The 57,252-nt window shown below is 73.3% G+C and carries 50 protein-coding genes; 32 read left to right on the top strand and 18 right to left on the bottom strand.

Annotation, left to right across the window (positions count from 1 at the left end):
• The first annotated feature begins 38 nt into the window (after positions 1–38).
• Together I8N68_RS08720 and ilvA are read left to right on the top strand one after the other, a co-directional pair.
• Positions 39–980, top strand: coding sequence for a DUF4328 domain-containing protein (locus tag I8N68_RS08720; protein WP_200209366.1), 942 nt, complete (start codon positions 39–41; stop codon positions 978–980).
• A complete protein-coding gene (gene ilvA / locus I8N68_RS08715; protein ID WP_200209365.1) occupies positions 977–2,197 on the top strand; it encodes a threonine ammonia-lyase in 1,221 nt (406 codons plus the stop codon). Before I8N68_RS08720 ends, ilvA begins: the two co-directional genes overlap by 4 nt.
• Before the next feature lie 135 nt (positions 2,198–2,332).
• Here ilvA and greA read toward each other — a convergent pair whose 3' ends face one another.
• Both greA and I8N68_RS08705 read right to left on the bottom strand, forming a co-directional pair.
• Positions 2,333–2,833: a transcription elongation factor GreA gene (gene greA / locus I8N68_RS08710; protein ID WP_200209364.1), complete on the bottom strand. Its 501-nt coding sequence runs from the start codon at positions 2,831–2,833 to the stop codon at positions 2,333–2,335.
• Between the two features lie 125 nt (positions 2,834–2,958).
• On the bottom strand, positions 2,959–3,393 hold the full coding sequence (locus tag I8N68_RS08705; RefSeq protein ID WP_200209363.1) for a DUF4307 domain-containing protein: 435 nt from the start codon (positions 3,391–3,393) through the stop codon (positions 2,959–2,961).
• A gap of 211 nt (positions 3,394–3,604) precedes the next feature.
• Between I8N68_RS08705 and mca the strand changes: the two genes are divergently transcribed.
• From mca to I8N68_RS08680, 5 genes are all read left to right on the top strand, one after another.
• The gene (gene mca / locus I8N68_RS08700) at positions 3,605–4,486 is read left to right on the top strand and encodes a mycothiol conjugate amidase Mca (protein WP_200209362.1); all 882 of its coding nucleotides are present in this window, start codon (positions 3,605–3,607) and stop codon (positions 4,484–4,486) included.
• A 48-nt stretch (positions 4,487–4,534) separates the two neighbouring features.
• Positions 4,535–4,828 (top strand): hypothetical protein, encoded by a 294-nt coding sequence (locus I8N68_RS08695; RefSeq protein WP_200209361.1) that lies wholly within the window; start codon positions 4,535–4,537, stop codon positions 4,826–4,828.
• Positions 4,829–5,044: 216 nt separating this feature from the next.
• On the top strand, positions 5,045–7,540 hold the full coding sequence (locus tag I8N68_RS08690; protein WP_234039210.1) for a putative bifunctional diguanylate cyclase/phosphodiesterase: 2,496 nt from the start codon (positions 5,045–5,047) through the stop codon (positions 7,538–7,540).
• 138 nt (positions 7,541–7,678) lie between these two features.
• Entirely contained in the window at positions 7,679–8,575 is an 897-nt protein-coding gene (locus I8N68_RS08685; protein ID WP_200209359.1) for a hypothetical protein, read from the top strand.
• 103 nt (positions 8,576–8,678) lie between these two features.
• Positions 8,679–10,715, top strand: coding sequence for a thioredoxin domain-containing protein (locus I8N68_RS08680; RefSeq protein WP_200209358.1), 2,037 nt, complete (start codon positions 8,679–8,681; stop codon positions 10,713–10,715).
• Between the two features lie 12 nt (positions 10,716–10,727).
• Here the strand turns inward: I8N68_RS08680 and I8N68_RS08675 are convergent, their stop codons facing one another.
• On the bottom strand, positions 10,728–11,378 hold the full coding sequence (locus tag I8N68_RS08675; protein ID WP_200209357.1) for a pyridoxine/pyridoxamine 5'-phosphate oxidase: 651 nt from the start codon (positions 11,376–11,378) through the stop codon (positions 10,728–10,730).
• Between the two features lie 193 nt (positions 11,379–11,571).
• On the opposite strand from I8N68_RS08675, the gene I8N68_RS08670 reads away from it, so the two are divergent.
• Together I8N68_RS08670 and purE are read left to right on the top strand one after the other, a co-directional pair.
• Complete coding sequence (locus I8N68_RS08670; RefSeq protein ID WP_200209356.1) at positions 11,572–12,732, top strand: 5-(carboxyamino)imidazole ribonucleotide synthase; 1,161 nt, start codon at positions 11,572–11,574, stop codon at positions 12,730–12,732.
• Positions 12,729–13,220: a 5-(carboxyamino)imidazole ribonucleotide mutase gene (gene purE / locus I8N68_RS08665; RefSeq protein WP_200209355.1), complete on the top strand. Its 492-nt coding sequence runs from the start codon at positions 12,729–12,731 to the stop codon at positions 13,218–13,220. The genes I8N68_RS08670 and purE overlap by 4 nt, the downstream gene beginning before the upstream one ends.
• A gap of 165 nt (positions 13,221–13,385) precedes the next feature.
• Here the strand turns inward: purE and I8N68_RS08660 are convergent, their stop codons facing one another.
• Together I8N68_RS08660 and I8N68_RS08655 are read right to left on the bottom strand one after the other, a co-directional pair.
• Complete coding sequence (locus tag I8N68_RS08660) at positions 13,386–18,287, bottom strand: SCO7613 C-terminal domain-containing membrane protein (protein ID WP_200209354.1); 4,902 nt, start codon at positions 18,285–18,287, stop codon at positions 13,386–13,388.
• 159 nt (positions 18,288–18,446) lie between these two features.
• A complete protein-coding gene (locus I8N68_RS08655; protein WP_200209353.1) occupies positions 18,447–19,874 on the bottom strand; it encodes a UDP-glucose dehydrogenase family protein in 1,428 nt (475 codons plus the stop codon).
• Between the two features lie 243 nt (positions 19,875–20,117).
• On the opposite strand from I8N68_RS08655, the gene I8N68_RS08650 reads away from it, so the two are divergent.
• Positions 20,118–21,281 (top strand): acyl-CoA dehydrogenase family protein, encoded by a 1,164-nt coding sequence (locus tag I8N68_RS08650; RefSeq protein ID WP_200209352.1) that lies wholly within the window; start codon positions 20,118–20,120, stop codon positions 21,279–21,281.
• A gap of 54 nt (positions 21,282–21,335) precedes the next feature.
• On the opposite strand, the gene I8N68_RS08645 is transcribed toward I8N68_RS08650, so the two are convergent.
• Positions 21,336–22,001, bottom strand: a complete 666-nt coding sequence (locus tag I8N68_RS08645; RefSeq protein ID WP_200209351.1) for a hypothetical protein — start codon at positions 21,999–22,001, stop codon at positions 21,336–21,338.
• A gap of 23 nt (positions 22,002–22,024) precedes the next feature.
• On the opposite strand from I8N68_RS08645, the gene I8N68_RS08640 reads away from it, so the two are divergent.
• Both I8N68_RS08640 and I8N68_RS08635 read left to right on the top strand, forming a co-directional pair.
• Positions 22,025–22,543 carry an acyl-CoA thioesterase gene (locus I8N68_RS08640; protein WP_200209350.1) on the top strand — a complete coding sequence of 173 codons (519 nt, stop codon included), beginning with the start codon at positions 22,025–22,027 and terminating at the stop codon, positions 22,541–22,543.
• 212 nt (positions 22,544–22,755) lie between these two features.
• Positions 22,756–24,744 carry an acetoacetate--CoA ligase gene (locus I8N68_RS08635; RefSeq protein WP_200209349.1) on the top strand — a complete coding sequence of 663 codons (1,989 nt, stop codon included), beginning with the start codon at positions 22,756–22,758 and terminating at the stop codon, positions 24,742–24,744.
• Positions 24,745–24,863: 119 nt separating this feature from the next.
• Here the strand turns inward: I8N68_RS08635 and I8N68_RS08630 are convergent, their stop codons facing one another.
• Positions 24,864–25,553: a TIGR03089 family protein gene (locus I8N68_RS08630; RefSeq protein WP_200209348.1), complete on the bottom strand. Its 690-nt coding sequence runs from the start codon at positions 25,551–25,553 to the stop codon at positions 24,864–24,866.
• 151 nt (positions 25,554–25,704) lie between these two features.
• On the opposite strand from I8N68_RS08630, the gene I8N68_RS08625 reads away from it, so the two are divergent.
• Both I8N68_RS08625 and I8N68_RS08620 read left to right on the top strand, forming a co-directional pair.
• Complete coding sequence (locus I8N68_RS08625) at positions 25,705–26,850, top strand: glycosyltransferase family 4 protein (RefSeq protein WP_200209347.1); 1,146 nt, start codon at positions 25,705–25,707, stop codon at positions 26,848–26,850.
• A gap of 63 nt (positions 26,851–26,913) precedes the next feature.
• Entirely contained in the window at positions 26,914–28,005 is a 1,092-nt protein-coding gene (locus I8N68_RS08620) for a mannose-1-phosphate guanylyltransferase (RefSeq protein ID WP_200209346.1), read from the top strand.
• Here I8N68_RS08620 and I8N68_RS08615 read toward each other — a convergent pair.
• On the bottom strand, positions 27,996–28,580 hold the full coding sequence (locus I8N68_RS08615; RefSeq protein WP_200209345.1) for an NUDIX hydrolase: 585 nt from the start codon (positions 28,578–28,580) through the stop codon (positions 27,996–27,998). The genes I8N68_RS08620 and I8N68_RS08615 overlap by 10 nt on opposite strands.
• Positions 28,581–28,619: 39 nt before the next feature.
• Between I8N68_RS08615 and I8N68_RS08610 the strand changes: the two genes are divergently transcribed.
• Together I8N68_RS08610 and I8N68_RS08605 are read left to right on the top strand one after the other, a co-directional pair.
• A complete protein-coding gene (locus I8N68_RS08610) occupies positions 28,620–29,657 on the top strand; it encodes a hypothetical protein (protein WP_200209344.1) in 1,038 nt (345 codons plus the stop codon).
• Between the two features lie 274 nt (positions 29,658–29,931).
• Positions 29,932–30,936 (top strand): ArsR/SmtB family transcription factor, encoded by a 1,005-nt coding sequence (locus tag I8N68_RS08605; RefSeq protein WP_200209343.1) that lies wholly within the window; start codon positions 29,932–29,934, stop codon positions 30,934–30,936.
• A 74-nt stretch (positions 30,937–31,010) separates the two neighbouring features.
• Here I8N68_RS08605 and I8N68_RS08600 read toward each other — a convergent pair whose 3' ends face one another.
• Together I8N68_RS08600 and cofD are read right to left on the bottom strand one after the other, a co-directional pair.
• The gene (locus I8N68_RS08600; protein WP_200209342.1) at positions 31,011–32,099 is read right to left on the bottom strand and encodes a coenzyme F420-0:L-glutamate ligase; all 1,089 of its coding nucleotides are present in this window, start codon (positions 32,097–32,099) and stop codon (positions 31,011–31,013) included.
• Positions 32,096–33,043: a 2-phospho-L-lactate transferase gene (gene cofD, locus I8N68_RS08595; RefSeq protein WP_200209341.1), complete on the bottom strand. Its 948-nt coding sequence runs from the start codon at positions 33,041–33,043 to the stop codon at positions 32,096–32,098. The genes I8N68_RS08600 and cofD overlap by 4 nt, the downstream gene beginning before the upstream one ends.
• 99 nt (positions 33,044–33,142) lie before the next feature.
• Between cofD and I8N68_RS08590 the strand changes: the two genes are divergently transcribed.
• The 6 genes from I8N68_RS08590 (at position 33,143) to I8N68_RS08565 (ending at position 39,808) form a co-directional block, all read left to right on the top strand.
• Positions 33,143–34,036: a hypothetical protein gene (locus I8N68_RS08590; protein ID WP_200209340.1), complete on the top strand. Its 894-nt coding sequence runs from the start codon at positions 33,143–33,145 to the stop codon at positions 34,034–34,036.
• Between the two features lie 197 nt (positions 34,037–34,233).
• Positions 34,234–36,759 (top strand): bifunctional FO biosynthesis protein CofGH, encoded by a 2,526-nt coding sequence (locus I8N68_RS08585; RefSeq protein ID WP_200209339.1) that lies wholly within the window; start codon positions 34,234–34,236, stop codon positions 36,757–36,759.
• 170 nt (positions 36,760–36,929) lie between these two features.
• Positions 36,930–37,205, top strand: coding sequence for a hypothetical protein (locus tag I8N68_RS08580; RefSeq protein WP_200209338.1), 276 nt, complete (start codon positions 36,930–36,932; stop codon positions 37,203–37,205).
• A gap of 103 nt (positions 37,206–37,308) precedes the next feature.
• Positions 37,309–38,706, top strand: a complete 1,398-nt coding sequence (locus I8N68_RS08575; RefSeq protein WP_200209337.1) for a DUF4331 domain-containing protein — start codon at positions 37,309–37,311, stop codon at positions 38,704–38,706.
• A 10-nt stretch (positions 38,707–38,716) separates the two neighbouring features.
• Positions 38,717–39,055 (top strand): phospholipase, encoded by a 339-nt coding sequence (locus I8N68_RS08570; RefSeq protein ID WP_200209336.1) that lies wholly within the window; start codon positions 38,717–38,719, stop codon positions 39,053–39,055.
• A gap of 492 nt (positions 39,056–39,547) precedes the next feature.
• Positions 39,548–39,808 carry a WhiB family transcriptional regulator gene (locus tag I8N68_RS08565; protein WP_013284161.1) on the top strand — a complete coding sequence of 87 codons (261 nt, stop codon included), beginning with the start codon at positions 39,548–39,550 and terminating at the stop codon, positions 39,806–39,808.
• A gap of 63 nt (positions 39,809–39,871) precedes the next feature.
• Here the strand turns inward: I8N68_RS08565 and I8N68_RS08560 are convergent, their stop codons facing one another.
• Entirely contained in the window at positions 39,872–40,321 is a 450-nt protein-coding gene (locus tag I8N68_RS08560) for a metallopeptidase family protein (RefSeq protein WP_088963879.1), read from the bottom strand.
• Between the two features lie 154 nt (positions 40,322–40,475).
• Here I8N68_RS08560 and I8N68_RS08555 point away from each other — a divergent pair, with 154 nt between their 5' ends.
• The gene (locus I8N68_RS08555; RefSeq protein WP_200209335.1) at positions 40,476–40,844 is read left to right on the top strand and encodes a DUF3499 domain-containing protein; all 369 of its coding nucleotides are present in this window, start codon (positions 40,476–40,478) and stop codon (positions 40,842–40,844) included.
• 117 nt (positions 40,845–40,961) lie between these two features.
• Here the strand turns inward: I8N68_RS08555 and I8N68_RS08550 are convergent, their stop codons facing one another.
• The 4 genes from I8N68_RS08550 to I8N68_RS08535 form a co-directional block, all read right to left on the bottom strand.
• Positions 40,962–42,335: an NAD(P)/FAD-dependent oxidoreductase gene (locus I8N68_RS08550; protein ID WP_200209334.1), complete on the bottom strand. Its 1,374-nt coding sequence runs from the start codon at positions 42,333–42,335 to the stop codon at positions 40,962–40,964.
• The gene (locus I8N68_RS08545; RefSeq protein WP_200209333.1) at positions 42,335–43,075 is read right to left on the bottom strand and encodes a pyridoxamine 5'-phosphate oxidase family protein; all 741 of its coding nucleotides are present in this window, start codon (positions 43,073–43,075) and stop codon (positions 42,335–42,337) included. Before I8N68_RS08545 ends, I8N68_RS08550 begins: the two co-directional genes overlap by 1 nt.
• Positions 43,060–44,406, bottom strand: coding sequence for an aspartate aminotransferase family protein (locus tag I8N68_RS08540; protein WP_200209332.1), 1,347 nt, complete (start codon positions 44,404–44,406; stop codon positions 43,060–43,062). The genes I8N68_RS08545 and I8N68_RS08540 overlap by 16 nt, the downstream gene beginning before the upstream one ends.
• Before the next feature lie 148 nt (positions 44,407–44,554).
• Positions 44,555–45,067, bottom strand: coding sequence for an Lrp/AsnC family transcriptional regulator (locus I8N68_RS08535; RefSeq protein ID WP_200209331.1), 513 nt, complete (start codon positions 45,065–45,067; stop codon positions 44,555–44,557).
• Positions 45,068–45,275: 208 nt separating this feature from the next.
• Here I8N68_RS08535 and I8N68_RS08530 point away from each other — a divergent pair, with 208 nt between their 5' ends.
• The 9 genes from I8N68_RS08530 to I8N68_RS08490 all read left to right on the top strand — a co-directional run bounded on the left by I8N68_RS08530 (position 45,276) and on the right by I8N68_RS08490 (position 53,833).
• A complete protein-coding gene (locus tag I8N68_RS08530; RefSeq protein ID WP_200209330.1) occupies positions 45,276–46,460 on the top strand; it encodes a polyamine ABC transporter substrate-binding protein in 1,185 nt (394 codons plus the stop codon).
• Positions 46,461–46,465: 5 nt separating this feature from the next.
• The gene (locus I8N68_RS08525; RefSeq protein WP_200209329.1) at positions 46,466–47,617 is read left to right on the top strand and encodes an ABC transporter ATP-binding protein; all 1,152 of its coding nucleotides are present in this window, start codon (positions 46,466–46,468) and stop codon (positions 47,615–47,617) included.
• Positions 47,618–47,693: 76 nt separating this feature from the next.
• Positions 47,694–48,605, top strand: a complete 912-nt coding sequence (locus tag I8N68_RS08520; RefSeq protein ID WP_200209328.1) for an ABC transporter permease — start codon at positions 47,694–47,696, stop codon at positions 48,603–48,605.
• Positions 48,605–49,453, top strand: coding sequence for an ABC transporter permease (locus I8N68_RS08515; protein ID WP_234039141.1), 849 nt, complete (start codon positions 48,605–48,607; stop codon positions 49,451–49,453). Before I8N68_RS08520 ends, I8N68_RS08515 begins: the two co-directional genes overlap by 1 nt.
• On the top strand, positions 49,450–50,871 hold the full coding sequence (locus I8N68_RS08510; RefSeq protein ID WP_200209327.1) for an NAD(P)/FAD-dependent oxidoreductase: 1,422 nt from the start codon (positions 49,450–49,452) through the stop codon (positions 50,869–50,871). Before I8N68_RS08515 ends, I8N68_RS08510 begins: the two co-directional genes overlap by 4 nt.
• Positions 50,871–52,073 (top strand): saccharopine dehydrogenase family protein, encoded by a 1,203-nt coding sequence (locus I8N68_RS08505; RefSeq protein ID WP_200209326.1) that lies wholly within the window; start codon positions 50,871–50,873, stop codon positions 52,071–52,073. The genes I8N68_RS08510 and I8N68_RS08505 overlap by 1 nt, the downstream gene beginning before the upstream one ends.
• Positions 52,070–53,083 carry an agmatinase gene (speB, locus tag I8N68_RS08500; protein ID WP_200209325.1) on the top strand — a complete coding sequence of 338 codons (1,014 nt, stop codon included), beginning with the start codon at positions 52,070–52,072 and terminating at the stop codon, positions 53,081–53,083. The genes I8N68_RS08505 and speB overlap by 4 nt, the downstream gene beginning before the upstream one ends.
• A gap of 46 nt (positions 53,084–53,129) precedes the next feature.
• Positions 53,130–53,525, top strand: a complete 396-nt coding sequence (locus tag I8N68_RS08495) for a type II toxin-antitoxin system RelE/ParE family toxin (RefSeq protein WP_200209324.1) — start codon at positions 53,130–53,132, stop codon at positions 53,523–53,525.
• The gene (locus tag I8N68_RS08490) at positions 53,522–53,833 is read left to right on the top strand and encodes a transcriptional regulator (RefSeq protein WP_200209323.1); all 312 of its coding nucleotides are present in this window, start codon (positions 53,522–53,524) and stop codon (positions 53,831–53,833) included. Before I8N68_RS08495 ends, I8N68_RS08490 begins: the two co-directional genes overlap by 4 nt.
• 81 nt (positions 53,834–53,914) lie before the next feature.
• On the opposite strand, the gene I8N68_RS08485 is transcribed toward I8N68_RS08490, so the two are convergent.
• The 3 genes from I8N68_RS08485 to I8N68_RS08475 are packed head-to-tail and all read right to left on the bottom strand — an operon-like array spanning position 53,915 to position 57,170.
• Entirely contained in the window at positions 53,915–54,346 is a 432-nt protein-coding gene (locus I8N68_RS08485; RefSeq protein ID WP_234039139.1) for a DUF779 domain-containing protein, read from the bottom strand.
• Positions 54,346–55,851 carry an aldehyde dehydrogenase gene (gene adh / locus I8N68_RS08480; protein ID WP_200209322.1) on the bottom strand — a complete coding sequence of 502 codons (1,506 nt, stop codon included), beginning with the start codon at positions 55,849–55,851 and terminating at the stop codon, positions 54,346–54,348. Before adh ends, I8N68_RS08485 begins: the two co-directional genes overlap by 1 nt.
• A 44-nt stretch (positions 55,852–55,895) precedes the next feature.
• On the bottom strand, positions 55,896–57,170 hold the full coding sequence (locus I8N68_RS08475; protein WP_200209321.1) for a GAF domain-containing protein: 1,275 nt from the start codon (positions 57,168–57,170) through the stop codon (positions 55,896–55,898).
• Between the last annotated feature and the right edge of the window lie 82 nt (positions 57,171–57,252).

Raw genomic sequence — 57,252 nt, 5'->3', positions numbered from 1 at the left:
TACCGTGTGCGCGACTTCACACGTACACGGGGGACGCGATGCGGTGCCAGACCTGCGGGGACGAGACGTCCCCGGCCTTCGCCGACTGCCAGCGGTGCGGTACGCCGCTGGACGGCCGTCCGACCCTGTCGCCGGGGATCGCCACCAACTCGGTACGCGGCATCGGGCTGGCCGCGGCGATCGGCCTGGGCCTGACGACGCTGCTGTACGTGCTGCTGGCGGCCTTCCCGGCCGTCGAGGCGGTGCTGGCCCGGCGCGCCGCGACGGCCGACGACGCGGACGCCTTGCGCGGCGCCGCCGTGGCCGAGGGTCTCCTCAACGTGCCGTACCTGCTGCTCTACCTGACCACCGCGGTGCTGGTGATGATCTGGATGTTCCGGGCGCGGAAGAACACCGACGCGTTCCCGGGGGTCCGGCCACACCTCAACGCCCACTGGGCGATCACCGGCTGGTGGGTGCCCCTGGCCAGCCTCGTCGTGCCCGCCAAGATGATGGCCGACATCGTCCGGGACAGCCGGGGCCGCGGCCGGGGGCTGGTGGCCCTCTGGTGGCTGGGCTGGCTGGTCTTCGGCGTCGCGGACCTGTTCACCAGTCTCCGCGCCGCGCGCGGTCAACTGCTGCTGCCCGACCCGCCCACCCCGGCGGACTTCCAGCGCTACGCCGACCACTACCAGGAGGTCGCGCTGGGCAACCTGGTACCCGCGGTGGCCTGCCTGGTCGCCGGTGTGTCGCTGATCGTGCTGGTGCTGCGGGTCTCCGCCGCCCAGCAGGCGCGGATCGCCCGGGGCAGCGCGGTCTGGCCGGGCGCCCCGGCCTGGGTGGCCGCCCCGGCCGCGTCCGCCCCGACTCCCGCGCCGGTCACCGAGCCGTCGCCGTACGCGCCGACCGACGTGACCGAGGCGCCCGCGCACCCACCGACCGACGCGCCGGTGGCGTCGCCGCCGGCCGTCGGCGCGGCGGGTGGCACGATCGGGGCATGACGGAACTGGTCGGTCTCGCCGACGTACAGGCCGCGCGGGAGCTGCTCGCCGGCGTCACGCGCACCACCCCGCTGGAGCCCTCCCGGCCGCTGACCGCCGCCCTGGGCGGGCCGGCCTGGCTCAAGTGCGAGAACGTGCAGCGCGCCGGGTCGTACAAGGTGCGCGGCGCGTACGTGCGGATCTCCCGGCTTTCGGCCGAGGAACGGGAAGGCGGCGTGGTGGCGGCCAGCGCCGGCAACCACGCGCAGGGGGTGGCGCTCGCCGCCGGCCTGGTCGGCACCCACGCCACTGTCTTCATGCCGATCAACGCGCCGCTGCCGAAGGTGGCCGCCACCAAGGGGTACGGCGCCCAGGTGGAGCTGGTCGGCAACACGGTGGACGAGTCGCTGGTCGCGGCGCAGACCTTCGCCGAGCGGACCGGGGCGGTGCTGATCCACCCGTTCGACCACCGGGACGTCATCGCCGGGCAGGGCACGGTGGCGCTGGAGATCCTCGAGCAGTGCCCCGACGTGAAGACGATCGTCACCGGGGTCGGCGGCGGCGGCCTCATCTCCGGCATCGCAGTGGTCGCCAAGGCGCTGCGCCCCGACGTACGGGTGATCGGGGTGCAGGCCGCGACCGCCGCGGCCTTCCCGCCCTCGCTCAAGGCCGGCAAGCCCGTACGGCTGCCGTCGTTCTCCACGATCGCCGACGGGATCGCCGTCGGCTGCCCCGGCGAGCTGACCTTCACCCACGTCAGCAAGCTGGTCGACGAGATCGTCACCGTCTCCGAGGAGGACATCTCCCGGGCGCTGCTGATGCTGCTGGAGCGCGGCAAGCAGGTGGTGGAACCGGCCGGGGCGGTCGGCGTGGCCGCGTTGCTGGCCGGCGCGGTGGAGGTGCAGGCACCGGTGGTGGCGGTGCTCTCCGGCGGCAACATCGACCCGCTGCTGATGCTCCGGGTGATCGAGCACGGCCTCGCGGCGGCCGGCCGGTACCTGCGGGTCACCGTGCGCTGCTCAGACCGGCCGGGTCAGCTCGCCTCGCTGCTGAGCGAGATCGCCGAGCATCGGGCCAACGTGGTCGACGTGGAGCACCAGCGGGCCAACCCGCACCTGCGCCTCGGCGAGGTGGAGGTGGCCCTGTCGGTGGAGACCAGAGGTGTGGAGCATTCCGACACGCTGATCAGCGCGCTGCGGGCCAGCGGCTACCAGGTGGTCTTCGCCGCCGAGGCGTGACGCCGCCGGTAGCCGGAAGATGCGACCGCCCCGGCCGTGGTACGGCCGGGGCGGGGTGGCAGTCGGGTCCGACCGGCCTGTCAGCCAGGTCGGGGGTCGGGCCCGGGCCTGCCGGCGCGGGTCCGGGTGTGGGGCTCAGCCGGAGAACGGCTCGAACTTGACCACGGTCACCTTGATGTCGGCGCCGCTGGGCGCCGTGTAGGTGCAGGTCTGGCCCTCGCGGCCGCCCAGGATCGCCTTGCCCAGCGCGGACTCGGGGCTGTAGACGGTCAGGTCGGTGGTGGACGCGATCTCCCGCGAGCCGAGCAGGAAGGTCTCGGTGTCGTCGGCGTCGTCGTCGAAGTAGATCGTCACCACCATGCCGGGCGACACCACGTCGGCGGTCGGGGCCGCGCCAACCTTGGCCGTGCGGAGCAGCTCCTTGAGGTAGAGGATGCGCCCCTCGGCCTTGCCCTGCTCCTCGCGGGCGGCGTGGTAGCCGCCGTTCTCCCGGAGGTCGCCCTCCTCACGCCGCGCGTTGATCTCGGCGGCGATCACCGGCCGGTTCGCGATGTGCTCGTCGAGCTCGGCCTGGAGGCGGTCGTACGCGTCCTGGGACAGCCAGGTGGCGGGCGCCTCGTTGCCATTCGTGGACACAGGCGGTCCTCCTCGGTTGGTGCGGGACTGGCTGACACGTGAATTACCAAGTTACCAGTGCGGGCCACTCCGGGGTGTCGCCGATCACCTGGGGGTGCCGGCGACGGGACGGGTCGTCGGGCGGGTCAGGCCGCGGGCCGGCAGCGCAGCACCTCGCCGATGAACGGCCGGGCGGTGGTGGCCAGCCGGTGCCGGGCGTCCACCCGGCGTTCGCCCGGCCGGGCGGTCACCGTGACCTCCTGGCGTCCCACCTCGGCGCCGTCGGAGGACCGGGCCCGCAGCACGCAGGTCGCCGAGCCGCCCGCCGGCACCGTGACCCGGAAGTCGACCACCACCTGCTGGTCGGTGATTTCCGTGTAGGTGATCACCATGGCGTCGTACTCCGGGTGGCCGTACTGCGTGTAGAGCTTCGCCGTCAGCAGGCCCAAGCCGGCGAGCAGGAGGGCCGCCAGCAGCGCGGCGAGCAGCGGCCTGCGGCGTCCGGGTTCGCGGCGGCGACCGTACCGGCCGGGCGGAAAGACCGGCGCGCCCGGTGTGATTGTGGCGTGCGTCTCGCTCACCGGCGGGTATCTCCTGGCGTTGTTGTCGGCGGCATCGGCAAGAATGGCAGAGTCCATCTTCCCAGCCCGGCGCTGACCCAAGGATGGCAGGTCGGCGGTGACGCGGACAGGTCGGCACGGGTGATTTTCCGGGCGCGGGGGAGATTCCGGCAGGTCAGCCGGGTTACCCGGGGTCGGGTCGCCCGACGGGCACAGACGAGGAGTGCCGAAGGTGGCAGAGCAGTTGCGTCTCATGGCCGTGCACGCCCATCCCGACGACGAGTCGAGCAAGGGCGCCGCGACCACGGCGAAATACGTCGCCGAAGGGGTTGATGTCCTGGTCGTGACCTGCACGGGCGGTGAGCGCGGCAGCGTGCTCAACCCGAAGATGGACCGACCGGACGTCTGGGCCAACATCGCCGACATCCGCCGCGCCGAGATGGACGCCGCCCGCGCGATCCTCGGCATCGAGCAGGCGTGGCTCGGCTTCGTCGACTCCGGGCTGCCGGAGGGCGACCCGCTGCCGCCGCTGCCGGGCGGGTGCTTCGCCCTGCAGGACGTGCAGGTCGCGGCCGCCCCGCTGGTGCGGTTGATGCGGCAGTTCCGCCCGCACGTGGTCACCACGTACGACGAGGAGGGTGGCTACCCCCACCCGGACCACATCATGACCCACAAGGTGACGGTCGCCGCCTTCGAGGCCGCCGGCGACCCGGAGCGCTACCCGGAGCTGGGCGAGCCCTGGCAGCCGCTGAAGCTCTACTACGACATCGGGTTCTCCAAGGGCAAGATCATGGCGCTGCACGAGGGCATGCTCGCCGCGGGCCTGGAGTCGCCGTACGAGGAGTGGCTCAAGCGCTGGGAGGATCGCCCCGACAAGGGCCCCCGGATCACCACCCGGGTCGAGTGCGCCGAGTACTTCCCGGTCCGCGACGACGCCCTGCGGGCCCACGCCACCCAGATCGACCCGGACGGCTTCTGGTTCCACGTCCCGATGGATCTCCAGCGGCGCGCCTGGCCGACCGAGGACTATGAGCTGGCCCGCTCGCTGGTGGACAGCCCGCTGCCCGAGTCCGACCTTTTCGCCGGGGTACGCGAGACGTGCCATGCCCGCTGACGGCCGGCCAGGCTACGCTGGTGGATAGCCGCACATCGGAGGAACACCATGCTGACCACTGCCCAGGTGCTCGCGGAGAACAACTTCGGTGACACCCGCTCGGGTGGTCTGGCCGGGCCGATGGGCCTCTTCCTCATCGTGCTGCTGGCCACCGCCACCGTCCTGCTGATCCGCAACATGAACGCCCGACTGCGCCGGCTGCCCGACCGGTTCCCGCAGCAGACCGGTCCGGCCGACGCGGCCCGGACCGACGGGGCAGTCGTCGATCCGACAGACGGGACCGCCGCGGAGGAATCACTCACGAACGCTCCCAAGGGCTCCCAGCAGCGCCGGAACGGGTAGTCCACGCATGATTCACGTCGAAGCCGGTCGTCGCCCCCTGTTGCGGCCACCGGCTTTGGCTTAGCCTTCCGCCGGGGGGACCGAACGTCCCCGACCCGTGCGCGGAAGGGGGGCGCCGATGACCGTCGAAGCAGCGGCCGCCCGGCGTGCCCATCGCGTGCCCGCGAACGAGGTGGGTCCGTGACCTCCGGCCGGGACGGTCCTCCCGCCGATCGGCTGGGCCTGCGGGGCACACCGACCCCGGTGGTCGTGCTGACCGCCGCAGTGGTGGTCACCGCGCTGGTCGCCGCCACCGTCGGCCTGACCGTTCCGGCGTCCCTCCCGCCGGACGACCCACTTCCCGGCTTCGTCCGCTTCGGCCTCGCCGGCACCGCGTTCGCCGTCGCCCAGCTGGCCCGGCTCCGGTTCCGCACCGCCGCCGGGATGGTGAGCATCACCTGGGGCGAGGCGGCCCTCATCGTCTGCCTCTATCTCGCTCCGGCCGGCTGGCTGCCGGCGGCGGCTCTGCTCGGCACCGGTACCGCCTGGACGGCGATGTCCCTGCTCACCGACCGTCGACCGGCGCTGGAACTCGTCCGGATCACCGGGTCGCTGACCGCCGCCACCGCGCTCGCCGTCGCGGTGACCAGCGCGCTGGGCCGGCCCCTGCTCGCCGCGCCGACCCCGGCGCTCGCGCTCGCGCTCACCGCCGGCTCGGTGACCTACCTGGTCACCACCGGCTGGCTGGGCGGGGCGACCCTGGCCCTGCGGCACGGTGTCCCGATCGGGCCGCCGCTGCTCGCCGCGCTCCGCGGGAAGCTGCTCATGTTCGTCGGCAACGTGGCCGTCGGCCTGGTGGTCGTCACGCTGCTGGAGCTGGACGCCCGCTGGCTGCTGTTGCTCCCGCCGCCGCTCTGGCTGCTCCAGCAGACGTACCGGCACCGGCTCCGGGCCGACCAGGAGCGGCGTACCTGGCGGGCCTTCGCGGAGGCCACCGCCGCCCTCAACCAGCTCGACGAGCGGGACGTGGCGAGCGCCGCCGTGTCCGGCGCACTCACCCTGTTCGGCGCCGAACTCGTCGACGTCGACGTCGCCCGGGGCGACGACCGGTGGTGGCGCTACCGGGCGGACCTCGGCGGTCAGGTGCGCGACCGCGAGGTGGACCCGCCGCGGCGTACCGAGCCGGCCGAGCACGAGCTGGTCCGGTCGCTGACCGTGGGCAGCGTCCAGGTGGGGGAGCTGCGCGTCCACTTCGCCCCGTCGGCCCCGCCCAGCGCAAGGGAGCGGGACGCCGTGGCGGCGTTCGGCGATGCGCTGGCCGCCGCGCTACACGACGCGGCCACCCACCGGGAGCTGCGGCTGGTCACCGAGCGGTCGTCGTACGAGGCGGTGCACGACCAGCTCACCGGGCTGATCAATCGGGCCGCCATGCTCGACCAGGGTGACCAGGCGCTGCGCCGGCTCGCCCACGACCACCCGGTGGCGCTGCTGCTGCTCGACATCAACCAGTTCAAAGAGGTCAACGACACGCTCGGGCATGCGGCCGGCGACCAGCTGCTGCGGCTGACCGCCAACCGGCTGGCGGCCATCGCCCGCCCGGGCGACCTGCTCGGGCGGCTCGGCGGGGACGAGTTCGCCCTGCTCCTGACCGCCGTCCCGGTGATCGGCGACCGCGCCGCGCCGACGGCGTACGCGCTGCGGCAGGCCCGGGAGATCGCCGAGCGGCTCGCCGCGCCCACCGTGGTGGCGGGCGTCCGGATGTCCGTCGAGGTCTCCGTGGGCGTGGTGGTCGCCGACGCGGGCACCGCCGACCTGACCGAGCTGCTGCGCCGGGCCGACATCGCGATGTACCAGGCGAAGGAGGGTGGCGGCAGCGTCGCCGCGTACGACAGCACCCGGGACGCCGCGAGCACCGACCACCTGGCGCTGCTCGCGGAGCTGCGGGAGGCCCTCGCGGCCGACGACCAGCTGGTGCTGGCGTTGCAGCCCGCGGTGGACCTGGCCACCGGCGCCCCGACCGGGGTGGAGGCGTTGATCCGCTGGCGGCACCCGCGCCGCGGCTGGCTCGGCCCGTCCGACTTCATCCGCCCCGTGGAGAACAGCGAGCAGCTCGGCGCCTTCACCCGGTACGTGCTGGACAAGGCCCTCGCGGTCGCCGCCGGCTGGGCCCGCGAGGGACTGGACGTGCCGATCTCGGTGAACCTGTCGGCGCGCAGCCTGCTCGATCCCCGGCTGCCGACGGAGATCGGCGAGGCGCTGCGCCGGCACCAGGTGCCGCCGCGCCGGCTGGTCCTGGAGATCACCGAGACGGTGGTGATGAGCGAGCTGGAGATCATCGACGAGGTGCTCGCCACGCTGCGCGCGATGGGCGTGCAGCTCGCCGTCGACGACTTCGGCACCGGCTTCTCGTCACTGACCTTCCTGACCCGGATCGCGGTGGACGAGCTGAAGGTGGACCGTTCCTTCGTGGTCCGGATGGCCGACTCGCCGGAGGCGGCGGCGATCGTCCGGACCACCGTGGGACTGGCCCACGAGTTGGGGCTGCGGGTGGTCGCCGAGGGCGTGGAGACCGCCGAGCAGCGGAACGCCCTGGCCGAGCTGGGTTGCACCGCCGCCCAGGGTTACCACTTCTTCAAGCCGATGCCGGCGGACAAGATCGGCGCGGTGCTCGGGTCGCTGCGCGACACGGCCCAGCGGAACGTCTTCCCGCTCCGCGCCGACGGCGCCTCCTGACCCACCGGCTGGTCGTCGACAGGTTGGGCGGGCGACCGCCGGACGGGACAGTGCGCGGGTCGCGGACCCCATAGGCTTGGGCCGGGCCGGCGCATCGAAATGCGTCGCCCTTCGTGTCCATTCTCGGGGGAGGACAGCATGCGGATTTCCTGGCGACGGGCCCTGCTCGCCGCGGCTCTGTCACTGGCCGCCGGCGCCGCCGGCCTGGTGGTCGCCGCGCCTGCCTCGGCGGAGCCGCCGACCGGGCCCGCCACGGGCACCTTCACGGTGAGCGGCGATCCGGGCGAGTACCTCACCGGTGGGGAGACGTACTCCTACTCCACCACCACCGGCACCGTGATCACCATGTTCGGCAACCCGTACGAACTGACCGTCCGCCTCGGCGACGACGCGACCGGCCAGCGCTGGAACCTGAACCTGTCCGCTGCGGGTTCGCGGCTGCTCGCCCCCGGCAACACCTACACCGGCGCGATGGCCTATCCGTACGAGGAGGGCGGCGCGCCCGGGATGAACCTCAACGGCAACGGCCGGGTGTGCCGGCAGCTGACCGGTTCGTTCACCATCCACGACGTCGCGTTCGGGCCGTACAACTATCTGCAGAAGCTCGACGCCACCTTCGAGCAGCACTGCTTCGGCGACGAGCCGGCCGCCCGGGGCGAGGTGCACGTCGTCAACCCGCCCGCGCCGCCGCTGCTGAATCCGCAGGTCACGGTGGCCGAGACCGGGACCGTCGCGCTGCCGGACGGCACGGCCGCCGTGCACGGCACGCTCAGCTGCGCGCAGGCGGCGACCGTCTACCTCAACGGCCACGTCACGCAGTCTCCCCGCCCGGCCGTCGGCGTGTTCCGCATTCCGGTGGAGTGTGGGCCGGACGGGGCGGCGGACTGGACGGCGACGGTCGTGCTGACGGACAACGTTCCCTTGGTGCCGGGGGACGTGCAGGTGGGGATCCGGGCGGAGGGGCGGGACCCGTTCTGGGACGAGCCGGTGCAGGCCGACTTCGGCCCGACCACGGTGCGGCTGGGCCTGAGCTGACCGAGCCCCCGGCCCCGGCGCCCCGGTCGGGACCGGGGCTCGTTCCCGGTTCGACCGCTCCGCTCCGCCAGCGGCACCGGAGCGTGCTCGATATGGTCGTCGGGTGAACCGACTTGCCAACGCCACCTCGCCCTACCTCCTCCAGCACGCCGACAACCCGGTCGACTGGTGGCCGTGGTGCGACGAGGCGTTCGCCGAGGCGAAGCGGCGCGACGTGCCGGTGCTCATCTCGGTCGGCTACGCCGCCTGCCACTGGTGCCACGTGATGGCGCACGAGTCGTTCGAGAACGAGGCGGTGGGCCGGCTGATGAACGACGGCTTCGTCGCCATCAAGGTGGACCGCGAGGAGCGGCCGGACGTCGACGCCGTCTACATGACCGCCACCCAGGCGATGACCGGCCAGGGCGGCTGGCCGATGACCGTCTTCGCCACCCCGGACGGCACGCCGTTCTTCTGCGGCACCTACTTTCCGCGGGCGAACTTCATCCGGCTGCTGGAGTCCGTGGGCACCGCGTGGCGCGACCAGCGTGAGGCGGTGCTCCGGCAGGGCGCCGCGGTGGTCGAGGCGATCGGCGGCGCCCAGGCCGTCGGTGGCACCACCGCGCCGCTCACCGCCGAACTGCTCGATGCCGCCGCCGCGCAGCTCGCCACGGAGTACGACCGGACCAACGGCGGCTTCGGCGGGGCGCCGAAATTTCCGCCACACATGAACCTGCTCTTCCTGCTCCGCCACCACCAGCGCACCGGCTCCGCGCAGAGTCTGGAGATCGTCCGGCACACCTGCGAGGCGATGGCCCGCGGCGGCATCAACGATCAGCTCGCCGGCGGCTTCGCCCGCTACTCGGTCGACGGGCACTGGACCGTGCCGCACTTCGAGAAGATGCTCTACGACAACGCCCTGCTGCTGCGGGTCTACACCCAGCTCTGGCGGCTCACCGGCGACCGGCTGGCCCGGCGGGTGGCCCGGGACACCGCCCGGTTCCTCGCCGACGAGCTGCACAAGCCGGGGGAGGGCTTCGCCTCCGCCCTGGACGCCGACACCGAGGGCGTCGAGGGGCTCACCTACGCCTGGACGCCGGCCCAGCTCGTCGAGGCGCTCGGCGAGGAGGACGGCCGGTGGGCCGCCGACCTCTTCGCGGTCACCCAGGAAGGCACCTTTGAGCACGGGACGAGCGTGCTGCGGCTGGCCCGGGACGTCGACGACGCCGACCCGGCGGTGCGCGCGCGCTGGCAGGCGGTGGTGGGGCGGCTGCTGGCCGCCCGGGACACCCGCCCGCAGCCCGCCCGCGACGACAAGGTGGTGGCCGCCTGGAACGGCCTGGCGATCACCGCGATCGCCGAGTTCCTCCAGGTCGCCGCCGTCTACGCGTCCCCCGACGACGAGGACGCGAACCTGATGGACGGGGTCGCCATCGTCGCCGACGGCGCGCTGCGGGACACCGCCGAGCACCTGGCGAAGGTGCACCTCGTGGACGGACGGCTGCGCCGGGTCTCCCGCAACGGCGTGGTCGGCGAGCCGGCCGGCGTGCTGGAGGACCACGGCTGCGTGGCCGAGGCGTTCTGCGCCATGCACCAGCTCACCGGCGAGGGTCGCTGGCTGGAACTCGCCGGTCAGCTCCTCGACGTCGCGCTGGCCCGGTTCGCCGCGCCCGACGGCGGCTTCTTCGACACCGCCGACGACGCCGAGCGGCTGGTCACCCGGCCGGCCGACCCGACGGACAACGCCACCCCGTCCGGGCGGTCGGCGATCGTCGCGGCGCTGGTGGCGTACGCGGCGCTGAGCGGGGAGGTGCGGTACCGGGAGGCCGCCGAGATCGCCCTGTCGACCGTCGCGCCGATCGTCGGCCGGCACGCGCGGTTCGCCGGGTACGCCGCCACCGTCGGCGAGGCCCTGCTGTCCGGGCCGTACGAGATCGCGGTGGTCACCGACGCCCCGGCCGATGACCCGCTGGTCGCCGCGGCGCACCGGTACGCCCCGCCCGGCGCGGTGACGGTGGCGGGCCGGACCAACCAACCAGGCGTGCCGCTGCTCGCCGACCGGCCGGCGCTGGACGGCCGGTCCACCGCGTACGTCTGCCGGGGTTTCGTCTGCGACCGGCCGGTCACCTCCGTCGACGACCTGGTCGCCCAGCTGCGCTGACCCGGCGGCCGGTCACGGCCAGAGCAGCTCGCGGTCCCACCCGCGCTCGGTGCGGCGGTAGCGCAGCCGGACGTGCCGGCGTTCCCGGTCGGCCTGCCAGAACTCCACCGTCGTCGGCACGACGGCGTAGACGGTGTGCGTCTCGGCGACCAGGTCGGGGTCGGCGGCCAGCCGCGCGCGGACGTCGGCCAGCTCCCGGTCCAGCTCGGCCCGGTCGGCGAGGACGGCGCTCTGCCGGCCGGCCAGGGTGGCGATCCGGGAGCCCTCCGGCCGGGCCAGGAAGTCCTGCCGGGAGACGGCCGGGTCGGCGGCCCGGGCGGCGCCGCGGACCCGGACCTGGCGGCCCTGCTCCCGCCAGTGGAAGGTGAGCGCGACCCGGGGGTCGGCGGCGAGCTGGCGACCCTTGGCGCTGATCGCGCTGGTGGCGAAGTGCCAGCCGGTCGCGTCGAGGTCCTTGAGGATCAGCACCCGGGCGTCCGGCGCGCCGTCGGCGTCGACGGTCGACAGGGTCATCGCGTGCGGCTCGTCCACCCCGGCGGCGACGGCCTCGGTCAGCCAGTCGGCGAAAAGGGTCATCGGCTCCGGCGGCGCGCCGGCCGGGTCGAAGGACGGCATCTGGTGCGCCAGCACCGGCAGCGCGCGCAGCGTCTCGCGGGTCGTCATGAGCTGATCATGTCAATCGGCCTCGGTCCCCCTCGCTCAGGTTCCGCCGGTCCCGAAGGCTGATACCGGCCGGTCGGCGCTCGGCGACGGTGCGCAGCGGTGCCGCGCGACCCGCGCCGGATCGTGTGAACGCGGCGGCATGATCCGGCCCTCCGGGTCGGAGCACGGCCCGCCCCGATAGGCTGGCGGCGCTATGGATCCCCGTACCGGACTCCCTGTCGTCGGCATGGTCGGCGGCGGCCAACTGGCCCGCATGACCCATCAGGCCGCCATCGCCCTCGGCCAGTCGCTGCGCGTCCTCGCGCTCGCCCCGGACGACGGGGCCGCCCTGGTCGCGGCCGACGTCCAGTACGGCGACCACACCGACCTGGCCGCGCTGCGCACCTTCGCCAAGGGCTGCGACGTGGTCACCTTCGACCACGAGCACGTGCCGACCGAGCACATCCGCGCCCTCGCCGACGAGGGGGTGAAGCTCTTCCCCCCGGCCGACGCGCTGCTGCACGCGCAGGACAAGCGGGTCATGCGGGAGCGTCTCGGTGAACTGGGTGCCCCGAACCCGGCCTGGCGACCGGTCACCGCGCAGGCCGACCTGGTCGCCTTCGGCGACGAACTGGGCTGGCCGGTGGTGCTGAAGGCGGCCCGGGGCGGCTACGACGGGCGCGGCGTCTGGCTGGTCGACGACGCGGCGCAGGCCGCCGAGCTGGGGGCCACCCTGCTCGCCGGGGGCACCTCGCTGATCGTCGAGGAGCGGGTCGCGCTGCGGCGGGAGCTGGCGGTGCAGGTGGCCCGCTCGCCGTTCGGGCAGGTGGCCGCGTACCCGGTGGTGGAGACCGTGCAGCGGGACGGCATCTGCGTGGAGGTGCTGGCGCCGGCGCCGGGGCTGCCCGAGGACTTGGCCGTCGCCGCCCAGCAGCTCGCCATCGACCTGGCCACCGCGCTCGGCGTGGTCGGTCTGCTCGCCGTGGAGCTCTTCGAGACCCCCACCGGGCTGATGGTCAACGAACTGGCCATGCGGCCGCACAACTCCGGGCACTGGACCATCGAGGGCGCCCGGACGTCCCAGTTCGAGCAGCACCTGCGGGCGGTGCTCGACTACCCGATGGGCGACACCTCGCTGGCCGCGCCGGTCGTGGTGATGGCGAACGTGCTCGGCGGCGAGCCGGGCGGGATCTCCATCGACGAGCGGCTGCACCACCTGTTCGCCGCCGAGCCGGGCGCCAAGGTCCACCTGTACGGCAAGCAGGTGCGCCCGGGCCGCAAGATCGGGCACGTCACGGTGCTCGGCGACGACCTGGACGACGTACGGGCGCGCGCCGCGCGGGCCGCCCGCTGGCTGCGCGAGGGGCACGAGTGAGCACCGTCGGGCTGATCATGGGCAGCGACTCCGACTGGCCGACCATGAAGGCCGCCGCCGAGGCGCTGGACGAGTTCGCCGTGCCGTACGAGGTCGCGGTGATCTCGGCGCACCGCACTCCGGTCAAGATGATCGAGTACGGCCGGGACGCCGCCGACCGGGGCCTCAAGGTGATCATCGCCGGGGCCGGCGGGGCGGCCGCGCTGCCCGGCATGGTCGCTTCCGTCACCCCGCTGCCGGTGATCGGCGTGCCCGTGCCGCTGAAGCACCTCGACGGCATGGACTCCCTGTTGTCGATCGTGCAGATGCCCGCCGGCGTCCCGGTGGCCACCGTGTCGATCGGCAACGCCCGCAACGCCGGTCTGCTCGCCGTCCGCATCCTCGCCGCGAGCGACCCGGCGCTGCTCAAGCGGATGGCCGACTACCAGGCGAGCCTGGAGGAGCTGGTCGCCGAGAAGGACGCCGCGCTCCGCGCCTCCCTCGGCTGAGCCGCCGCCGGGTCCACAGCCGTACCCGGGACCGCCGTGCCGGCGCTCACGGCCCCGGCCGGCCGCCGCACCGCGCTCACGGTCCCGGCCGGCCCGGCCGCGCTCACGGTCCCGGCCGGCCCACCCTGCGCAACACGGCAATCTCGCCGCCTGGCCCCTCCGGTTTCACCGCATCCCGCGAAGCGCGGTCTGGAGGCGTTCCTGGGCGCGGCGGCGGCGCTCGTTGCTCGCCCCGAGGACCAGCAGCACGAAGCCGACCGGGATCAGCACCAGCCACGGGCCGAGGCTGAACAACGCGTGCACGGCCGCGATCGCGGTGACCGTGGCGCCCACGATCACCGGCGCCTGCTGCCGGCTGGTCGACCCGAAGATCAGCACCGCCACCGCGCCGAGCAGTAGCAGCACCTGACGCAGCATGGTGGAGTCGGTGGCCAGCACGATTGCCAGGGTCGGCACGAAGGCGGCCACCAGGGCCGGCCCGTAGGCGACCCAGCTCGACAGGTCCGGCCGGTGGCGCAGCTCCAGCACCCCGACCAGCAGGGCCAGCGCGGCGAACGGCAGCGTGTACGCCTCCGGCAGCGCAACGTCGGCCACCCGCATCAGGATCCACCAGGCGCTGATCTCGCAGGCCACCACCGCCCAGAACAGGATCCGCCGCTCCACCGGCCGCCGGCCCGGGCGGGTGGCGGCCACCCCGAGGACGGCGCCCCAGGCGGCCAGCAGGGCGGCGATGTGCCGGGGGGAGTCGAAGGCCAGGGCCAGCGCGATGAGGGCGGCCGCGTATCCGCTCCACTCGACGGTGGCCGCTTCCCGGTACGCCTCGGGGCGGCGCAGCCGGGGCAGGGTGGCCGCGAACACCTGCAGGGCGGCGCCCACCGCCAGCACCCCGAACGCGGACCAGACGGCGGCCAGCCCGATCACCAGGCCGAGGGTGAGCACGAAGAGCTGCGCCATCAGCGAGGCGAAGAGCCAGCCCAGGATGCGGGCCCGCTGGGTGGTGCCGAAGAGCGCGGCCACCACCCCGACGCCGACCGCTCCACCCAGCGTGAACAGGGTCAGCTCCCGGGTCGCGAGGCTGCCGGCCAGCCCGGCACCGCCGGCGGCCAACCCGATCGCGAAGACCAGCACCCGGGCCACCCGCAGCGACCGCGCCGGCTCGGCCAGCGGTGGCGGCGGGGTCAGGGCCAGCCCGAGCATCGAGATGGTGAAGACCGTGAGGCCGGCGAGCGCGCTCTCCGGCCAGCCGTGCCCGAGCGCCACCGGTGTGATCAGGAGGGTGACCGCGGCGCCGGGCAGCACCACCGGCACCGCCCGGGACCGCCGTCCGCCGCTGAACCCGGTGGCGGCGAGCGCGGCGGTCGCGGTGAGCAGCAGCGCGGTCAGCACGTGGGTCGGGTCCACCGCCTCGGGCGGCGGGGTGAGCAGCTCCGGCGGCGGCCCCTGCCAGACCCGGGACAGCGACCGGAACGGTTCGACCAGCGCGACCAGCAACGGCGGGGCGAGCGTCACCAGCGCCAGCGCGGTCGGCAGGATCGCCGCGGCGAGCGCCCCGGCGGCCGGGCTCACCCGCCAGCGCAGCTCCGTCCCGTCGTCGGGCAGCCGGCGCAACGCCCCGTCCAGCAGCACCGACCAGCGGCGTACCGGCCGGGCCGAGCCGACCGGCGGGGTGGTGGCGGCCCGGACCAGCTCCGCGAGGACGCCGAGCAGCGCCGCCGCGGCCGCGTACACCCCGGACGGGAGGCCGGTGAGGATCGCCGCCAGCGCGCTGATGGTCGCGCCGCCGACCACGGCCACGCTCGCGTACGGCAGGTACTGCGGGACCTGCCGGCGGACCACCGCCACCGTGGCCAGGCCGAGGCTGGACGCGGCCAGCGCGGCGGTGAGCACCACCTGTGAGGTGTTGCCGAACTCGGCGGCCAGGGCCGCCATCGCGCCGGGTAGCGCGAGCAGCGCGGCACCCGCCGCCGCGCCGCCCACCTGGACCAGGTGCGGTGGCATCCCCTCGGTCTCGATGTCCTCCACCAGCGGCGGCGCCAGCGCCCGGGCCAGGGCGGCCACCACCACCCCGATCAGCGCGATGCCGCCGAGCGCCAGCGCGGTGGTCCACGGGCGGACCAGCCCGGCGCCGGCCGCGTGCAGGGCCACCACCCCGGCCACCGTGGCCCGGGAGAGCGCCGCCCGCGGGTCGATCGCCGCCACCGCCGCCATGCCGAAGACGGTGGCGACCATGGCGCCCACCAGCACCGGCGACCACCAGGGCAGGTCGAAGGCGGCCGGGGTGCCGATGGTGGCCAGCACGACGGCCACCCCGGACACGTCGTACTTCCACGGCGGTCGCAGCAGGATGCCCGCGGCGACGGCCAGCAGCGCCAGCGCGATGGGCGCCTGCCAGGTCGCGCCGCCGGTCGGCGCGGCCGGCCAGCCGGTGAGGTCACCGGCCCAGATCGGACCCGGGGTGGCGAGCACGCCGAGCCCGCCGCGCAGCGCACTCCAACCGGCGATCAGGCCGATCAGCGTGCCGCCGACCGCGATGCCCAGGATCGGCCCGCGTCGCCACTCCTCGGGCATCGCCCGCGCCGCGACGGCGACCACCAGCACCAACGCGGCCGCCACCACCAGCTGGCCACCGGGGGCGAGCACGGCGGCGATCCGGGCGAGGGTGGCGATCAGCGCGGCGGTGGTCGCGGCGGCGGCCAGGTCGGATCCGTCCAGCGAGAGGTCCGCGCGGCGGCCCCGGTCGATGGACGGGGCGAGGAAGAGCAGTACCGCGGCGACCAGCAGCAACGCGCCCACCCAGGCGTCGGCGCTGGTGGTGCCGGGCGCGCCGAAGGCGGCCGCGGCGACCGCCAGCGCGCCGAGCCCGGTGCCCACCGCGTGCGGCAGGCTGAGGTGCCGCTGCGCGACCTGGACGATGGCCGCGTAGCCGAGGGTCACGCAGACGGCGAGGAAGCTCGCCGCGAGCACCGGCACGGTGACCTCGCGCAGGCTCGCCGGCGTGGGGCTCGGGTCGGCCGGCACCGTGGCGGCGACGAACGCGGCGACCGCACCGGGCAGCGCGAACGCCGCCCCGCCGGCGGCCCAGCCGGAGACCGTGTCCGCCGCCGCCGGGGCGATCCGGATCCGGGGGGTCAGCGAGACCAGCGCGCCGGCCAGGAAGAGGGTGGTCAGCGCGGCTGCGGTCAGTGCCGGACGGGACAGCGAGGCCGCGGCGCCGACGCTGCCCAGCCCGAAGGCGGTCACCGCGTGCACCACCGCGGCCCGCCCGGTGTCCGCCGAGAGCCCCAGCACGCCGATGCCCACCGCGGCCAGCAGCATCGGCCAGGGGGCCGCCGCCCAGCCCAGCCCGAGGGAGGCCGGCACGGCGAGCGCGGTCAGTGCGGCCCCGAGCACCGCGAACTCGCGCCGGATCTCCGGGGGCAGTGCCACCACCGCGGCGATGGTGAGCAGGAAGGCGCTGGCGGCGAGCTGCCACCCGGTCGGCCCGACCGCCTCGGCCAGCGTGCCGTGCCACCGATCCAGGTCCGCCGACCACGCGGGCATGGCCGCCCGCGCCGGGGCCAGCCCGGCGCGGAGCGCGCCACCGGCCACCACCAGCCCGCTGACCGTCAGGGCCACCGCCGAGGCGAGCTGCGGTCCACGCCGGGCCGCCTCCGGTACGGCCCGCACGGCCAGCCCGGTGAGCGCGATGACCGCGGCGATGAGCAGCAGCGACCGGCCGGGGAAGGCGACCGAGGCGACGCGGCTCAGCGCCCCGATCACGGCGAGGGTGAGGATGCCGGCACCGACGTCCGGTAGCGGCGGCCGCCGCAGCACCAGCGTGCCGACGAGTCCGACCAGTGCGGCGAGCAGCAGCGTGGCGCCCGCCCCGGTGGCGACCGGCACCGTGTCGGCGCGCAGCAGCGCGGTGACCGCGTACGCCAGGGCGACCGCGACCGCCGCGCCGTGCAGCACCCAGGTCAGCTCGCCCAGCCAGGGCACCGGGCGGGCCGGTCCGGGCGTCGGGGCGGTAACCGGCTCCGCACCGAGCACCTCGGCGGACTCCTCGGGGTCCGTCTCCGGGCGACCCTCGGTGGCGCGCTGGCGCGGCGCCGCCGGCGGCGGGGCGGGCAGGTCGCGCCGGACCGGCCGCTCGACGATCACCGCCGAACGGACCAGGGCGAGATCCACGACGGCCACCACGGTCAGCACCAGCGCCCAGCCGGCCGGCCCGGTGATCCGGTCATACGCCAGCAGCGGCAGCACCGGTTGGGCGGCGAGCACGGTGGCGAACCGGGGCGCGCGCAGCCCGGTCCCGCGGGCGTACCCGAAGGCGACCAGGGTGGTCAGCAGGAAGATCGACCCGGCGAAGACCGCGCCGGACGAGTCGGCGCCGATCCGGTCGACCGCCCAGAGCGCGTACCCGGCGAGCGGCACCAGCAGCAGGCCGACCGCGGCGATCGTCTCGGCGGTCGAGGTGAGCCCGCGGCGGGCCAGCACCGGCGGGGCGAGCAGCATCAGCACCGTCGCGACCAGCAGCACGCCCAGCCGGGCCAGCGCGTCCATCGAGCTGGTGGCGACCGCGGCGAAGACCACCGCCGCCACGCCCAGCAGCAGCGCGCCGAGCCCGAGGGGGATGTTCTGCACCTCGCGGGAGGAGGCCTCCGGCGGGTGCTCCGGGTCGTCCACATCCAGCCAGTGCGCGGTGGACGGGGGCGGCGGGGGCGGGAGGTCGTCCGGGCCGGGCGGCGGGGTGCCCTGCCGGGGCACCCGGGGCGGCGCGCCGGTGGTGGCGGTCGGCGGTCGGCGGCCCGGCCGGCGGCGCAGCACCCGGCGGGGCCGGGTGGCCTGCTTGATCCGCTCCTCACCCGCGTGCGCGAGGATGTCCCGCTGGAAGAGGGCGGCCTGCATCTTCGCGGCGATCTGCCGCTGCTCGCGGGCGATCTCGGCGTCCCGCGCCTTCATCTCCGCGATCGAACGCTCGATCTCCGCCAGGTGCTCGGCCCACTGTGGCTGGTCGGCCCCGCAGTGCGGGCAGATGACGGCCGGCTTGATCTCCCGACCGCACGAGGCGCACCTGAAGGTCTGCACGACACCCCTCCGTCCGCCGGCCCGCAGTGTGGACCTCCACTGTCGCAGCATGCCCTGCGCGGGCGTGGATTTCGACAGTTGCCGGCGGGTTCGGGGCAACAAAAAGAAGCGGCCGGCCGTGGCGCAGTTCCACGGCCGGCCGTACGCGTCGGATCGGGGTCAGGGGCGGCCCATGCCGCGGTAGTCCCAACCCGCCTGGGTCCACAGTGTGGAGTCGAGGCAGTTGCGCCCGTCGACCACCCGCCGGCCCTTGACCAGCTCGCCGAGGGCGACCGGGTCCGCGTTGCGGAACTCGGCCCACTCGGTGAGCACGCAGACCAGGTCGGCGTCGGCGACGGCGTCGGTCATGCTCTCCTCGTACGTCAGCTCGGGCACCGCCCGGCGGGCGTTCTCGGTGCCCTGCGGGTCGAAGACGTGCACGTCCGCCCCGGCCTTGGACAGGAGCGAGGCGACCGCCAGCGCCGGGGCGTCCCGGACGTCGTCGGTGTTGGGCTTGAAGGTGGCGCCGAGCACGGCGATCCGGGTGCCGGACAGGTCCGGGCCGGCCGGGCCGGAGCGGCGGCCGAGCAGCTCGGCGGCCAGCTGGACCACCCGGGTCCGCCGACGCAGGTTGATCAGGTCCACCTCGTGCAGGAAGCGCAGCGCCTCGCCGGCGCCCAGCTCCTGCGCGCGGGCCTGGAAGGCCCGAATGTCCTTGGGCAGGCAGGCGCCGCCGAAGCCGAGGCCGGCCTGGAGGAAGCGGTTGCCGATCCGGGGGTCGTACCCGATCGAGCGGGCCAGCTGGGTGACGTCGCCCCCGGCGGCCTCGCAGACCTCGGCCATCGCGTTGATGAAGGAGATCTTGGTGGCGAGGAAGGCGTTCGCGGCGACCTTGACCAGCTCGGCGGTGGCGAAGTCGGTGACCACCAGGGGCACCTCGCGGTCCTCGGTGGCGGCCAGGTCGAAGACGCCCTTGTGGGCGGCGTAGAGCATGCCGTTGGCCCACTCGCTCTTCACGCCGACCACGATCCGGTTGGGGCGCAGCACGTCGTCGACGGCGAAGCCCTCCTGGAGGAACTCCGGGCTCCATGCCACCTCGACGCCCAGGTCGGCCGGGGTGTGCTTGCCGACCAACTGCTCCACCCACTCAGCGGTGCCCACCGGCACGGTCGACTTGCCGACGATCAGCGCCTTGCGGGTCAGGTGCTGGGCCAGGCTGGTCACCGAGGCCTCGACGTACGACAGGTCGGCGCCCATGCCGTCGGCGCGCTGCGGGGTGCCCACGCAGATGAAGTGCACGTCACCGAACTCGGCGGCCTCGGCGATGTCGGTGCTGAACCGCAGCCGGCCGGCGGCCAGGTTGCGCCGCAGCAGCTCGTCCAGGCCGGGCTCGTGGATCGGCACCTCGCCCGCGTTCAGCTTGGCGATCTTGTCGGCGTCCACGTCGAAGCCGAGCACCTCGTAGCCGAGTTCCGCGTAGCAGATGGCGTACGTCGCGCCGAGGTAGCCGGTGCCGAGGAAGGTCACCCGGGGCCGGGCCGCGCCGGACGGCGGGGTCACCGCGGCGATGGCCGGCACCGGCTGGGTGTTCGGGTACGGGATCGTCACGCCTGTCTTCTCCGCTCGCACTGGCGGCGCTTCCTTGCGTCGCGTTCGGCTGCGGCGCCTTTCCGGGCACCGGTTTGGGGGGTGTCGTGCTGTGGTCGCCGGTCGGCGTCGAGGCCTGTCACGCACGAGCCTACGCGGCGGTAACGAGCACCAGAACCCCGGTCGCTATCCTTCACTCTGCGCGGTCGGCGGTTCTCCGCCGCTACAGACTGGGCATGATAGCGGTGAAGGGGAGGGGCCAGCATGGCCGCAGAGCAGTCATTCGACGTCTACCGGTTGCCCGAGGAGCACGAGGCGATCCGGGAGGCGGTCCGTGAGGTCTGTGCGGCCAAGGTGGCCCCGCACGCGGCGGAGGCCGACGAGACCGGCGAGTTCCCCAAGGCGTCGTACGACGCGCTGCGGGCCGCGGACTTCCATGCCCCGCACATCCCGGTCGAGTACGGCGGCGCCGGCGCGGACGCGCTGGCCACGGCCATCGTGATCGAGGAGGTGGCCCGGGCCTGCGCCTCGTCCTCGCTGATCCCGGCGGTGAACAAGCTGGGCACGATGCCGCTGATCCTGGCCGGCTCCGAGGAGCTCAAGCGCAAGTACCTGACCCCCGTCGCGGCCGGCGACGCGATGTTCTCGTACTGCCTGTCGGAGCCGGAGGCGGGCAGCGACGCCGCCTCGATGACGACCCGCGCGGTGCGTGACGGGGACCACTGGGTGCTCAACGGCGTGAAGCGGTGGATCACCAACGCCGGCGTCTCCGAGTACTACACCGTCTTCGCTGTGACTGATCCCACAGCCCGCTCCCGGGGCATCTCCGCCTTCGTGGTGGAGAAGTCCGACGCCGGGGTGAGCTTCGGCGCGCCGGAGAAGAAGCTCGGCATCAAGGGCTCCCCGACCCGCGAGGTCTACCTCGACAACGTCCGGATCCCGGCGGACCGGATGATCGGCGCGGAGGGCACCGGCTTCGCCACGGCGATGAAGACCCTGGACCACACCCGGGTCACCATCGCCGCCCAGGCCGTCGGCATCGCCCAGGGCGCGCTGGACTACGCCAAGGGCTACGTGAGCGAGCGCAAGCAGTTCGGCAAGGCGGTCGCCGAGTTCCAGGGCATCCAGTTCATGCTCGCCGACATGGGCATGAAGCTGGAGGCGGCCCGACAGCTCACCTACACCGCGGCCGGCAAGTCGGAGCGCGGTGACGCGGACCTGACCTACTTCGGCGCGGCCGCGAAGTGCTTCGCCTCGGACGCCGCGATGGAGATCACCACCGACGCGGTGCAGCTGCTCGGCGGCTACGGCTACACCCGGGACTACCCGGTCGAGCGGATGATGCGGGACGCCAAGATCACCCAGATCTACGAGGGCACCAACCAGGTGCAGCGCATCGTCATGGCCCGTCAGCTGCTCAAGGGCTGACCGGCCGGAACCGTTGGGGCGGGCGGGCCGGGGTCGCCGGCCCGCCCGCGACGGTCATCGGATCTCGGTGGTGCCCTCCGGTCGGGTGGCAGCGCGGGGCGGCGCCGACCACGGCGACTCGCCGGTGGCCCGGCGGGGCAGCGGTTCGGTGGGGGTCGGGTCGGGATAGCCGAGGGTCAGCGGGGCGGTGCCCCGGTCGTCCCTGGCGCCGGTGGACGGCCAGTCGCTGAGCGAGAAGTTGTTCTCGACCGGCTTGTCGGCCGCGGTCAGCTCCGCCTCGGCCGGGGACGTCGCCGCCGGCCACTGCCGCCAGCGCTGGGCGCTGAGGACCGCCACCAGCAGCAGCAGGCCGATCAGGAACACCGTGCCGTTCTCCACCGGCTGGCGCAGCGGCAGGGGATCGCCGAGCACCTTCCAGTCGTCGGGGATCCAACCACGAACGGTGAACGGCGCGAGGAACATCCCGATGTACGGGGTGACCAGCAGCAGCCCGGCGACGAGCGGACCGAGCGGCGAGACGCGCAGCGTGCCGAGCAGGCCGAGCAGGATGCCGGCGGCGCCGAGGTAGACGGCCGGCTCGATCAGGTTGGGCGTGCTGTACGTACCGATCTCCACCCAGCGGTGCACGGTACGTGTCGACCCGTCCTGACCGAGGGTGACGAGCACCCAGGTGACGGGTGCCACCACCAACCCGGCGAGGAAGCTCCAGAGATGTCGCATCCGCGCACCGTACCGTTTCCGGCATGACAGATCACCCCTCCACCGTGGCGGCGGGCAAGCCGACGTCGTACTCCCGGGTCACGCTCAGCCGGATCATGACTGCGGTCGATGTCAATCTGTACGGGACCGTGCACGGTGGGGTACTGATGAAGTTCGTCGACGACGTGGCCGGAGCGGCCGCGGCGCGGCACAGCGGCGGCACCGCGGTGACCGCCTCGATCGACGAGATCGTCTTCTCCGAGCCCGTCCGGGTGGGCGACCTGGTGCACGCACACGCCCAGGTGAACTGGACCGGCAACACCTCGATGGAGGTGGGCGTGAAGGTGGTCGCCGAGCGCTGGGACTCGGCCGAGGACGAGCCGGTCCGGGTGGCCACCGCGTACCTCGTCTTCGTCGGCGTGGACGTGGGCGGCGCGCCGCGGGCGGTCCGGCCGGTGCTGCCGGAGACCCCGGAGGACGAGCGGCGGTTCCGGGAGGCGGAGATCCGCCGCGCTCACCGCCTCGCCCGACGCCGGGCGATCCAGGCCCACCGCGCCGGCTGAGCACCCCGCGGGGATGGTGCCGGCCGGTCCGGGCCTCCCCGGTGCGGCGCGGACCGGTACCGGTGCCCGGCCACACCTGCGGCGGTGGGGCCGTGTGGGCCGGCCACGCCCCCTGACCGGCACCCGGTGCGGAGAATGGCGCTGCGAGGTAGGGCAAGATGGCGCCACGGCCCATGCACAGTGTCGTGACGGGCCTCAGGGAGGGTGGAGCAGTGGGTGACGTGCTGTGGACGCCGCCGGCCGACGTGCGCGAGCGGTCCCGGATCGGCGGCTACCTGCGCTGGCTGGCCGAGCACCGGGGGCTGGAGTTCGCCGACTACGACGCGCTGTGGCAGTGGTCGGTCACCGACCTTGCCGCGTTCTGGCGGTCGATCTGGGAATTCTTCGAGGTGGTCGCGCACACCCCGCCGACCGCCACGTTGACCGACCCGGCGATGCCGGGCACCCGCTGGTTCCCCGGCGCCACGCTCAACTACGCCGAGAACGTGCTGCGCATGCCGGGTCGCGGGGACGACGACCCGGTGGTGATCGCGCACGGGCAGACCCGCCCGCCGGTCACCCTGACCGCGGCCGAGCTGCGCGAGCAGGTCCGCCGGGTGGCGGCCGGGCTGCGCCGGCTCGGCGTCGGCCCCGGGGACCGGGTGGCGGCGTACGCGCCGAACATCCCGGAGACGTACGTGCTGCTGCTGGCCACCGCCAGCCTGGGCGCGATCTTCTCGTCCTGCGCCCCGGAGTTCGGCACCCGCAGCGTCACCGACCGCTGGCAGCAGATCGAGCCGAAGGTGCTGGTCGCCGTCGACGGCTACCGGTACGGCGACAAGCCGGTGGACCGGCGCGGCGAGGTGGCCGCCATCCGGGCCGCCCTGCCGTCGCTCCAGCACACCGTCGGCATCGCGTACCTCGATCCGGCCGGCGTCCCGCCGCAGGGCGCGCTCTCCTGGGACGAGCTGGCCGCCGGGACCGACGAGCCGCTGGCCTTCACCCCGGTCCCGTTCGACCACCCGCTGTACGTGCTCTACTCCTCCGGCACCACTGGCCTGCCGAAGCCGATCGTGCACGGGCACGGGGGCATCCTGCTGGAGCACCTGAAGATGCTGGCCCTGCACCACGACCTGGGCCCGGCGGACCGGTTCTTCTGGTTCACCACCACCGGCTGGATGATGTGGAACTTCCTGGTCTCCGGGCCGGCGGTGGGCGCGACGATCGTGCTCTTCGACGGCAACCCGGGCCACCCGGACCTGGGCGCGCTGTGGCGGTTGGCCGCGGAGACCAGGACCACGTACTTCGGCACCTCGGCGCCGTTCCTGCTGGCCTGCCGCAAGGCCGGTCTGGTCCCAAGGGAGATCGCCGACCTGTCCGCGCTGCGCGGGGTCGGCTCGACCGGTGCGCCGCTGCCCGCCGAGGGCTTCACCTGGGTGTACGAGAACGTCGGCGACCGCCTCCAGCTCCAGTCGCTCTCCGGCGGCACGGACGTCTGCACCGGCTTCGTCGGCGGGGTGCCGCTGCTGCCGGTGCACGCCGGGGAGATCACCTGCCGGGCGCTCGGGGCGAAGGTGGAAGCCCGCTCGGCCGACGGCACCCCGGTGATCGGGGAGCTGGGCGAGCTGGTGATCACCGCGCCGATGCCCAGCATGCCGGTGGGCTTCTGGAACGACCCGGACGGCGTCCGCTACCGGGAGGCGTACTTCGAGGTCTATCCCGGGGTCTGGCGGCACGGGGACTGGATCACGATCAACGAGCGCGGTGGCTGCGTGATCACCGGCCGCTCCGACGCCACCCTCAACCGGGGCGGCGTCCGCCTCGGCACCGCCGAGTTCTATTCGGTGGTGGAGGGGCTGGACGAGGTCGTCGACTCGGTGGTGGTGCACCTGGAGGACGACCAGGGCGGCGCCGGCGAGCTGCTGCTCTTCGTGGTGCTCGCCGAGGGCCTGGAGCTGGACGACGCGCTGCGGAAGAAGATCTGCCGCGAGCTGCGCACCGCCCTGTCGCCCCGGCACGTCCCCGACGAGATCCATCAGGTCAGAGCCGTCCCCCGCACCCTCTCGGCGAAGAAGCTGGAGGTCCCGGTCAAGAAGATCCTCACCGGCACCCCGGTCGACTCGGCGGCCGCCAAGGGCGCCCTGGCCAACCCGGAATCCCTGACGGCCTTCGCCACCTTCGCCCAACGCCGCCCCCACCCCAACACCCACACCCCCGCCTGATCCCACCCCCACCCGCGTCGATCTTGCACTTGTCGCCCCGGCGAATGGGGTACAACGCCCATCGTGCGGGCCCGAACTGCAAGATCGCCGCGCCGGGGGGGCGGGAGGGGCGGGGTGGGTTAGGGCAGGGTGTGGGTGACCTTTTCCGTGGTGGTGCGGGAGGCGACGCGGGTGGGGTCGAGGTTGGCGCAGAGGACGATGGTGGCGCCGGCGGTCAGGGGGGCGAGGAGCCAGTCGACCGGGTCGGGGTGGGTGGCCGCGTCGATCAGGACGCGGTCGCCGGGGGTGATGCCCAGGTCCGCGGCGCGGGCGGCCGCGCGGGCCAGCAGGTCGGCGTCCGCCTCGCCGCCGCCGGGGTACGGGGTGAAGTGGTCGCCGTGGCCGCGGACCTCGACGACGTAGTCGGCGAAGCCGGGGGGCACCTCCCGCATCGGCAGCGCGAACGGGTCGAGCGCGAGGGCGTACCGCTCGCCGGCCGACCACTCCTGCGCGCCGGCGACCCGGTCGGCCGCGGCGAAGAGCACGTCCACGTCACCCGGCGTGTCGAGCACGGTCAGCTTCGCCGACCAGCAGCCGAGCAGCACCGCGGCGGTCTGCCAGTGCGGCGGCAGCAACACGCCGGCCGTGTCGCCGGGGGCGAGGGCCAGCTCGTCGACGAGGAGGTTCGCCGTCTTGGCCACCCAGTTCGCCAGCGTCGCGCCGGACAGTTCCGTCCGCTCGCCGGTGGCGTCGTCGTACCAGGTGAGCAGGGGGCGGGTGGGGTCGGGCGCGATCGCGTCGGCGAAGACCCGGGCAATGTTGTCGGCCATCGGCGCGAACGATACGCGTTCGGAACCCGTACTCGATGACAACGACAAGTCGGCGTACCGTCGGGTCGCAGTCAGCGTCGGGACCCCGCCCCGGCGTAGGCTTGCCGACAGTGTTGTTCACCACAGACCCGCCATCCTGAGGAGTCGCCCCGTGACCGCCGGTCGCCCGCCCCGCGTGCTCATCGACGCCACGAGTGTCCCCGCCGACCGTGGCGGCGTCGGTAGATACGTCGATGGCCTGCTCGGCGCCCTCGGCAAGGTGTGCGGCTCCGGCGTGGACCTGGCCGTGGTGAGCCTGCGCACCGACCTGGAGCGCTACACCCGGATGTTGCCCGGGGCCGAGGTCGTCCCCGCCCCCGCGGCGGTGGCGCACCGCCCGGCCCGCCTCGCCTGGGAGCAGACCGGCCTGCCGCTGCTCGCCCAGCAGGTCGGCGCGGAGGTGCTGCACTCGCCCTTCTACACCTGCCCGCTGCGGGCCGGCTGCCCGGTCACGGTCACCGTGCACGACGCGACCTTCTTCACCGAGCCGGAGCACTACGACAAGTCCCGCCGGACGTTCTTCCGCAGCGCGATCAAGACCTCGCTGCGCCGGGCGGACCGGGTGATCGTGCCGAGCAAGGCCACCCGGGACGAGTTGATCCGGCTGCTCGACGCCGACCCGACCCGGATCGACGTGGCGTACCACGGCGTCGACCAGGCCGCCTTCCACGCCCCGAGCGAAGAGGAGAAGGCCCGCGTCCGCGCCCGGCTGGGGTTGGGCAGCAGCAGCTACATTGCGTTCCTCGGGGCCAAGGAGCCGCGCAAGAACGTGCCCAACCTGATCCGCGGCTGGGCCCGTGCGGTGGCCGATCGGAGCGACCCGCCGGCCCTGGTGATCGCCGGCGGTCAGGGCCACGACGACGACATCGACCGGGCGGTGGCCGAGGTCCCGTCGCACCTGCGGCTGCTCCGCCCGGGCTACCTCCGCTACGCCGACCTGCCCGGCTTCCTCGGCGGGGCGCTGGTCGCCGCCTACCCGTCGTACGGCGAGGGCTTCGGCCTGCCGATCCTGGAGGCGATGGCCTGCGCGGCACCCGTGCTGACCACGCCCCGGTTGTCCCTGCCCGAGGTGGGCGGCGACGCGGTGGCCTACACCAGCGAGGACCCGGGCCAGATCGCCACCGACCTGGCCGCCCTGCTGGACGACGAGCAGCGCCGGCTGTCCCTGGCCAAGGCCGGTTTCGACCGGGCCAAGGAGTTCACCTGGGAGTCCAGCGCCGAGGTGCACATCGCGGCATGGAGCCGGGCCCGTTCCTGACCGTCCGCCGCCGGTACGGTCGACCGCCCGTCCGTGCCGGGGCGGTTCGGGCATGATGTGCTGATGTTCTACGCCGTGATCCCGGCGGGCGGCAGCGGCACGAGGTTGTGGCCGCTGTCCCGTGCGGGCCACCCCAAGTTCCTCCACCCGCTGACCGGCACCCCGGCCTCGCTGCTCCAGGCCACGGTGGACCGACTCGCGCCGCTGACCACACCCGAGCGCACCCTGGTGGTCACGGGTGCCGCGCACGTCGCGGCGGTGGCCCGGCAACTGGCTGGCCTGCCGGAGGAGAACATCCTGGTCGAGCCGTCACCCCGGGACTCGTGCGCGGCGATCGCGCTGGCCGCCGCGGTCATCGCGCTGCGCGAGCCCGAGGCGGTGATGGGCTCGTTCGCCGCCGACCATCTGATCGGCGACCCGGCCAGCTGGGCGGAGACGGTGCGGCAGGCGATCGGCGGCGCCGAGCGGGGCCTGCTGATGACGGTGGGGATCACCCCGACCAGGCCGGAGACCGGCTACGGCTATCTGGAGACCGGCGAGCCGGCCGACGACGGTCCACTGCGCCCGGTCATCGAGTTCAAGGAGAAGCCGGCCGCCGAGGTGGCCGAGGGGTACGTCCGCTCCGGCCGGCACCTCTGGAACGCCAGCATGTTCGTCTGGCGGGTGGACGTGTTCCTGGCCGAGCTGGCCCGGCAGCAGCCGACGCTGCACGCGGGGATCACGGCGATCGCGGCCGCCTGGGGCACCGCGGAGCAGGACGACATCCTCGGGACCGTCTGGCCGACGCTGCCGAAGATCTCCGTCGACTACGCGGTCATGGAGGGAGCGGCAACCGCCGGCCGGGTGGCCACCGTGCCGGGCGACTTCGGCTGGAACGACGTGGGTGACTTCCACACGCTGGGCGAGGTGCTGCCCGCCGACCCGAGCGGCACCGTGGTGCTCGGCTCCGACGCCAAGCCGGGCGTCCTGCTGCGGGACAGCACCGGGCTGGTGGTGGTACCGCAGTCGGGCCGGTTGGTGGCTGTCCTCGGCGTGCACGACCTGATCGTGGTGGACACCCCGGACGCGGTGCTGGTCTGCCCGCGCGACCGGGCTCAGGACGTCAAGAAGCTGGTCGACGAGCTGAAGGAGCGCGGCGAGGAGGGTTACCTCTGAGCGCGTCCTGAGCCCGCCCGGCGAGCCAGGGCCGGCGCGAGGAGCTGCACGGTCCCGTCGGCCAGCGGCTCGGGGAGCCGGTCCGGCCGGAACCAGCCGAGCGCCTCGGACTCGTCGCTGACCCGCTCAGTGGCCCCGGGCGGGGCGAGGACGGCGAACCGGACGTCGTAGTGCAGCGAACCGCCCTGGCAGCTGACCGGGTGGATGTCCACGTCGATGGGGTCGGGGTCGACGACCAGCCCGGCGATGCCGGACTCCTCGGCCGCCTCACGCAGCGCCGCGGTCGCCAGGGTCCGGTCGCCGGGCTCGCAGTGGCCGCCGAGCTGTACCCACTTGCGGAACTTGCCGTGCAGGCAGAGCAGCACCCGCTCCCCGCTGCCGTCGAGCACCAGCGCGCTGGCGGTGACGTGCCCGGCCCGGTGGCCGCGGCTCAGCGCGACCGGGCCGGCGGTCAGCAGCTCCAGGGTTCGGTCGCGGGCTGCCCCGGCGGCCGGGCTGGTCGCCGTCCAGTCGGTCAGCACGGCGGTGGCGTCGGTGTACAGGGCGGCGTAGTGGTCGGGAGCGGCGTCGGGCATCCCGACACTCTACGAGCGCCGCCTCCGTACCCTGGCCGGGTGACCCTGCGACTCGTCGAGTTCGTCGTGGCCGGCAACGAGGCCAGCGACCTGCTGCCGGTTCGCTCGGCGGCGCTGCTGCGCGCCCACCGCGCCCGCCGGGCGTTCTGGACCGTCCTGGACGAGGGCCCGGTGGAACGCTGCCTGGCCCTGCTCCTCGAACGTGAGGACGGCGAGTGGGTGGCGCACCACGTCCCCGCGGACGCCGGTGCGGAGAACGGCCGGACCGAGGACGGTGAGGCCCTCGCCCACCACGACGGTTGGGTGTACGTCTTCGGCTCGCACTTCGGCTCGAAGGCCGGCCCGTTGCGCCCCCGGCGGGCATTCGTGGCCCGGTTCCGGGAGAACGACGCCGCGACCGGGACGCTGCCGGTGCACGTGGTGCGCAACCGGTTCCGGCTGCACCGGGCGGTCAACGACGCGCTCGCCGCCGCGCCGCTGACCCCGCTGCCGCCCGGCGACCGGGTGCGGCACCGGTTCATCGTGGAGACCCTGGCGCGGGGGACCGCCCGGGCGAAGGGCTGGGTGAGCCGGCTCGCCGAGGACGACCTGCCGCTCAACGTCGAGGCGGCCGCCTTCACGCCGGCCGGCACGGTGCTGCTCGGGCTCCGGTTCCCGGTCACCGCCGAGGGCGAGCCGATCCTGATCGAGCTGGTCGGGGTGGCTGGCATGTTCGCCGCCGACCCGGCGTGGCCCCGGGCCGTCGGGGCGTACGCGGTGACCGGGGTGACCCCGCCGGGGGAACTGACCGGTTTCCGGGCGATCGCGCCCACCGGCGACGGCGGGTACGCGGCGGTGATCGGGTCGATCGACGCGCTGGGCAAGGGCTCGGTGCTGCTCGACGACCATCCACAGGGCGGGGCGGTGACCTCGCGGCACGTCCGATTCCGGCTGGACGTCACGCCGGACGCGCGGGTGGCCGGGAAGGTGGTCGCCGACCTGGCGCCGTTCCACCACGTGGAGGGGCTGGCCGAGGCGGCGGGTCACTGCTGGTACGTCACCGACGAGGACCATCGGGTCGCGCTCTGGGTGGACTGACACCCGGATCAGGCGGGTGGCGACCGGATGACACCTCTGCGGAACAGGGGCCGCAGACCCTCGTGGTGCCGCCCGGTCGCCGTCTCCCGACCCCCGGTCGCCCCGGCCCCGATGACGTCTCGTCCCGGACCCGGTGGGCAAGGGGAAGCATGCCCAACGGGTCCGACCCCCGTCGAGGTTTTTCAGTCCACGCTTAAAGATGGAGATTAGTGCCGGCGGGTACAGTGCGAATTGTCGGCGGGCACCCCCTCTGCCCGCCCCGGGAGAGCGCTCCATGCTGAAGATCCTCTTCTCGAGCGAGGACATCCTGCGGACCAGGGTGGCCCCCGCCGCGGATCCCGTCTGGGAACTGGTCCTCAGCCTGCACCTGCTGCAGGGCCGCGGCCGGGATCCGTTGCTGGCGGACTGGCGGCGCGGCGTCGCCCGCACGCTGCGGACCGACACCGCCGCCAGCCGCCTCCGCCTGCTCTTCGCGCTGAACCCGCCCCGCGGCTACTTCCCCGACTTCCTCACCCCGTACCAGAGCCTGGACGGCTTCGAGGTGGGCCTGGAGGCGGTCCGGAGCACCCCCGCCGACCTGCTCCGCCGGGACCTGACCCGGCTGGCCGGGGAGACCCCGCTGCCCGCCGCGGCGGCGGCGCTGGCCCGGGGTGAGCCCGAGGTGCTGCGCCACCTCACCGACTCGATGACGCGCTATCAGGAGCTGGCCATCGCGCCGTACTGGTCGCGGATCCGGGCGGCCGTGGAGGCCGACCGGGCGCGGCGAGCGCGGGCCCTGCTCGACGGCGGCGTCGAGGGACTGCTCACCGGCCTGCGCCCGAACATGCGTTGGGAGGCGGGCATGCTCGAGGTGCTCGACTACCCGGACACCCGGGAGCTGCACCTGGACGGCCGGGGGCTGCTGCTGGTCCCGTCGTTCTTCTGCGCCCGGACGCCGGTCGCGCTGGTCGACCCGGCCCTGCCGCCGGTGCTGGTCTACCCGGTCGACCGGCTCGGCGGGCTCGCCCCGGAGCCGGGCCGCGGCGCCGGCCCGGCCACCGCCGCCGGCAGCCGTCCGGCCCTCGCGGCCCTGCTCGGGCGGACCCGTGCCGCCGTGCTGGCGGCGACCGACGCCGGCTGCACGACCGGCGAGGTGGCCCGCCGGCTGCACATCTCGCCGGCCGCGGCCAGCCAGCACACCGCCGTGCTGCGCAACGCCGGGCTGCTGGTCAGCCACCGGGACCGCAACACCGTGCTGCACACCCTGACCCCGCTCGGCCGGGCCATGCTCGACGCCTGACCCGCCGCCGGAATGCGGCCCGGACCCGCCAGGACGCCAGCACCTCGGTGACCTGGCCGCCGCCGGGCCGCGGGTCAGATGGCCAGGGCGGCGCTGGCGGTGCTGCCGTACGGGGGCGGCAGGAGCGCCGAGGAGATTCCCTCCGCGGCCAGCGCGGTCCGCAGCCGTTGCAGGTCCGTCCCGAAGCGCACCAGGTCCGGCTGGTCCACCGGCGTCGGCGGGGCACCGAGCAGCAGCCCGGTCGCCGCCGCGGGCCAGCCGGGCACGGTGGCGATCAGTCCGACGCGTACCTCCTCGTCGATGATGTGGGTGAAGACCGTGCCGGGCGCGACCACGTCGGCCACCGCGGCGATCGCCCGGGCCACCGCGACCGGGTCGGCCGGCTCCGCGCCGGTGCCGTCGGGCAGGGTGGCGGCCGCGCGCAGGCCGGCGGCCTGCGCCTCGGCGGTACCCAGCGAGAAGAGGTCGAGTTCGGCGTCCCGGATCAGCGCCCGCGCGCCCGCCCCGTCGTCGGTCCGGGCGACCCCGAGGTAGCCGCGAACCACCGCCACCGGCACCTGGTCGCACTTGCCCTTGATCAGCTCACCGGCGCCGGCGAGTTCGTCGACCACGGCGATCTGGGTCAGTTGCAGCTCGTTGCCGTACGGGTCGATCTCGCCCCGGTGGTCCCGGATGGCCGGCATCCCGGCCACGCCCAGCGCCACGTCGGTCAGTCCGTTGCGCCACGGCCGGCCCATCGTGTCGCTGATGATCACCGCGACGTCGAGGTCGTAGCGGTCCCGCAGGGCGGCCCGCAGCGCTCGGGCCGACGCGTCCGGGTCCTCCGGCAGCAGCACCAGCCGGGTCTTGTCCACGTTCGAGGCGTCGATTCCGGCGGAGGCCATCACGAAGCCGTGGTGGGTCTGCACGATCCGGGTCGCCCCCCGGCTCGCGACCACCCGCACCGTCTCGGCGGCGAGCACCTCGTCCCGGGCGGCCAACCGCTCCGGACCGTCGGCCGGCACGTCGACCAGTCGGCCCTCCGCCTTCGACACGATCTTGCTGGTCACCACCAGCACGTCGCCGTCGTGCAACCACGGCGCCGCGGTGGCGATCAGCGCCGCCAGGTCGTCGCCCTCGGTCACGTCGCCGATGCCCGGCACCGGCAGGATCTCCAGCCTCACACCAGCTCCAATGCGGCGCGGACCATCGCCACGGTCGCCGCCTCGTCGGTCATCCGCAGCGGCGTCGCCCGGACGGTCACCTCCGGCACCAGCGTGCCCTCGTCCTCCGGCGCAACCAGCCAGCCGTCGAGCAGCCCGCCCGCCGGCCGCGCGCCGTAGAGCCCGCCCACCCCGGCCGCGCTGCACTCCACGCCGAGCACCGCCAGGCAGCGGTCGGCCATGCCGCGCACCGGCGCGCCGCCGATGACCGGCGACACGCCCACCACCGGCGCCGGGCCGTCGGCGACCGCCTCGCGCAGCCCCGGTACGGCCAGGATCGGCGCGATGCTCACCACCGGGTTGCTCGGCGCGAGCAGCACCACGTCGGCGGAGCCGATCGCCTCCAGCACGCCCGGCGCCGGCTTCGCGGTCTCCGCGCCGACGAAGACGAACCGGTGCGTCGGGATGTCCGCCCGGTACCGCACCCACCACTCCTGGAAGTGGATCGCCCGCTGCCCCTGGTCGCCGTCCACCACCACGTGGGTCTCCAGGCGGTCGTCGGTGGCCGGCAGCATGGTCAGGCCCGGCTCCCACCGGGTGGCCAGCGCCTGCGTCACCGCCGACAGCGGGTAGCCGGCGTTGAGCATCGTCGTGCGCACCAGGTGCGTGGCGATGTCCTTGTCGCCCAGGCCGAACCAGGTCGGCTCGGCGCCGTACGCGGCCAGCTCCGACTTGACCGTCCAGGTCTCGCCCACCCGGCCCCAGCCCCGCTCCGGGTCGGCGCCCCCGCCCAGCGTGTACATCACGCTGTCCAGGTCGGGGCAGACCTTCAACCCGTGCAGCAGCAGATCGTCGCCGACGTTGACCACGGCGGTCACCTCGGCACCCACCTCCCGGGCGTACGCCCGGACGCCGAGCAGGAACCGGGCGCCGCCGATTCCGCCGGTCAGAACCACGATGCGCATGGTGTCCATCCTTCCGCACGCGCCGCCGTCGGTCGGCCGGTGGCCGGGGAGACTAGGCTCACGTCGGCAACTGTCCGTTTTCGTCCCCAGGGGGAGCTCGTGACCAGCCCCGCCGAGCCCGCGTCCACCGACGCGACGCAGGCCAGCCAGCTGACCAAGCCACTGCGCGAACTGGCCGCGCTCGTCCTGCTCGGCGCGAACGCCGTGCTGCTCCTCGTCGGCCTCTTCCGGCTGCTCGTGCCCGCCGCCGGCTACAGCACCTTCGACCTGCGGGCGGGGAACACCTTCTTCACCTTCGTCGGCGTCGAGTCGATCGTGCTGCCGGTGCTGGCCGTGCTGCTGGCCACCCACGTCCGGCCGGTACTGCCGAAGGCCAAGCTGATCACCCAGGTCGCCCTGGCGGAGTACGCGGTCGGCGCGCTGTTCGGCGCGCTGACCTTCCTGATCTGGCTCGTCGGCCGGCTCGCCGAGGCCGAGGTGCTCGACGCCCTGCTCGGCCTGCTGACCCGGGCCGCGTTCCTGGCGATCTTCGCCGTCGCCGGGTACGTCGTCTTCACCGTCTGGCGCGCGCTGTACTACACGCCGAAGCCGAAGCCGCAGCCCGGCGTCTATGGCCAGCCGCAGCCCGGTTGGCCGCAGCAGCCGGGCGGGTACCCGGGTCAGCCCGGTGGCTACCCGGCCGGTGGCCAGGGCGGTTACCCCGCGGCCGGCTACCCGGGGCCGAACCAGCCCGGCGGCTACCCGCCGCCCGCCTCGTACGGCCAGCCGAACCCGCCGGCGCCGCCGTTCCACACCGCACCGCCGTACGGCGGTGCCCCACAGTCGGCACCGCCGGCCGGCGCTCCGTACTCGCCGCCGCCGTTCGGGCAGCCCCCGTCGGCCGACCCGACGCAGGCGATCCCGCGGCAGCCGGCGGAGTTCGGCCAGCCGGGCCCGCAGGACGGCGACCACACCCGGCGCTTCCACCGGGACGATCCGAACCAGCAGCGCTGACCCGGTGACCGGCCGCGCGCCGGCCGCCGCCCACCGCACGCCCGGACAGAGTGGCCTCCGCACGTCGGACGGCCACTCTTTCCGTTGCGGGGTAGTGGGCCGCCGGGTCGGTGACGGTGCGGCCACCCGGGGCGAGCGCCGCCGCCGGTTCCGGGCGTGCGGTCGGGGCGGTCGGGGTCAGCGCATAGGCTGGGCGGATGGTTGATCGCACCGAGCCAACCCCGACCGCGGCCAGCATGCGGCGGGCGCTGCGCCGGGCCACCACGGGGCGGGCGCTGGACCTGGCCGAGGCGAGCGCGCTGCTGACCGCCCGGGGCACCGAGCTGGACGAGCTGCTCCGGATCGCCGGTGACATCCGCGACGCCGGGCTGCGCGAGGCCGGCCGCTCCGGTGTGGTCACCTTCTCCAAGAAGGTCTTCATCCCGCTGACCCGGCTCTGCCGGGACCGCTGCCACTACTGCACGTTCGCCACCGTGCCGCACCGGCTGCCGGCCGCGTTCCTCGATCGGGACGAGGTGCTGGCGATCGCCCGCGAGGGCGCGGCGCAGGGCTGCAAGGAGGCCCTCTTCACCCTCGGCGACCGCCCGGAGGAGCGGTGGCCGGCGGCCCGGCAGTGGCTGGACGAGCGCGGCTACGACTCCACCCTGGACTACCTGCGCGCCTGCGCGGTGGCGGTGCTGGAGGAGACCGGCCTGCTACCCCACCTGAACCCGGGCGTGCTCTCCTGGTCGGAGCTGCAGCGGCTCAAGCCGGTCGCGCCGAGCATGGGGATGATGCTGGAGACCACGGCCACCCGGCTCTGGTCGGAGCCGGGCGGCCCGCACTTCGGCTCGCCGGACAAGGAGCCGGCGGTCCGGCTGCGGGTGCTCGACGACGCCGGCCGGGTCGGGGTGCCGTTCACCACCGGCATCCTGATCGGCATCGGGGAGACCCTGGCCGAGCGGGTCGACGCGCTCTTCGCGATCCGCCGCGCGCAGCGGGAGTACGGCCACCTCCAGGAGGTGATCGTGCAGAACTTCCGCGCCAAGCCGGAGACCGCGATGCGCGGCATGCCCGACGCCGAGCTGCACGACCTGGCCGCCACGGTGGCGGTGGCCCGGGTGCTGCTCGGGCCGCGGGCCCGGATCCAGGCGCCGCCGAACCTGATCGAGGGCGAGTACGACCTGCTCCTGCGCGCCGGTATCGACGACTGGGGCGGGGTGTCGCCGGTGACCCCGGACCACGTCAACCCGGAGCGCCCCTGGCCGCAGCTCGACGAGCTGGCCCGGCACACCGCCCAGGCGGGCTTCACCCTGCGCGAGCGGCTGACCATCTACCCGGAGTACGTCCGGGCCGGCGACCCCTGGCTGGATCCGCGCCTGCTGCCGCACGTGACCGCCCTCGCCGATCCGGCGACGGGTCTCGCGGTCGAGGCGGCCCGCCCGGTGGGCCGGCCGTGGCAGGAGCCGGAGGAGGTCTTCGGCGGTGGCCGGACCGACCTGCACGCCACCATCGACACCACCGGGCGCACGGACGACCGGCGTGGCGACTTCGACAGCGTCTACGGCGACTGGTCCGAGGTGGCCGGCAAGGCCGACGCCAGCCTGGCGGGCGCCGCCGGGGTGACCACGGGGGACCACGACCTGCGTACCGGCCTGCGGCTGGCGGCCGACGACCCGGCGGCGCTGCTCGAACCCCGGCACGCCGATGCGGCGCTGGCGCTCTTCGCCGCCGACGGCGCCGCGCTGGACGAGCTCTGCCGGCGCGCCGACGAGGTGCGGCGGGACGTGGTCGGCGAGGACGTGACCTACGTGGTCAACCGCAACATCAACTTCAGCAACGTCTGCTACGTCGGCTGCCGGTTCTGCGCCTTCGCCCAACGGGAGACCGACGCGGACGCGTTCCGGCTGTCCCTGGAGCAGGTCGCCGACCGGGCCGAGGAGGCGTGGGCCGCCGGTGCCAGCGAGGTCTGCCTCCAGGGCGGGATCGACCCGAAGCTGCCGGTCACCGGCTACGCCGACCTGGTCCGGGCGATCAAGACACGGGTGCCGGGGATGCACGTGCACGCCTTCTCCCCGATGGAGATCGTCACCGCCGCGGCGAAGGCCGGCGTGCCGGTGAAGGAGTGGCTGGTCCAGCTTCGCGACGCGGGCCTGGACACCATCCCGGGCACCGCCGCCGAGATCCTCGACGACGAGGTGCGCTGGGTGCTCACCAAGGGCAAACTGCCGGCCGCCGCCTGGGTCGACGTGGTCAGCACGGCCCACGAGCTGGGCATCCGGTCCAGCTCTACGATGATGTACGGCCACGTCGACCATCCCGGCCAGTGGCTCGCCCACTTCCGGGTGCTGGCCGGGGTGCAGGACCGCACCGGCGGGTTCACCGAGTTCGTGGCGCTGCCGTTCGTGCACACCAACGCGCCGATCTATCTGGCCGGCATCGCGCGGCCGGGGCCGACGTGGCGGGAGAACCGGGCGGTGCACGCGATGGCCCGGCTGCTGCTGCACGGCCGGATCGACAACATCCAGTGCTCGTGGGTCAAGCTGGGCGACGAGGGCACCGTGGCGATGCTGAACGGCGGCTGCAACGACCTGGGCGGCACGCTGATGGAGGAGACCATCTCCCGGATGGCCGGCTCGGGCAACGGCTCCGCGCGTACCGAGGAGCAGTTGCGGGCGATCGCGGCGGCGGCTGGGCGACCGGCGCGCAAGCGGACGACCGCGTACGGTCACGCCCGCGCCTAGCGTCGAACCTTTCCCCGCCGCCTGCCGTACCAGTGGATGCCGGCGGCGGTTGCGGCGAGGACCGCCGCCGGCAGCCCCCACCGGGGGCGCCCGGCGGCCCCCGCCACGGCGGAACGTCCGGGGCTCCCGACCACCGCGGGCGCTGACGCGCCGGCCCGGAAAGGTTGCCCATGACCACTGAGCAGCGGAAGCGGCCCTGGCCGCGACTGACCCGCCGGCAGACGTTGACCGCCGCGGCGAGCGCCACCCTCGGCGCCGCCGCCCTCACCGTGCCGGGCCTGTCGGCCGCACAGAACACTCCCTCGGCGGGCCGCCGGGACGACCCGATCGTGGTGCACCTGCGCGACGCGGCCGCCGGGACCATGGACGTCTTCGTCGGCACGACGCGGATCGAGGTACGCGACCGCGCGCTGGCCGACCGGTTGCGGCGCGCCGCCCGACGCTGACCCGCCCGGCGCCGCCCGGCGGCGCGACCTCTCCCGGCGCGGGCTCCCGGCGCCGGTGATCCCGCTCGACTTCCGCTTCCCAGACGCAAAGGTGTGGTCCGCCATGTCCTCCCACCGCGAAGCCCCGGAGATAGCCAAGGATCCGGTCGCCGACAGCGCCGACCTGTACGCGTTCGTCAGCCCCGATCATCCGGACACGGTCACGTTGATCGCCAACTACGTGCCGCTGCAACTCCCCTCCGGCGGCCCGAACTTCTTCGAGTTCGGTGACGACGTGCGGTACGAGATTCACATCGACAACGATGGCGACGGCTATCCGGATGTGACGTACCGGTTCGAATTCCGTACCGAGATCACGAATCCGAACAGTTTTCTTTACAACACCGGGCCGATCGAGTCGCTGGACAGCAAGAACTGGAACCGCCGGCAGTTCTACCGACTGACCCGGGTGGCGGACGGCAAGGAGCACGTGCTGGCGCACAAGCTGCCCTGCCCGCCGTGCAACGTCGGCCCGCTCTCCACGCCCAAATACCGCGACCTGGTGCGGCAGGCCACCTTCCGCCTCTCCACCGGGGAAAGGGTCTTCGCCGGGCAGCGGGCGGACGGCTTCTTCGTCGACCTCGGCGGGATCTTCGACCTCGGTACGCTGCGGCCGTTCCAGCAGCTCCATGTGGCCGGGAAGAAGATCTTCAAGGCCGAGGGCGAGCCGGTCAACGCGCTGGACCGGATGAACGTGCACAGCATCGCCGTCCAGGTGCCGCTGAACCGGGTCCGCCGCAAGGCCGCCCGGTACGGCGCCGCCGACCGGGCCGCGACCATCGGGGTGTGGACGTCGGCCTCCCGGCAGCAGGTACGGGTGCTCGGCGACCGGGTCGCCGCGGACACCGCCGCCGGCCCCTTCACCCAGGTCTCCCGGCTGGGCAACCCCCTGTTCAACGAGGTCATCGTGCCGATGTCCAAGAAGGACCTGTGGAACACGCTGCCGCCCTCGGAGGACAAGCGGTTCGCCCGGTTCGTCGAGCAGCCGGAGCTGGCCGCGCTGCTACCGGCGCTGTATCCGGGTGTGTTTCCCAGCCTGGACGCGCTGAACAAGTCGAAGAAGCCGCGGGCGGACCTGGTGGCGATCCTGTTGACCGGCATCCCGGCCGGCCTGATCGACGGCTTCACCAACGCCACGGGCGACGTCCAGGCCGACATGCTGCGGCTGAACACGGCGATCAGGCCGATCCGCAAGCCCGACCGGTTCGGCGTGCTCGGCGGCGACCTGGCCGGGTTCCCGAACGGCCGGCGCGTCGGCGACGACGTGGTGAGCATCGCGCTGCGGGCGATCGCCGGGGTCACCGTGCCGCTGGTGGACAAGGCGTTCCGGCCGGACGCGGCGGCGGCGGCGGTCACCCCGGGCCTGAGCGCCGCCGACGTGACGGCCCCGTTCCTCAACGACTTCCCGTTCCTCGGCACCCCGTACGACGGGTTCAACAACCCGCCGGTGGCCGGAGCCTGAGGAGCGCGTCGTGCCCGAGCATCACCACCGCCATGGCCCGACGGGCAGTGGCACCGTCGTGCTGAACCTCGGCGGGGAGACCGGCGCGCTGATCATCCACACCGGACGTGAGTGGCACGGGCGGGAGATCGAGATCAGCCGGGACGACGAACAGCGGCGGACGCACTCGGCGGTGCGGGAGCGGCCCGTCCGCGACGGGGTGTTCCACAGTGCCGTCTATCCGGACCTGGCGGCCGGCCGCTATACCGTCTGGTGGGACGATCGGACGCCGGCCGGGGCGATCTCCGTCACGGGCGGCGCGATCGCCGAATTCGTCTGGCCGAACAGCGCCGCACCGGGTGCGGGCTGATCCCGCGACCTGCCCGGCCGGCGCGCCCCGTCCCATCACCTGGACGGGGCGCTGTCGGCGTTTTCGGCTCGACGGGCAGTTCGGACGGACTCGGGTTAACCTTTTCCCCACACAATGCTGATCTTGGACGCTGCCCCGCCGGCCGCCCGGGTACGGCCCGCCGGAGCCTCCGCCGGGGGCCGCCGGCCGGGCCGTCGTCGGGCGCGCCACGGCAGAAAAGCGGGGCAACTCGCCGGAGAGGGCGTTACTCGTCCGGGGTCTGAATCGATAGGGCAGGTTGCGAGGCTCGGGCGGCGCGGTCGGTCGTCCGGAACGTGTCGGGAGGGCGACTCCATTATCAAGTTCGGCTTGACGGCGCACGCATTACACGCGTGTAATTTGAATGGGGTTGTTCGCGCCGAACGCAACAAATTGTGACCGGACGGACAAGCACGCCTTTCGCGTGGGGGGTTGCAGCGGCGATGACGCCGGTGCGCGACAAGGAGGCATCTGATGGACGGCCAGCTCGAGGTGGCCGACCTGCTCGGAAACGCGCCGGAGTGGCAGGAGCGAGCGCTCTGCTCGCAGACCGACCCGGAGGCGTTCTTTCCCGAGAAGGGCGGCTCGACCCGCGAGGCGAAGCGCATCTGCTCGCGGTGCGAAGTGAAGACGGAGTGCCTCGAATACGCTCTCGGCCACGACGAGCGGTTCGGGATCTGGGGCGGGCTCTCCGAGCGGGAGCGGCGCAAGCTCAAGCGGCGGGTCGCCGCCTGAGACGGTGCCGGGCCGGGGCGGTGGGGGCCGCCCGGCTCGGGACGACGGCTGGACCGGCGGGGGTCAGGCCAGCTCGTCCGGGTCGACCCCGAGCAGGTTCGCCACCTGTTCGATGATCACGTCGTGCACGAGGTCGGCGAGGTCCTCGCGGTCCATCGCCCGGAACTCCAGCGGCCGCCGGTAGAGCACGATCCGCGGCGGCACCTCCTGCCGGCCCGGACGGCCGGGCAGCAGGCGGGCGAGCGGCACCTCGCCGTCCTCCAGCACGTCGGAGTCGTAGACGTTCAGGTCCGGCGGGACGTCCTCGACCGCGAACTCGACGCCGGCCAGCTCCTTGGCGAAGCGGCGCTCCAACGTCTCCACCGTGTCGAGCACCAGGTCGTCGAAGACCTCCGCCTTGGTCCGGGCCAGCGGCACGGTGGCCGGCACCAACCGCCCGCGCAGCCCCCGACCGTGGCGGTCGCGGTGGGTGCGCCGGCCGGAGCCGGGGCGGCGGTGTTCCGGGCTCGTCATGAGGAAGAGGGTAGCCCCCGCCGCGGGCCGGCCCGCCGCTGCGCCACCGGCCCGGCGTGCCGGTGATCCGATCGGATGAACTGTGATCACCGTGACGGGCGTGTCGCAACGCGAAGCGGTGCGCCGGACCCGGTAATGGGGATACCCTGCCGCCGTGAGGTCACCACGGCGCTGCTCCCGTAACGGCTGCCCCCGGCAAGCGGTCGCCACATTGACCTATGTCTACAACGAGTCGACAGCCGTGGTGGGCCCGCTGGCGGCGTTCGCCGAGCCGCACACGTACGACCTCTGCGAGCCGCACGCCCGCAGCCTGACCGCCCCGCGCGGCTGGGACGTGGTGCGGCACGAGGGGGAGTTCGAGCCCCCGCCGCCCACCACCGACGACCTGGTCGCCCTGGCCGAGGCCGTCCGCGAGGCCGCCCGTCCCGCGCCGCCGCGCCCGCCCGAGGGCGATCAGGACCTCCACCAGGCCCAGCACACCGGCCGCCGCGGCCACCTCCGCGTCATCCCGCCCAACCACTGACCCCCACGCGCCGCCCGCTCTCCTCGTCGATCATGAGGTTGGCGGGTCAGTTGATCTCCGATTCACCCGCCAACCCCGTGCTCGGCGGGTGGCAGCGGGGAGCACTGGAGCAGGGTGTCAGTGGCCGAGGAGGCGGGAGAAGGCGGCGGCGCGGCGGGCGGGCCGGTTGGTGCGCTGTTCGGCCTCGTCGGCGGAGAACATCAGCCGGAGGCCGGCGTTGACGGCCAGCCAGCGCAGGGGCTCGGGTTCCCACCTCGGGGAGCGGTGGTTGACCCACGGCAGGGCGGTGAGCTCGGTCCGCTGCCCCCGGATCAGGTCCGCCAGGGTACGACCCGCGAGGTTGCTGGTGCCGACGCCGTCGCCGACGTACCCGCCGGCCCAGGCCAGCCCGGACGCCCGGTCCAGGCCCACCGAGGCGGCCCAGTCCCGGGCCACGCCGAGCGGCCCACCCCAGGTGTGGCTGACCGGCACCTCGCCGAGCACCGGGAAGAGCTCGCCGAGCACCCGCCGCAGCGCGGCGAAGACCCGCGGCTCCCGGTCGTAGCCGGGCGCCGTCCGCGACCCGAAGTGGTACGGGGCGCCCCGCCCGCCGAACGCCAGCCGGCCGTCAGCGGTGCGCTGGCCGTAGATGATGACGTGCCGGTAGTCGGAGAAGGTCTCCCGCTCCGCGAGCCCGATCCGGGCCCACGTCGTGGCCGGCAGCGGCTCGGTGGCCACCATCAGCGAGTAGACCGGCGCGACGACGCGCCGCTGCCCGGGCAGGGCCGGCGTGAAGCCCTCGGTCGCCCGGACCACCACCGGCGCCCGCACCACCCCGGTCGCGGTGACGGCGACGCCGGCCCGTACGGCGGTGACCGGCGTCCGCTCGAAGATCGTCACCCCATGGCGTTCGACCGCCCGGGCCAGCCCGCGGACCAGCCGGGCCGGATGCACGGCGGCGCAGTGCGGGGTGTACGTCCCCCCGAGCACCCCCTCGGCGGCGCAGCGGGCGGTGGCCTCGGCGGCGTCGAGCAGCACCAGGTCGTCGTCGGCCAGGCCGTGTTCGCGGGCCTCGGCGACTGCGGCCCGGGCCCGGCCGAGCTGGGCCGCGGAGCGCGCGAGCACCACCGTCCCACCGGGCTGCCAGTCGCAGTCGATGCCCTCGGCGGCGACCACCCGACCGACCTCGCGGACGGTCTCCTGCATGGCCCGCTGCATCGCCAGGGCCCGGTCCCGGCCGTGCCGGCGGGCCAGCGCGGGCAGCGAGGTGGGGAAGAGCGCCGAGCACCAACCGCCGTTGCGCCCCGAGGCGCCGTACCCGGCGATCTCCGACTCCAGCACGACGATCCGCAGCGACGGGTCCGCGGCGGCCAGGTAGTACGCCGTCCACAGCCCGGTGTAGCCGGCCCCGACGATCACCACGTCCGCGTCGGCGTCGCCGGGTAGCGCGGGGCGCGGGGTCAGCGGCTCGTCCAGGCTGGACAGCCAGTACGACAGCTCCTGGTAGCGCATCACCACTCCGGTGGGGGCAGGTCGTGGCGCAGCCGCGGATCGGGCTGCGGAGTGCCGTACGCCTCGACGACGGGCACCACGCCGGCCCAGACCGGTTGGTCGAGCTCGTCCTCGGGGTCCTCGGGCGGGCCGGCGCTGACCTTCACCGAGCACTCGTCCAGCGGCAGCGCGAGCACCAGCGTGGCGGCCAGCTCCTTCGCCGACGGCGGGCGGAGCTGCGCCCAGCGGCCGGGCAGCAGGTGCTCGGAGAGGCGTTCCAGGGCAGCCAGCTTCGCGTCCCCGTGCAGCGCGGTCAGCTCGCCGAGCGCCATCACGCAGCGGTAGTTCATCGACGAGTCGAAGGCGCTGCGGGCCAGCACCAGGCCGTCGAGCAGGGTGACGGTCAGGCAGGCCGGCGCCCCGTCGGCGAGGTGCCGGAAGAGGCGGCTGCCGGTGGAGCCGTGCACCAGCACCCGGTCGCCGTCCCGGGCGTACGCCACCGGCAGCGCGTACGGCTGGTCGCCGTCGGCGATGGCCAGATGGCCGATCCGGCCGGCGTCGAGGACGGCGTGCAGGGTGGCCCGATCGTGGACGGCCAGGTCGGGCAGCCGGCGGACCCGGGTGCGGGGGGTCCGGCCGACGTCGTCGGTGCCCTCGGGGCGGGCCGGGACCGGGCCGACGGCGCGGGGCCGGACCTCGCCGCTGCGAGACCCGGCCCCGTCCGTGGTGGACCCCGGACCGCCGGTCAGAGGCGTGCCCATGCCTCGGTCAGCACGGCGCGCAGGATCTGCTCGATCTCGTCGAACTGCTCCTGCTGGGCGATCAGCGGCGGGGCGAGCTGCACCACCGGATCGCCCCGGTCGTCGGCCCGGCAGTAGAGGCCGGCCTGGAACAGCGCGCTGGACAGGAAGCCACGCAGCAGCCGCTCGGACTCGGCCTCGTCGAAGGTCTCCCTGGTGGCCTTGTCCTTGACCAGCTCGATGCCGTAGAAGTAGCCGTCGCCCCGGACGTCACCGACGATCGGCAGGTCGTTGAGCTTCTCCAGGGTGGACCGGAAGGCGCCCTCGTTGGCCCGGACGTGGCCGACCAGGTCCTCGCGGGCGAAGACCTCCAGGTTGGCCAGGGCCACCGCGCAGGAGACCGGGTGGCCGCCGAAGGTCACCCCGTGCGCGAACATGCCGGTCTCGGTGAGGAACGGCTCCATCAGCCGCTCGCTCGCGATCATCGCGCCGAGTGGGGCGTACCCCGAGGTGATGCCCTTGGCGGTGGTGATGATGTCGGGCTGGTAGCCGTACCGGACGGCGCCGAAGTACTCACCCAGCCGGCCCCAGGAGCAGATCACCTCGTCACTGACGAGCAGCACGTCGTACGCGTCGCAGATCTCGCGGACCCGCTCGAAGTAGCCGGGCGGGGGCGGGAAGCAGCCACCGGAGTTCTGCACCGGCTCCAGGAAGACCGCCGCGACGGTGTCCGGCCCCTCCCGCTCGATCGCCCGGCCGATCTCGTCGGCGGCCCAGCGGCCGAACGCCTCGGGGTCGTCGCCGTGCTCGGGGGCCCGGTAGAAGTTGGTGTTCGGCACCTTGATGCCGCCGGGGACCAGCGGCTCGAAGTCGCTCTTGATGCCGGGCAGGCCGGTGATCGACAGCGCGCCCATCGAGGTGCCGTGGTACGCGATGTACCGGCTGACCACCTTGTACTTGTTCGGCTGACCGGTGCGCTTGAAGTAGGCCCGGGCCAGCTTCCACGCCGCCTCGACGGCCTCCGAGCCGCCGGTGGTGAAGAAGACCCGGTTCAGGTCGCCGGGGGCGAGCGAGGCGACCTTCTCGGCCAGCTCGATGGCCTTCGGGTGGGCGTACGACCACAGTGGGAAGTAGGCCAGCTCGCCGGCCTGCTTGGCGGCGGCCTCGGCCAGTTCGGTGCGGCCGTGGCCGGCGTTGACGACGAAGAGCCCGGCGAGCCCGTCCAGGTAGCGGCGGCCCTGGGCGTCCCAGACGTACGCGCCCTCGCCGCGGACGATGGTCGGTACCTCGCCGGCGGAGTAGCTGGCCATCCGGGTGAAGTGCATCCAGAGGTGGTCGGTGGCGTTGGCCATGTCAGCCCCATCGGGTCTCGGGCCGGTCAGGGGTGACACCGGCCGCTCTGCCCACGGTTATCGCACAACGAGTGTTGATAACGCAAGTAGCAGGGGCCTGCTGCAACGGATTCAGCGAAAGCGGCTAACCCGTGCAACGGAATCCGTATCAGGCCGTACCCCAGCTGTAGGTCTGCTTGCGCAGCTTGAGGTAGACGAATGCCTCGGTGGCGAGCACTCCCTCGACGGCGCGCAGCTTCTGCAGGATCTCCAGCAGGTGGGCGTCGTTGCGGCAGACCACCTCGGCCAGCAGGTCGAACGAGCCGGCCGTGATCACCACGTAGTCGATCTCCTCGAAGCCGGCGAGCCGGTCGGCCACCGTCTCCAGGTCGCCGTTCGTGCGCAGGCCGATCATCGCCTGGCGGGGGAACCCGAGCTGGAGCGGATCGGTCACCGCGACGATCTGCATGACCCCGGCGTCGAGCAGGCGCTGCACCCGCTGGCGTACCGCCGCCTCGGAGAGGCCGACGGCCTTGCCGATGGTCGCGTACGGGCGGCGGCCGTCCTCCTGGAGCTGCTCGATGATCTGCTTGGCCACGTCGTCCAGCAGAGCGTGACTGGAGCCTTCACGCACAGTGACGCGACGTGTGCCATTGCCGGTCTCCGGATGCCGGTTGTTCATCGCCGCTCCCCACGTCCGATTCCTTGGGGCTGAGCGTAGTGCCCCGGCGCAGTCTGGCGTATTTCGTCGCCCATTGCTAATCCCGCAACGGAATCCCTTGTAAGGAAGGTCACCTCATGTCAGGATCAGTCGTCCATCGCCACTGACCCTCCCGCCGGCGTGCAACCCCCGTCCCGCCGCCGACGATGACCCCCCTAGGAGTCGTCACATGCGTAGTCCCCTCCGGCCCCTCACCCGGCGTGGTCTGCTCACCGGCACCCTCGGCTCGGCAGCGCTGCTGGCCACCGCCGGCACGCTGGCCGGCTGCGGCACGAAGGGCGCCCAGCAGACCGAGGCCGGCTGTAAGAGCGATGACCTCTCCGCCACGGAGAAGAAGCTCGCCTTCTCGAACTGGCCGCAGTACATGGACGTCGACGAGAAGGACGAGTCGAAGCGCCCCAGCCTCGACGCCTTCATCGCCAAGTCCGGCATCCAGGTGACCTACACCGAGGACGTCAACGACAACAACGAGTTCTTCGGCAAGGTGCAGAACCAGCTCGCCGGCTGCCAGGCGACCGGGCGGGACATCATGGTCCTCACCGACTGGATGGCGGCCCGGATGATCCGGCTCGGCTGGATCCAGAAGCTCGACAAGTCGAAGATGCCGAACGTCGAGGCCAACCTGCTGCCGTCGCTGCGCAACCGGTCCTTCGACCCGGACAGCCAGCTCGCCATCCCGTGGCAGTCCGGCCTGGCCGGCCTGGCCTACAACGGCAAGGTGACCAAGGAGATCCGCACCGTCGACGAGCTGCTCACCAAGCCCGAGCTGAAGGGCAAGGTGACCGCGCTGTCCGAGATGCGCGACACCATGGGCCTGCTGCTCCAGTCGAACGGCCACGACCCGGCGAACTTCACCGCCGCGCAGTTCGACGACGCGTTGGCCAAGCTGAAGAAGGCCGTGGACTCCAAGCAGATCCGGAAGTTCACCGGCAACGACTACGCCCCGGACCTGGCCAAGGGCGACATCGCCGCGTGCATCGGCTGGTCCGGCGACGTCATCCAGCTCGGCTTCGAGGACGAGAAGATCAAGTTCGTGGTGCCGGAGTCCGGCGTCATGCTCTGGTCGGACAACATGCTGGTGCCGAACAAGGCCAGCCACAAGGCCAACGCCGAAGAGCTGATGAACTACTACTACGACCCGGTGGTGGCCGCGAAGCTCGCCGCGTACGTCAACTACATCTGCCCGGTCAAGGGCGCCCAGGCCGAGATGGAGAAGATCGACCCGGACCTGGCCAGCAACCCGCTGATCTTCCCGGACGAGCCGATGCTGTCGAAGTCCAAGGTCTTCATGGCTCTGGACGAGAAACAGGAGAAGGAGTACGAGACCAAGTTCCAGCAGGTCATCGGGGCGTGAGAACGATGGGACACGAGGCACCGGCCGGCGACCTGCGGCTGGCGAACCTGACCAAGAAGTTCGGCGTCTTCACCGCGGTCGACGACCTCAGCCTGACCATCCCGCAGGGCTCGTTCTTCGCCCTGCTCGGCGCGTCCGGCTGCGGCAAGACCACCACCCTGCGGATGATCGCCGGGCTGGAGGAGCCGACCAGCGGACAGGTGCTGCTCGGTGACCGGGACATCGCCCGGCTGCGGCCGTACAAGCGGCCGGTGAACACCGTGTTCCAGAGTTACGCGCTCTTCCCGCACCTGGACATCACCGAGAACGTGGCCTTCGGGCTGCGCCGGCGGGGCATCCGCAAGGTCGCCGAGCAGGTCGACCGGATGCTCGCGCTGGTGCAGCTCGAGGGCTACGGCCCGCGCCGGCCCGCCCAGCTCTCCGGCGGGCAGCAGCAGCGGGTCGCGCTGGCCCGCGCACTGATCAACCACCCGCAGGTGCTGCTGCTGGACGAGCCGCTCGGCGCGCTCGACCTCAAGCTGCGCCGGCAGATGCAGATCGAGCTGAAGCGGATCCAGACCGAGGTCGGCATCACCTTCGTGCACGTCACCCACGACCAGGAGGAGGCCATGACCATGGCCGACACCGTCGCGGTGATGAACGCCGGGAAGATCGAGCAGCTCGGCGCGCCCGCCGACATCTACGAGTTCCCGGCCACCGCGTTCGTGGCGAACTTCCTCGGCCAGTCCAACCTGCTGGCCGGCGAGGCCAGCGGCACGAGCGGCAGGGACGTGCTGGTCTCCGCGCACGGCGGGCGCTTCTCCGTGCCCGCCGCGCGGGCCCGCCTCGCAAGGGGACCGGTCTTCCTCGGGGTACGCCCCGAGAAGCTGCACCTGGTCGCCACCGCCGCCGCGGTGCCGGCCGGCCACCAGCACGTCGGTGGCGTGGTGACCGATGCCTCCTACGTCGGGGTCAGCACCCAGTACCTGGTGAAGACCGCCTGGGGCAGCGAACTGTCGGCGTTCTCCGCGAACAGCGGCCTCGGCGGGCAACTGCCGGTCGGCACCCCGGTGGTGGCGCACTGGGACCCGCGGCACGCCTTCCTGCTTCCCCGCGAGCCGGGCGAGGACGACCGCACCACCCCGCTGCTCGACGAGCCGGTGGGTGTCCTGCCGTGAACGAGCGCAGCGAGCGAACCATTCGGCTCAGTCCATCACCAGGTCATGGTGACGCCGAGCGGAGCGAGGTGGCGCCATGACCGCCCTCGCGCACGTACCCACCGGGTCGGGGCAGTCGGCGTCGCCGCCGGCGCCCCGGCGCGGGCGGCACCGGCTGCTGCCGTACCTGCTGCTGCTGCCGGGCGCAGCCTGGCTGCTGATCTTCTTCGCTGTGCCGCTGGTCCAGCTCGCCGCGGCCAGTCTCTACGACCCCAGCGGCTCGGTGACCACCGGGTACGCGATGACCGGGGCCGTCGGCAACTACCCGGCGGCGCTCCAGGAGTACTGGCCGCAGCTGGTCCGGTCGTTCGTCTACACCGGGATCGCGCTGGTGCTGGCCCTGCTGATGGGTTACCCGCTGGCGTACGGGATCGCGCAGAAGGCCGGCCGGTGGAAGAACCTGCTCTTGGTCTCCGTGGTCGCGCCGATGTTCACCAGCTTCCTGGTCCGCACGCTGGCCTGGAAGACCATCCTGTCGGACAACGGCTGGCTCGTCGGACTGCTGCGGGACGTGCACCTGCTCGGGCCGGACGGTCGGTTGCTGGCCACCGCGGGTGCGGTGGTGCTCGGCCTGACGTACAACTTCCTGCCCTTCCTGGTGCTGCCGCTGTACGCGAGCCTGGAGCGGCTGGACCCCCGGATGCTGGAGGCGGCGAGCGACCTCTACGCCAGCCCGCTGCGGGCGTTCCAGAAGGTCACCCTGCCGCTGTCGATGCCCGGCCTGGTCGCCGGCACGCTGCTCTTCTTCATCCCGGCCAGCGGTGACTACATCAACGCCGAGCTGCTCGGCACCCCGAGGGACAACATGATCGGCAACGTCATCGACTCGGCGTTCCTGGTCAAACTGAACTACCCGCAGGGCGCGGCGCTGTCGTTCCTGCTGATGGCGGCGATCCTCGCGGTGGTCTTCGTCTACCTGCGCAAGGCCGGCACGGAGGAGGTGCTCTGATGGGTTCCCGCTTCGGCCGGTGGATCGCCGACCGGTGGGTGATGGGGGTCGCCCTGCTGGTGCTCGGTTACCTCTTCCTGCCGATCGCCGTGGTGATCGGGTTGTCGTTCAACCGCCCGTCTGCCCGGAACACCTACGACTTCAACGAGTTCACGCTGGACAACTGGCGCAACCCATGCGCCACCTCGGACATGTGCGACGCGGTGGTACGCAGCGCACAGATCGGCTTCATCGCCACCGTGGTGTCCACCGTGCTCGGCACGCTGATGGCGTTCGCGCTGGTCCGGCACCGGTTCCGCGGTCGGGCCGCGATCAACATGCTGATCTTCCTGCCGATGGCCACGCCGGAGCTGGTGATGGGCACCTCGCTGCTCTCCCTCTTCGTCGCCGCCCAGGTGCCGCTGGGTTTCTGGACCATCGTCATCGCGCACGTGATGTTCTGCGTCTCGTTCGTGGTCGTGACCGTCAAGGCGCGGCTCGCCGGCATGGACCGCCGGCTGGAGGAGGCCGCCATGGACCTCTACGCCAGCGAGTGGCAGACCTTCCGGCGGATCACCCTGCCGTTGGTGCTGCCCGGCATCGTGGCCGCCGCGCTGCTCGCCTTCTCCCTGAGCTTCGACGACTTCATCATCACGAACTTCAACTCGGCCACCACGGTCACCTTCCCGATGTGGGTCTGGGGCGCCGCCGGACGGAGCATTCCGCCGCAGGTCAACGTGATCGGCACGGCGATGTTCGCGATCGCCCTGCTGCTCGTCGGCGCCAGTTCGTTGCGCGGTCGCCGGGCTCGGCGGGCCGCACTCGCGGTCCCGGTCGCGGCCGGACGACCGGCGAAGCGCCTGTCATGAAACTCCCGCATACCGGCCGGGCGCTGGCCGACGCCGCGCCCGTGCCCTACTGGCTGGACCGTCCGGAACGCCCCGACCCGCTGCCGCCACTGACCGGCGCGACCACGACCGACCTGCTGGTGGTCGGCGGCGGGTACGCCGGACTCTGGACCGCCCTGCTCGCCAAGCAGGCCTACCCCGACCGTGACGTGCTCCTGGTGGAGGCCGGCACCTGCGGCTGGGCGGCGTCCGGGCGCAACGGCGGATTCTGCGCCGCCTCGCTCACCCACGGCCTGGCCAACGGCGTCGACCGCTTCCCCGGCGAGATCGACGAGCTGGAACGACTCGGCCGGGAGAACCTGGACGCGATCGCGGCCGCGGTCGACAAGCACGGCATCGACTGCGACTTCGAGCGCACCGGTGAGCTGGCGGTGGCCGTCGAGCCGTACCAGCTGGCCGGGCTCGCCGAGGACGCCGAGCTGGCCCGCCGGTACGGCCACGACGTGCGACTGCTCGACGCCGACGAGGTCCGCGCCGAGGTGGACTCGCCGACGTACCTCGGTGGGATGTGGGACCGGGACCGGGTGGCCATGCTCGACCCGGCGAAGCTGGCGTGGGGGCTGCGCCGCGCCTGCCTCGAGCTGGGCGTCCGTATCCACGAGCACACCCGGGTCACCGGCCTGCGCCGCGACGGCGCCGGGCTGCGGCTCGCCACGGCCGGCGGCGCCGACGCGGCCCCGGGCAGCGTCCACGCCCGCCAGGTCGCGCTCGCCACCAACGCGTTCCCGCCGCTGCTGCGCCGGCTGCGGGCCTGGCTGGTCCCGGTGTACGACTACGCGCTGATGACCGAGCCGTTGACGCCCGCCCAGCGGGACGCCATCGGCTGGCGCAACCGGCAGGGGCTCGCCGACGTCGGCAACCAGTTCCACTACTACCGGATCACCGCGGACGGGCGGATCCTCTTCGGCGGGTACGACGCGGTCTACCACTACGGCAACCGGATGGCGCCCGAGCTGGCCCAGCGGCCGGCCACCTTCGCCGCGCTCGGCGACCACTTCTTCACCACCTTCCCGCAGCTGGACGGCCTGCGGTTCAGCCACCGCTGGGGCGGGGTGGTCGACACCTGCACCCGGTTCTGCCCGTTCTTCGGCACCGCCTACTCCGGGCGGCTGGCGTACACGGCCGGGTTCACCGGGCTCGGGGTGGGGGCGACCCGGTTCGGCGCCCAGGTGATGCTCGACCTGCTCGGCGGGGCGGAAACCGCGCTGACCCGCCTCGACCTGGTGCGCAGCAAGCCGCTCCCGTTCCCACCGGAGCCCGTGCGGGCCGCCGGCATCAATCTCACCCGCTGGTCGCTCGCCCGTGCCGACGCGCGGGAGGGCCGGCGCAACGTCTGGCTCCGTACGCTCGATCGTCTTGGTTTGGGGTTTGATTCCTGATGCGCATCCTGCTCGTCGGCGCCGGCGGCGTCGGCTCCGCCGCCGTCGCCATCGCGGCCCGCCGCTCCTTCTTCGAGACCATGGTGGTCGCCGACTACGACCTCGGCCGCGCCTCTCGGGCGATCGCCGACCACGACCACCGATTCGTCGCCGCCCAGGTCGACGCGGCGTCGGCGGACGCGGTCGCCGCGCTCTGCCGGGAGCACCAGATCACCCACGTGCTCAACGCGGTCGACCCGCGCTTCGTCATGCCGATCTTCGACGGCGCGTTCGCCGCCGGCGCCGACTACCTCGACATGGCGATGTCCCTGTCCCACCCGCACCCGTCCCGCCCCCACGCCGAGACCGGGGTGAAGCTCGGCGACGAGCAGTTCGCTCGCTCGGAGCAGTGGTCCGGTGCCGGGCGACTCGCGCTCTGCGGCATCGGCATCGAGCCGGGACTGTCGGACGTCTTCGCCCGCTACGCCGCCGACGAACTGTTCAGCGAGATCGACGAGATCGGGGTCCGCGACGGCGCCAACCTCACCGTCGACGGGTACGACTTCGCGCCCTCGTTCTCCATCTGGACCACCATCGAGGAGTGCCTCAACCCACCGGTCATCTGGGAGGCCGACCGGGGCTGGTACACCACGCCGCCGTTCAGCGAGCCGGAGGTCTTCGACTTCCCCGAGGGGATCGGCCCGGTCGAGTGCGTCAACGTGGAGCACGAGGAGGTGCTGCTCATCCCGCGCTGGGTCAAGGCGAAGCGGGTCACCTTCAAGTACGGCCTCGGCGACGAGTTCATCGAGGTGCTCAAGACGCTGCACAAGCTGGGCCTGGACGCGGTTTCCCCGGTCCGGGTGGGCAACCTCTCGGTGTCGCCGCGCGACGTGGTCGCCGCCTGCCTGCCCGACCCGGCCACCCTCGGGGACCGGATGCACGGCAAGACCTGCGCCGGGACGTACGTGACCGGCACCGGGGTCGACGGCCGGCCCCGCAAGGTCTACCTCTACCACGTCGTGGACAACCAGTGGTCGATGAAGGAGTACGGCCGCCAGGCCGTGGTCTGGCAGACGGCCGTCAACCCGGTCGTCGCCCTGGAGCTGCTCGCCACCGACGCCTGGTCGGGCGCCGGGGTGCTCGGTCCGGAGGCGCTGCCGCCGGTACCCTTCCTGGACCTGCTGACCGGCTACGGCTCGCCGTGGGGGATGGAGGAGCGGTGACCCGCTACGGCCCGATGTTCGGCCCTGACGTCACGTTCCTCGGCGTGCCGCCCTGCACCCTTTCCGAGCCCGTCACCTACGTAGACGCGGACGTCGTCATCGTCGGCGCGCCCTTCGACGGCGGCACCTCGCACCGGCCGGGTACCCGGTTCGGCCCGTCCGCCATCCGGCAGGCCTGCTACCTGCCGCACGACGGCTCCCGCCCGTCGCTGGCGTTCCGCGTCGACGCCCTGAAGGACCTCCGGGTGTACGACGCCGGTGACGTCGAGATGTTCTCCGGCGACATCGAGCGGTCCCTGTCGTCCCTGGAAGAGGCCGTTCTCGCGGTGGCGCGGACCGGTGCCATCCCCATCGTGCTCGGCGGCGACCATTCCATCGCGCTGCCCGACGCCACCGGGGTGGCCCGGCACCACGGGCTGGGCCGGGTGTCGCTGGTGCACTTCGACGCGCACGCCGACACCGGCGACATCGAGTTCGGCTCGCTGCACGGCCACGGCCAGCCGATGCGCCGGCTCATCGAGTCCGGCGCCGTACGCGGCGACCGCTTCCTCCAGATCGGCCTGCGCGGCTACTGGCCCGGCCCCGAGACGCTGTCCTGGATGGCCGAGCAGCGAATGCGCTCGTACGAGATGACCGAGGTGGTCGCCCGGGGGCTGGACGAGTGCCTGTCGGAGGCCTTCGCGATCGCCACCGACGAGTGCGAGGGCGTCTTCCTCTCCGTCGACGTGGACGTGGTCGACCCCGGCATGGCCCCCGGCACCGGCACCCCCGAGCCCGGCGGCTTCACCTCCCGCCAACTCCTCGACGCCGTCCGCCGGGTCTGCTATGAACTGCCGGTCGTCGGCGTCGACGTGGTCGAGGTCGCCCCGCCCTACGACCACGCCGACATCACCGCCTACCTCGGCAACCGCGTAGTCCTGGAGGCCCTGTCGGCGATCGCCCGCCGCCGCCGCGACGCCGCCGGCGGCCCGCCCTGGAACCCCACCCAACCCCTCCTCGACGCCCGCTGACCTCCGTTCGCTCGCCGGGTTGTTTAGCCCGGGCTATAGTTGTGCCATGGCTGCTGCCACCGGGGGACGCTGGTCCGTTCGGGTCACCAAAGAGGTCCGCCAATGGCTTCGGGATCTTCGACGAGAAGATCCTGAGACCTACGAGAGTGTCAGGGTGGCCGTGGACATGCTGGCCGAGATCGGGCCGGGTCTGGGGCGCCCTCTCGTGGACACACTCCGCGGGAGCAGCATCGGCAACCTCAAGGAGCTTCGGCCGAGATCGGGACGAGACGTGGCGATCCGCCTGCTCTTCGTCTTCGATCCCTGGTCGCAGGCCGTTCTCCTGGTGGCGGGCAATAAGGCGCGCAACTGGACGCGGTGGTACGAGGACAACATCCCGCTGGCGGAGGTTGCCTACAAGGCCTGGCTCGACAATGAGCGTGAGCGGAGGGGGGAGTCGTGACCGAGTTCTACGACTGGGACGACGTGCGTCAGGAGCTTGGCGGTGACGACGCGTCCTACGAGCGTGAGCGGGCCCGGACCGAAGCGTGGGTGAGCGCCTTCCATCTCGCGGAGGAGCGCAAGCGGCTGGGGCTCACGCAGCGGGAGGTCGCCGATCTCATGGGGGTCACACCCGGACGGGTCAGCCAGATCGAGAACGGCGACCTCGACGTCAACGAGGTAGCAACGCTGAGCCGGTACGCCAACGCCCTCGGTGCCCGGCTGCGGATCATCTTCGACTACGGCAATGACCTTCGCCAGATCGCCTGAGGGCGACGACGTCCTCGCGTTCCGGGTGTGGTTGGTCGGCGAGGACATCGTCGAACGGCGCTCGGCGGGGAGCTGACCGGGTCAGGGGGCGAGGTGGGAGCGGATGAGGAAGCGGACGCCGTCGGGGGCCTCCAGGGAGAAGCCGCTGCCTCGGCCGGGGACCACGTCGACGGTGAGCCTCGTGTGCTTCCAGAGGTCCCACTGGGACTTCGAGATCCAGAATCCGACGGGCTCGGGTACGCCGTCCACCGCGAGCGACGCGAGCAGGACATCGGAGCCGCCGGTGCGGAACTCGCCGGCCGGATAGCACATCGGTGCGCTGCCGTCGCAGCAGCCGCCGGACTGGTGGAACATCAGCGGCCCGTGCCGCCCCCTCAGTGACCGGATCAGTTCGGCCGCCGCGGGCGTGACCGTCACGGGCGGCGGCGCCGCGGCGCCCGGCGAACCGGGCACCGCGGCCCCGTCGGACACGGCACTCAGCGGCGCCGCGGTCCCGTCGGAGACGGTGTCCATCAGAAGAAGCCGAGCTTCTTGGTGGAGTAGCTGACCAGCAGGTTCTTGGTCTGCTGGTAGTGCTCCAGCATCATCTTGTGGTTCTCCCGGCCGATCCCGGACTGCTTGTACCCGCCGAACGCGGCGTGCGCCGGGTACGCGTGGTAGCAGTTGGTCCAGACCCGCCCGGCCTGGATCGACCGTCCGGCCCGGTACGCGGTGTTCATGTCCCGGGTCCACACGCCCGCGCCGAGGCCGTACAGCGTGTCGTTGGCGATCTTCACGGCGTCGTCCAGGTCGGCGAAGGAGGTCACCGAGACCACCGGCCCGAAGATCTCCTCCTGGAAGATCCGCATCGAATTGTCGCCCTCGAAGATGGTCGGCTGCACGTAGTACCCGCCGGAGAGTTCGCCGCCGAGGTCGGCCCGCTCGCCCCCGGTGAGCGCCTTCGCGCCCTCCTGCCGGCCGATGTCCAGGTAGGACAGGATCTTCTCCAACTGGTCGTTGGACGCCTGCGCCCCGATCATCGTGTCGGTGTCCAACGGGTGCCCCTGCGTGATCGCCTTGGTCCGCTCGACGGCCGCCGCCAGGAAGTCCGAGTAGTGGCCCTGCTGGATCAGCGCCCGGGACGGGCAGGTGCAGACCTCACCCTGGTTGAGGGCGAACATGGTGAAGCCTTCGAGGGCCTTGTCGTGGAAGTCGTCCCGCGACGAGCTGACGTCGTCGAAGAAAATGTTCGGGCTCTTGCCGCCCAGTTCCAGCGTGACGGGTTTGATGTTCTCGCTGGCGTACTGCATGATCAGCCGCCCGGTGGTGGTCTCGCCGGTGAACGCCACCTTCGCCACCCGCGGTGAGGAAGCCAGCGGCTTGCCCGCCTCCACGCCGAAGCCGTTGACCACGTTCACCACGCCCGGCGGCAGGAGGTCGGCGACCAGCGAGAGCCAGTAGTGGATCGACGCCGGGGTCTGCTCGGCCGGCTTCAGCACCACGGCGTTGCCGGCGGCGAGCGCGGGCGCCAGCTTCCAGGTCGCCATCAGGATCGGGAAGTTCCACGGGATGATCTGGCCGACCACGCCCAGCGGCTCGTGGAAGTGGTAGGCCACGGTGTCGTCGTCGATCTCGCCGAGCGAACCCTCCTGCGCCCGGATCGCCCCGGCGAAGTACCGGAAGTGGTCGATGGCCAGCGGGATGTCGGCGGCCAGGGTCTCGCGTACCGGCTTGCCGTTCTCCCAGGTCTCGGCGACGGCCAGGGACTCCAGGTTGTCCTGCATCCGGTCGGCGATCTTGTTGAGGATCAGCGCCCGCTCGGCGACCGAGGTGCGTCCCCAGGCGTCGGCGGCGCCGTGTGCGGCGTCGAGCGCCTTCTCGACGTCCTCGGCGGTGCCCCGGGCCACCTCGCAGAAGGTCTGACCGGTGACCGGGGTGGGGTTCTCGAAGTACTGGCCACCGTGCGGCTTGACGTACTCGCCGCCGATGAAGTGGTCGTAGCGGGACTGCCAGTGGGTCGGGGCGTCGTAGCGCGTCATCGGTACCTCCGCCGTCCGTCAGGGGTTATGGCGGGACCCTAGTTTCACCGACGTTGCAGGGACGTTGCGCGCGGAAGTCCGTACTCCTGAGAGAGCTGGCGGATGCGCGCGGCGGCGAGGGGCCGGCGCGGCGCGCCCGGCGGCAACGCCCGCGCCAGGGCCTGCCAGGCGGTGAGGTCGTCGGCGCCGGCGGGGGTCGAGGTCCAGGCCGCGAGCAGCGCCGGGTCCGCGGCGGCCAGCACCGCCGCGCGGAGCTGCCCGTCGACCAGCCGGCGGAGTCGCGCCACTCCCGGCGCGTCCGACCCGGGCAGCAAGGGCCCCGGGTACGCCTGGAGCGCGCCGGCCGGGTCGCCGCGTTCCAGCAGCTCGGTGACGGTACGGAAGTCCGCCCGCACGGTGCCGCGCAGCCGGTAGGGGCGGGAGTCGAGCAGTTCCGGGCCGAGCGCCCGGCGCAGCCGGGACAACTCGGCGCGCAGGGTGACCGGGTGCAGCCGGTCGTCGCCGTAGAGGTCGAGGCCGAGCTGCTCGCCGCTCCGCCCCTCGGGATGGTCCAGGAGCAGCACCAGCAGTTCGCTGTGCCGCCGGCCGAGGCGGATCCGCCGACCGCCGACGCGCAGCTCGGCCTCGTCCCGGCCGAGCGCGGTGACCTGGATGACGTCCGGCTCGACGGGTGCGGCGCTGGCGAGGAACGCCTCGGCGGCCCGGGCGGTGGCCCGGACCAGGGCGAGGCTCTGCGGGTTGGCCAGGTGGTCGCCGCCGGTGATGTCGACCGCGCCGAGCAGCCGCCCGCTGGGATCGTGGATGGGCGCGGCGGCGCAGGTCCAGCGCTGCACCGGGCGGACGAAGTGCTCGGTGGCGAAGATCTGCACACTGTGGTCGACGGCCAGGGCGGTGCCGGGGGCGTTGGTGCCGGCGTGCGTCTCGTCCCACCGCGCGCCGGGGACGAAGTTCATCCGCTCGGCGTGCCGGAGCACCCCCGGGTGCCCCTCCACCCAGAGCAGCCGCCCGTTCGCGTCGCAGACCGCCATCAGTTGGGCGCCGTCCTGGGCGATGCCGCCGAGCAGGTCGCGGAAGAGCGGCAGTACCCGGGCGAGCGGGTGGGCCGCCCGGTAGCTTTCCAGCGCGTCGTCGGCGAGGTCGACCGGGGCGGTGGCCTCCGGGTCGAGCAGCGCGGATCGTTCCCACGACCGCCGGACGACGTCGCGGACCCGGTCGGATGTGGTCCCGGCGGTGAGGAACGCTTCGTGGGCGGCACCGACCTGCGCGATCCGCTCGGCCGGGTCGGCGCCGAATTCCAGGGCGAGCCACGGGTCAGCCATGGGCGACCTCCTCGCGCCCATCGTGACGCAGCCCACCCCCTCCCGCCAAGGGTCGGGGAGGGGCCTTTCCGACGACTACGCG

The organism is Micromonospora coerulea (assembly GCF_016598485.1).
GTDB lineage: Bacteria > Actinomycetota > Actinomycetes > Mycobacteriales > Micromonosporaceae > Micromonospora > Micromonospora coerulea.
The sequence above is the reverse complement of the archived record's forward strand: the minus strand, read 5'-3'. Positions and strand labels throughout refer to the sequence as shown.

Coding starts and splice junctions, on each gene's coding strand:
- I8N68_RS08615 (WP_200209345.1), bottom strand. CDS start 28,580: ATGCCCGACGCCGCTCCCGACCACTACGCCGCCCTGTACACCGACGCC.
- I8N68_RS08525 (WP_200209329.1), top strand. CDS start 46,466: ATGGGACACGAGGCACCGGCCGGCGACCTGCGGCTGGCGAACCTGACC.
- I8N68_RS08650 (WP_200209352.1), top strand. CDS start 20,118: ATGGCCGCAGAGCAGTCATTCGACGTCTACCGGTTGCCCGAGGAGCAC.
- adh (WP_200209322.1), bottom strand. CDS start 55,851: ATGACGCGCTACGACGCCCCGACCCACTGGCAGTCCCGCTACGACCAC.
- I8N68_RS08695 (WP_200209361.1), top strand. CDS start 4,535: ATGCTGACCACTGCCCAGGTGCTCGCGGAGAACAACTTCGGTGACACC.
- I8N68_RS08530 (WP_200209330.1), top strand. CDS start 45,276: ATGCGTAGTCCCCTCCGGCCCCTCACCCGGCGTGGTCTGCTCACCGGC.
- I8N68_RS08720 (WP_200209366.1), top strand. CDS start 39: ATGCGGTGCCAGACCTGCGGGGACGAGACGTCCCCGGCCTTCGCCGAC.
- ilvA (WP_200209365.1), top strand. CDS start 977: ATGACGGAACTGGTCGGTCTCGCCGACGTACAGGCCGCGCGGGAGCTG.
- I8N68_RS08575 (WP_200209337.1), top strand. CDS start 37,309: ATGTCCTCCCACCGCGAAGCCCCGGAGATAGCCAAGGATCCGGTCGCC.
- I8N68_RS08670 (WP_200209356.1), top strand. CDS start 11,572: ATGGATCCCCGTACCGGACTCCCTGTCGTCGGCATGGTCGGCGGCGGC.
- I8N68_RS08495 (WP_200209324.1), top strand. CDS start 53,130: ATGGCTGCTGCCACCGGGGGACGCTGGTCCGTTCGGGTCACCAAAGAG.
- I8N68_RS08640 (WP_200209350.1), top strand. CDS start 22,025: ATGACAGATCACCCCTCCACCGTGGCGGCGGGCAAGCCGACGTCGTAC.
- I8N68_RS08605 (WP_200209343.1), top strand. CDS start 29,932: ATGCTGAAGATCCTCTTCTCGAGCGAGGACATCCTGCGGACCAGGGTG.
- I8N68_RS08510 (WP_200209327.1), top strand. CDS start 49,450: ATGAAACTCCCGCATACCGGCCGGGCGCTGGCCGACGCCGCGCCCGTG.
- I8N68_RS08565 (WP_013284161.1), top strand. CDS start 39,548: ATGGACGGCCAGCTCGAGGTGGCCGACCTGCTCGGAAACGCGCCGGAG.
- I8N68_RS08475 (WP_200209321.1), bottom strand. CDS start 57,170: ATGGCTGACCCGTGGCTCGCCCTGGAATTCGGCGCCGACCCGGCCGAG.
- I8N68_RS08560 (WP_088963879.1), bottom strand. CDS start 40,321: ATGACGAGCCCGGAACACCGCCGCCCCGGCTCCGGCCGGCGCACCCAC.
- I8N68_RS08630 (WP_200209348.1), bottom strand. CDS start 25,553: ATGGCCGACAACATTGCCCGGGTCTTCGCCGACGCGATCGCGCCCGAC.
- I8N68_RS08550 (WP_200209334.1), bottom strand. CDS start 42,335: ATGCGCTACCAGGAGCTGTCGTACTGGCTGTCCAGCCTGGACGAGCCG.
- I8N68_RS08685 (WP_200209359.1), top strand. CDS start 7,679: ATGCGGATTTCCTGGCGACGGGCCCTGCTCGCCGCGGCTCTGTCACTG.
- I8N68_RS08580 (WP_200209338.1), top strand. CDS start 36,930: ATGACCACTGAGCAGCGGAAGCGGCCCTGGCCGCGACTGACCCGCCGG.
- I8N68_RS08520 (WP_200209328.1), top strand. CDS start 47,694: ATGACCGCCCTCGCGCACGTACCCACCGGGTCGGGGCAGTCGGCGTCG.
- I8N68_RS08675 (WP_200209357.1), bottom strand. CDS start 11,378: ATGACGACCCGCGAGACGCTGCGCGCGCTGCCGGTGCTGGCGCACCAG.
- I8N68_RS08585 (WP_200209339.1), top strand. CDS start 34,234: ATGGTTGATCGCACCGAGCCAACCCCGACCGCGGCCAGCATGCGGCGG.
- I8N68_RS08485 (WP_234039139.1), bottom strand. CDS start 54,346: ATGGACACCGTCTCCGACGGGACCGCGGCGCCGCTGAGTGCCGTGTCC.
- I8N68_RS08535 (WP_200209331.1), bottom strand. CDS start 45,067: ATGAACAACCGGCATCCGGAGACCGGCAATGGCACACGTCGCGTCACT.
- I8N68_RS08515 (WP_234039141.1), top strand. CDS start 48,605: ATGGGTTCCCGCTTCGGCCGGTGGATCGCCGACCGGTGGGTGATGGGG.
- I8N68_RS08505 (WP_200209326.1), top strand. CDS start 50,871: ATGCGCATCCTGCTCGTCGGCGCCGGCGGCGTCGGCTCCGCCGCCGTC.
- I8N68_RS08620 (WP_200209346.1), top strand. CDS start 26,914: ATGTTCTACGCCGTGATCCCGGCGGGCGGCAGCGGCACGAGGTTGTGG.
- I8N68_RS08645 (WP_200209351.1), bottom strand. CDS start 22,001: ATGCGACATCTCTGGAGCTTCCTCGCCGGGTTGGTGGTGGCACCCGTC.
- I8N68_RS08540 (WP_200209332.1), bottom strand. CDS start 44,406: ATGGCCAACGCCACCGACCACCTCTGGATGCACTTCACCCGGATGGCC.
- cofD (WP_200209341.1), bottom strand. CDS start 33,043: ATGCGCATCGTGGTTCTGACCGGCGGAATCGGCGGCGCCCGGTTCCTG.
- I8N68_RS08545 (WP_200209333.1), bottom strand. CDS start 43,075: ATGGGCACGCCTCTGACCGGCGGTCCGGGGTCCACCACGGACGGGGCC.